Source organism: Staphylococcus pettenkoferi (assembly GCF_002902685.1).
In the GTDB taxonomy this organism is placed as follows: domain Bacteria; phylum Bacillota; class Bacilli; order Staphylococcales; family Staphylococcaceae; genus Staphylococcus; species Staphylococcus pettenkoferi.
This window is the reverse complement of sequence record NZ_PPRN01000002.1, coordinates 1-50,277: the sequence shown is the minus strand read 5'-3', so window position 1 is coordinate 50,277 and position 50,277 is coordinate 1. Positions and strand designations below refer to the sequence as shown.

The window sequence follows — 50,277 nt, the reverse complement described above, 5'->3', positions numbered from 1 at the left end:
GAATTTTTTAAATCGGAAACAGAATAAGTTACATGATTTATTGATTTTATCATTTAAATCCTCCTAATTATTACGGAGTATTTACACATAATATTAATTAGTTTTTATTATAATATCAAGTTTATTTTCACTACTAATTTGAATTCCTATTTTGCATTTCAAATTATTTTTCAGTACTTATACTTTATACTTATATTAAATCTTAGTGATAAATTTCTAAGTAGTAGCGTAAAGAACTTCAATAACGAGTTTATATTTTATCTTCTACACACTGCACACTTCCCACACCTACCTGCACACTCTCTACATCCAGCCCTTACCCCCCCACACAAAACCCCTCAGGCCTATTAGCCAAAGGGGTCGCATCATCATATATACTCTATTATTCCCACTCAATTGTACTTGGTGGCTTAGATGTCACATCGTAAACAACGCGGTTCACGTGATCGACTTCGTTAACGATTCGACTGGAAATCTTCTGTAGTACTTCCCAATCAATACGTGCGAAGTCACTTGTCATACCGTCAATAGATGTCACGGCACGGATACCTACTGTGTGATCGTACGTACGATAGTCGCCCATTACACCTACAGACTGGATACCTGGAAGCACTGTGAAGTATTGCCAAATATCACGTTCTAAACCTTCTTCGCGGATGACTTCACGAAGGATGGCATCTGATTCACGTACGATTTCTAATTTGTCTTCTGTGATTTCACCGAGTACGCGGATACCCAGTCCCGGGCCAGGGAATGGTTGTCTCCAAACGAGATGTTCAGGGATACCCAATTCGATACCGAGTTCACGTACTTCGTCTTTAAATAGTGTGTTGATCGGTTCAATGAGTTCGAATTCCATATCTTCTGGTAAACCGCCCACATTGTGGTGAGACTTGATTGTTTGTGCAGTCTTCGTACCAGATTCGATAACGTCTGTGTAAAGTGTACCTTGTGCGAGGAAGTCGACATCTTTCAATTTCGCCGCTTCATCATCAAACACGTACACGAATTCATTACCGATAATCTTACGTTTCTTCTCTGGGTCTGAAACGCCTTCTAATTTGCTCATGAAACGTTCTTGCGCATTGACGCGAATGATGTTCATGTTGAATCCTTCACCGAATTGTTCCATTACCATGTCGCCTTCTCCTTTTCGTAAAAGGCCATGGTCCACAAAGATACATGTTAATTGGTCGCCAATCGCTTTGTGTAGTAGAACAGCGACAACTGAAGAATCTACACCACCGCTCATCGCACATAAGACTTTGCGGTCACCAACTTGTTCGCGAATCTTCTCGATTTCAAGCTCGATGAAGTTCTCCATCGTCCACTCGCCTGTACATTCACAGACGCGACGGACGAAGTTGCGAAGTAAATCGTTACCGAATTCAGTGTGACGGACTTCAGGGTGGAATTGAACGCCGTAAATACGACGTTCTTTGTCTTCAATCGCTGCGTAATTGGTACTTGGACTATCCGCGATCACTTCAAAGCCTTCTGGAATTTCGATGACTTTGTCAGAGTGACTCATCCAAACGGTTTGTTCTTCAGGTAAACCGAAGAAGAGTTCGTCGGATTTCGCGTTAATCGTCGCTTTACCGTATTCACGTTGGTTGGCACGTTCCACCTTGCCGCCGAGTAATTTCGTCGTCAATTGCATACCGTAGCAAATACCGAGGATAGGTACGCCCAAGTCATAAATTGCTGGGTCAATAGTGAACGAATCTTCTGCGTATACAGAGTTCGGTCCACCAGATAGGATGATACCCTTTGGATTCATCGCTTTAATCTCTTCAATAGAAAGTTCGTGATCGTGAAGCTCACTGTAGACACCCATCTCACGGATACGGCGTGTGATGAGTTGGTTGTATTGACTACCAAAGTCAAGGACAAGTATGAGCTCTTGCTCGTTCGCCATTTCCATAACTCTTAAATCTCCTTTTAGTGTCTAGCTTAGAATGAATAGTTTGGTGATTCTTTCGTAATTTGCACGTCGTGTGGGTGACTTTCTGCAAGACCTGCAGGACCCATACGTGTGAATCGAGATTCTTCTCTCAATTCTTCTAGATTTTTTGAGCCAGTGTAACCCATACCAGATCTTACACCGCCCATGAGTTGATAAACTGTGTCTTGTAAAGGCCCTTTGTATGCGATACGACCTTCGATACCTTCTGGAACGAATTTCTTAGGCGCTTTGTCTTCTTGGAAGTAACGGTCGTTTGAACCTCTTTCCATAGCGCCGAGTGAGCCCATGCCGCGATATACTTTGTATTGTCTACCTTGGAAGACTTCAGTTGCGCCAGGACTTTCTTCAGTACCTGCTAAGAGGCTACCTAACATGACTGCGTGGCCACCTGCTGCCAATGCTTTGATGATATCGCCTGAGAATTTGATACCACCGTCAGCGATGATGGCTTTACCATGTTTGCGTGCTTCTGTTGCACAGTCGTATACTGCTGTAATTTGAGGTACGCCGACACCTGCAACGACACGAGTTGTACAGATTGAACCAGGTCCGATACCTACTTTAACTACGTCCGCACCTGCTTCGTAAAGTGCTTTCGTTGCTTCTGCTGTCGCTACGTTACCTGCGATGAGTGTAACTTGTGGGAATTTCTCTTTAATGTGTGATACTTGGTCGAGCACACCTTTAGAGTGACCATGTGCTGTGTCGATAACGAGTGCGTCTACACCTGCTTCAAAGAGTTTTTCAGCACGGATGTCTGTATCTTTCGCGATACCGATGGCTGCAGCTACGAGCAAGCGACCACTTTCATCTTTAGCTGAATGAGGGAATTCTAATACTTTCTCAATGTCTTTGATTGTGATTAAGCCTTCTAGACGGCCATCTTCAACCAATGGTAATTTCTCAATCTTGTGTTTTTGTAAAAGTTCTTCCGCTTCAGAAAGCGTAGTACCTACTGGTGCAGTCACTAAATCTTCTTTCGTCATCACGTCAGAAATTTTAATAGAGAAATCTTCGATAAAGCGTAAGTCACGGTTCGTGATAATACCTGCGAATTTGCGTGTTTCTGCATCTTCAACGATAGGTACACCAGAAATTCTGTATTTACTCATTAACGCTTCAGCTTCAAATACTTTCTCATCTGGAGTTAAGAAGAATGGATTTGTGATAACCCCATTCTCTGAACGTTTAACTTTTTGTACTTCGTCTGCTTGGTCTTCGATGTTCATGTTCTTGTGGATGACACCCAGTCCACCTTGACGCGCCATAGCTATCGCCATCTTAGATTCAGTTACTGTATCCATTCCTGCAGAGATGAGTGGAATGTTTAATTTAATACGTTCTGAAAGTTGAACGCTTAAATCTACTTGATGCGGTAAGACATCAGATTCTGCTGGCATGAGTAGCACGTCGTCGAACGTCAAAGATTCTTTTTCAAATTTATTTTCCCACATAATTACAGCCTCCTATTGTTAATTGTTAGTTACATTATTTCATATCTTCTTGCTTTTGTTGATACTTTATACCATTAAAAAAGAAATTCAAGAGAATTGCTGAGATTGTGCCGATTACAATTCCGTTTTGAGTAAGCCAAGAGAAGTGGTCTCCAAGCGACTTAAATGCATCTGGCACAGCACTAATACCTGCTCCAAGTCCGACTGAAATGGCGATGACGAGTAAGTTGTTTTGGTTTTTAAAATCACTTGTCCCTAAAATACTCACACCATAAGCCATCACCATACCGAACATGGCAATCATTGCACCGCCGAGGACAGGTAACGGAATCATATTTGCTAAAGCACCCAGTTTCGGAATACAGCCACAAATGATGAGTAAGATGACCATACCATAGATCACCTTATTCTTCTTCGCGCCGGAAAGTGAGACTAAGCCGACGTTCTGAGAATATGCCGTGTAAGGAAAGGCGTTGAAGATCGCCCCGAGGATAATCGCTAGACCTTCCGCAGTGTAACCTTTACGAAAATCCTTACGCTCTAACTGCTTTCCAGTAATCTCACTCAACGCATGGTACACACCTGTTGATTCAATCAAGCTGACCAAGGCCACGATAAAGAAGACGAGCGTTGCGCCAAAGTCAAAACTAAAGTGTGCAAACCTAAATGGATGCGGTAAAGAGAACCAATGCGCGGTTCCTACTTGCTTCACGTCTACGATGCCAAACCAAGCCGCGATGACTGTTCCGAGTACGAGCCCAATGAGAATCGCGATAGATTTCAAGAAACCTGTCGTAAAACGCTGAATGACTAAGATGATGACTAAAGTGATTAAACCGAGAAGAATATTTTTACCATCACCATAATCTTTCGCACCTTCACCACCTGCGAGATAGTTCATCGCTACAGGCATGAGGTTAATTCCGATAATCGTGACAACACTTCCTGTAACGACTGGTGGAAAGAGTTTCACTAAGTATGAGAAGAACGGCGCGATGAGCACGACGAGTATCCCGGATAGGAAGAGTGAACCGTACAGGTCTGAAATGCCTTTCGTCTGTCCGATCAAGATCATCGGTGCTACTGCGGTAAAGGTACAACCGAGCACGATAGGCAAGCCTGTTCCTGTGCCTTTCCAAACTTGTAGGAATGTCGCCACCCCACACATAAAGATGTCGACTGTGACTAAGAAAGCAATCTCTTCAGCAGAGAATTTCAAGCTTGTGCCCACGATGATTGGAACGAGAATCGCTCCAGCATACATCGCTAAGAGGTGTTGAACGCTAAGGATAAATGTTCTCATCAGTTATTCTTCCCCTACTAAAGTGACCTTGTTGCCAGCGAGTGACGCCACTTCACATAATGATGAAACTTTGAGTCCTGCTTCGTTCAATTTCTGGCGTCCAGGTTGGAATGATTTCTCAACCAAGATACCGATGCCGACAGTCTGTGCTTTCGCCTGCTCTACGAGATTGTTCAAGCCTAGAGAAGCATCTCCATTCGCTAAGAAATCATCGATGATTAAGATACGGTCATTCTCATCTAAGAATTCTTTAGAAATCATGACATGAGATGTTTTGTTCTTAGTAAATGAGTGTATATCTGTCGTATAAGCATCTTGATTCAACGTATTCGGTTTCGCTTTCTTTGCGAAGAGACAAGGTACGCCGAATCGTTTCGCCACCATAATTGCCGGAGCAATCCCTGACGCTTCAATCGTCAGAATCTTAGTGATGCCTTCGTCCTTGAATTGATCGTAGAATGTTTCTCCTACTTCCCACATCAATTCGGCATCAATTTGGTGGTTCAAGAACCCATCGACTTTGAGTATGCGCTCATCGATAACGACACCATCTTCTTTAACTTTTTGCTTTAACAAATCCACTTCTAGCCCTCCTATTTTTGATATAAAAAAATTCCTAAACTTTCGCAAGTTAGGAACTATGAGTAAACATGCAATACAATTAAGCATCCGTCTTAGCACGGTACACCTCTCTACTCATGCGACGACGGTAAGTCCTGTGCACACATTGGGGTAGGTATGATGCGGTAAGTGTGCGCGTCGTCTAAGTAGGCTTGTTTAAAGCGAATTGCTTTTGTTTATGTATTGAATTGCTACTCATAGTCATGTTGTTTATGGCAACATGGTAGAAACTTCTAAAGCCCTATTCTTTAGATTATATGAGTTAAATAAAATTATTTACTGATGATAGCAAATTTAGACGGATTTTTCAATATGTTGAGCGTGCGAAATATAGATTCTATCCTACAATTTTGAATGATTATGTAAAATATGTGGATATTCTATAAAGACGATGACTGAGCGCGTTTGTCAGAAATTTGGAAAAGTAATATAATTAAATTGAATCGTTTCTATACTCTTTACATAGGGTATAGGAATAATAATATACGTCGCTCAAAAAGATGGAGGGAAAACACAATGACACAATTTACAATCGTTAATAACACAGATGAATTATTTAATGAAATCGACAAAAAACGTTCTGAAGGCTACGAGAATTATGAATTGACAGTGTTAAGCCGTACAAAGTTAAAAGATGAGCGCATTCACGATTCTGAAATCAGCTTAATCGTCACAAGCGGTACGTTCAGTGACGCTATGGCTAAAATGTTAACTGGTGAAGACTCTGAAGGTGCAATGCTTGCGAATTACGACTTAAGTGAAGAAGAGCAAGAACGCTATAAAAAAGAAATCCTTAATGACAAATTAATCTTAGTTGCTTCTAAAGATGAATCTAATCACAAAGAAGTAGAAGATAACAATGCAGCTTACACTGACGAAGAAGTGAATGATCAAGACAGAGATGAACATTACGCTGAAGAATCAGAAGGCCCCAAGTCTTAATTGAACTCAACACACATCCATATTGATACATGCTTAGCAAGATAATCAATATGAGATACTGAGTCTACTTTAAAGTTTGTCCCAACACCTCTTACATACGATGATAAGTGTGTTGGGTCTTTTTTTACAAAAAATCCGGTTGGCGAGCGAGTTAAAATAGATTATCATTTATTTTAAGTATCACTATTGAATTTACGGATTATTGAATGCCGCACTGTTAATACTAGGGGGAATATTATGGAATTTACGGTTGTGAAATCGAGCCAGGAGCCATTATATCGAGAAGCTTTATCTTTATATGATGAGAAGTTGGATATCTCACTTTATGAAGATGAACAAATCTTTAAACAATCGCTGGAGAATCAATATACGAAAGATGACTATATCTTTCTCGTTGGTCTAGAAGAAGGCGAAGTTGTCAGCTTAGCGACTGCACATTATGAAGCGACGACGAACTCTTCATTTCTCATCTACTTGATCGCTCGTAACACGGACAATCATGATACATTGATGGATCTCACTTTAGAAGAAGTGAAGTCAGAAATTAATAAATTAGCTAATCGCGTACATGAACGTGATGTGAACTTTATTATGTTCGAAGTGCAGAAAGAGCCAGAAGAACTAGATGATGAAACGGATCAGATTATTCGCGATCGTCAAACTTTCTTAAACCGTCATGGCTTTGAGAAACAACATGAAATCCCTTACCTTCGACCTGACTTCGATGGCACGTCACCAGGTATCCCTAAAGATTTATACATCAAACCGAATCTTGAACTCACGAAAGATATTTATGGGACAAGCGTGAAGTCTAACTATATTCTTAAATATGTCTTTGCGAACAAGTTATCACGCTCATATATTTATTCATTGTTAGAAGCAATGAACTTACGCAAAGCATCACACTCCTCTTAAGTTGCCTAACACACTTGAAATACGGCGCTAAACGGTTTAAACTAACATAGAGGTTAGACTGACGTATCACTGACCGCAGACAGACGCCAGTCTTAATAATTCATCATCTTATCTAATGAAAGGAATTGTATCTATGTTAACGAAAGAATTCGCTCAACGCGTCGATCTCAGTGAAAAACAAGTCCGTAAAATTGTACAACATTTAGAAGAACGTGGTTACCATCTTAATAAAACGGAATATCGTGGTAGAGAAGCTACCGATTTTACCGAAGAAGATATTGAATTATTCAATGAAATTGCTGAGAAAGTAAAGCAAACGAATAGTTATGAGCTCGCATTTGATGAATTAGAACAGGAGAAAGACTTCCTCCAAGTCCTCGTTAAAGATGAAGACGAACAGTTACCGGCTGACCCTAACGTTTCTAATTTAATGAGCGAACTCCGTACTGAAATCCAACAAATGCGTGAGGAACGTCACATGCTTGGACAAATGATTAATCAAGTCCATCAACAACAGAACGAATTGAAAGAGCTTCAAGATCAAATGACGTCTAAGTTGGATGAAAATACGAAGTCATTAAAAGAGTTACAAACATCTGCATCGGATATTCAATCTACACAATCTGACATGCAGAAACTTCAAAAAGAACAAGGCGAATTAGCTAAAAATACGTCTAAATTGCTTGAAGAGCAACCTAAACAAGAGAATAAAGGATTCTTCGCTCGCTTATTCGGTTTATAATCCTTATTTCGAAGTAGTAACGAGTCTCAGACATTGATTGACGTCCGTGGCTCGTTTTATTTTTATCTTTGACTCTCGCTTGCTTGGGAGAAGCACAGAAATCTACTACGTGGAACCACACTCAACTAATTCTTCTCGCTCAAAGAGCTTGAAGAATGGATTTTCGTTGTGGTCTTAAATCCATCAAGCGTCTCGAGTCGACATTGAAAAATGAACTTATAAATCATTTAATTATTACTTTCTTCTCATTCGCATGCTTTTTTCTTATTGACCCAAACTCTTCATTTTTCTTTTGTAGTACACTTCTCCCTTTCATTTTCATGCCTTTACCAAGATTTTAAGTGCGCTTTTACCTTTACTCATTTGTATAAAAATAGCATTACCTCTTAACTGTTAAGGTCATTCCCTCACTATAATTATGGTTTTCCCTAATATTGATAATCATTCTCATGTAATATACTTAAGTTATAGAAAGAACCCATAATCTAGTGAGGAGGACATAACATGATACAACAAACACAGCACGTTGCAGATGTCGTTACAGACGTTCCTAAGAGCGCTGACATCTTTCGTCGTTATGGTATCGATTTCTGTTGTGGTGGCGACATTCCTATCGAAGAAGCTGCACGCAATAACAAGAGGGTCGATTTAGACACGTTGTTACAAGAGTTAAATAGTATTGATCAAACTGAAGAGCCGGGTACGATTAATGTGAAATATTTAGACGGCCCATCTCTCATTCAATATATTCAAGCCCGCTTCCACCAACCGCTTAGAGAGGAATTTAAGAATTTAACCCCTTACGTTACGAAATTAGCGAAAGTGCATGGGCCAAATCACCCATATCTCGTGGAGTTAAAATCACTCTATACACAACTCAAAGAAGCGCTGTTAGACCATATTGAGGAGGAAGATCAAGAATCATTCCCTCAACTACGCGCTCTATCCGCCGGGGAAGAGGTAGCTGATCCTTCAAAAATTATCAACGAATTAGTCGATGAGCATCAAGAAGTAGGTCAATTACTACAAAATATTCGTTCAATAACTAACGATTATCAACCCCCAGCTGAAGCGTGTGGTACATGGCGACTCGTCTATCACCGCTTAGAGCATTTAGAACACGAAACGCACGAACATGTTCACTTAGAAAACCACGTCTTGTTTAAGAAATATCAACCATTAGCGAATGACTAACGAGGAATGATGCACAATGAAGAAAGAAGCTGGCCATACATTTTTAGCCAAATTAGGTAAAAAACGTCTTAGACCTGGTGGTCGCAAAGCTACCGACTGGCTCATTAAGAAAGGGCATTTTACAAAAGATAAACGTGTCTTAGAAGTGGGATGTAACATGTGTACGACGGCAATCCAACTAGCTAAGACGTATGGTTGTAACATCGAAGGCGTCGATCTCAATGCGAAAGCGTTACAGCAAGGTCAGAAGAACGTAGAGGCAGCGAACTTATCGCATTTGATACACGTACAGAAAGCGAATGCGATGAATCTGCCTTTCGAAGACGAGCAGTTCGACATTATTCTTAATGAAGCAATGTTGACGATGTTACCGCTAAAGGCGAAAGTTCAAGCACTGAGAGAATACTATCGTGTGTTGAAACCAGGCGGTATTCTCTTAACACACGATATCGCTATTATAAATCTCGCTCAGAAAGAAGAAATTGTCGAGAACTTGAGTTCTGCGATCAATGTGAAAGTTACACCGCTCCCTACCGCAGAGTGGTATCAACTCTTTAAAGATAGCCGCTTCAGTCAAATTGAATCTCACATCGGCGAACTTACACTTATGACACCTGCAGGCATGTTGTATGACGAAGGTCTCTTTGGCACGATGAAGATTGTTAAAAATGCACTGAAGAAAGAGAATCGCAACATGTTCTTTACGATGTTTAGAACGATGAAACGATATAAAAAAATATGAACTATATCGTGCATGCGGTGAAGAAGTAAATTAGCTTCAATATGATGAGAAGATATGTTTGCCAAATAACTAAGCCTTAATTTCTGTTTCTGTTTCACAATGAAATGTAGCTTCTCAAATTTACAATAAGCCATTCTGCATTGTTTTGCGCTCCATCCGATATTCTTACGCGAAACATTCCACAGAATGGCTTTTGTATCGTGTCTCAATATATGTACAAATTTATGTTCATTTAGTAAGCGGCATGAATTGTAGATAGTACAGGGCAAAAATTGACCAAGAGAAATGCGATATTTGGATAGATTCAAAAAGAACGCATCCTTTTTTGTATTCAAATCAATTTCGCGGGAGCAATACTATGAAATTACTACTTCTATCCTGCTCCAAAATTTCTTCTTGATTTACGATATACAAAGTATTATCCTTAGTATGTATATCGGAATTACCCCTTTAACCATAATATAAATAGAAAGCGTGGGTTGATTAATAATGAATACGTTATTAATTATTATTAACATTATTATACTCGTGGCTTTCCTTATCGGTTTAAATGTAATGGCAAGAAAGCACGTTTCATTCCCTAAACGTGTTTTTTCTGCGTTAGCAATTGGTATCATCTTTGGTATCATTCTACATTTAATTTACGGTGCGGATTCTCACGTTACTAAACAAACTTCAGATTGGTTTAGCATCATTGGTGACGGCTATGTAGCGTTACTTCAAATGATCGTTATGCCACTTATCTTTGTTTCTATCGTTTCTGCTTTTACGAAGATCAAGATTGGCGAGAAATTCGCGAAGATCGGTACATTTATCTTTATCTTCTTAATTGGTACCGTAGCCATCGCTGCAATTATCGGAATCTTATCAGCGCTCATCTTCCATCTCGATGCATCTACTATCGATCTCGGTAGTGCTGAAAATTCTCGTGGTAGCGAAATCGCTAAACAAGCGAAAGATATGACGGCAAATACGTTACCTCAACAAATATTAGAGTTACTGCCATCTAATCCATTCTTAGACTTCACAGGTCAACGTACTACGTCTACGATCGCGGTTGTAATCTTTGCGGCATTTATCGGCTTTGCGTTCTTACGTGTGATGCGTAAACAACCTGAGCACGGTAACTTACTCAAACGCGGTATCGACGCAGTTTATTCTATCGTGATGTCTATCGTAACTTTCGTATTGCGCCTTACACCATACGGTATCTTGGCAATTATTGCGAATACGATTATGACGAGTGACTTTGGAGCGATTTGGACGTTAGGTAAATTCGTCATTGCATCTTATGCAGCGTTGATAGTGATGTATCTCATTCACTTACTTATCGTGTCACTGCTTGGTTTAAACCCTGCCACATTTGTTAAAAAGACTGCAGAAGTGCTCTTGTTCGCGTTTACTTCTCGTTCAAGTGCCGGTGCTTTACCACTCAACATCCAAACTCAGAAAGCACGTTTAGGTGTACCCGATGGTATTGCTAACTTCTCTGCATCATTCGGCTTATCTATCGGTCAAAATGGTTGTGCAGGTATTTATCCAGCAATGCTCGCAGTCATGGTAGCACCAGCAGCAAACGTCGATATCACACCTCAATTTATCTTGAGTGTCATCGGTATCGTTATCATTAGTTCATTTGGTGTTGCAGGTGTCGGCGGTGGTGCGACATTCGCATCTATCATCGTCCTATCTGCTTTAAACTTACCAGTCGCGCTCGCTGGGGTACTCATCTCAGTTGAACCGCTCATCGACATGGGTCGTACCGCATTAAACGTTAACGACTCTATGCTTGCAGGTGCAGGTACAGCGAAATTAACAAATCACTTAGACAAAGAGACGTACAATAGTCGTCACTACGACGAATTGTCTTCTCAGAACTCATAATCTTATAGATTAAATTAAAGCACTCTAACTTAGGTAATCGTCACATGACAATGACCCTTTGTTAGAGTGCTTGTTATTTATAATGAGATTGAAATGGTCCCCACGTCATTTCCTTCTGACTATCTAAGGTTAAACGTCTAGATTCTTCCTCCACATCGTCAAACCATTGTAGAAACGCAGGCGTGCGATCAAGCTGGCTTTCGACACACTTTGACGTGACATCACGTGAGTAAATTGTTCCTGACTCAAATTCATATTGGATTTGGGTATAAGTGAGCGGTGTCGCATGAGAACGTCGATAGGCTTTCTGAACTAACCCTACTAACTTTGGCGCTTGCGAAATCACTTGATCATACAAACGTTGTTTATATGTAGGATCATCTAGATCATTCCACATCATCAGTCGTCCATTCATTTGAAAGAAGATATCCATATTCGGTTGGTGCTTTTTAAAGGAAATGAGGATAAAGATACGCTCAGCCGTGTTATCCACGCAAGTACTGACACTAATCGCGACCTTACGTGTATACTTCTTCCACCCTTCTTCTAAATCTTCCGTGCTAATCTTAGGTTCTGTATAATCTGCAAACGGGTTGCGTGTCACAGAGCCATTCAGGGCGTCGTGTAGCTTTCGATAGAGTTGTTGTAATAGCGACATGCGGCTCAACTCCTTACGTTGAATATAGCTTAAGTAGCGATGACGATTGAATAGTATTTACTGTAGAGGCACAGTTTCAATCATTCTGAGGCTTATATGTTTAAAAAGGACTCAGCGTATCCGTTTCTATTTCACTTTATCAAACGTCTACACAGAGCCCTCTATCTCCTTACTTCTTCACAAATCCTGATTTGTTCAACTCATCTAACATATCAAGACGTTGTTTCGTACTCATAAAGTTAATCACTTGGTTAGACCAAGTTTCCGTTCTTTCTCCATTCGTACGTTGACGGTAATAATCACTTACCGTTTGATCGTAACGTCTCAATAACTGACGATGTTGTGTCTTATCATGAATATATTTGTTTTTATGGAAGACCGCTTCGAAAGGAAGTCTCGGTTTAGGTGAACCATTCTCGTTATCCGCTGGCACACCTACTGCCATACCAAATAGTGGGAAGGTATAGTCAGGGAGGTCTAAGATTTCTTTCACACGCGCAACATCATTACGCAATGAGCCAAGATAGACGATGCCATAGCCCATATCTTCAGCAGTGACTGCCATATTTTGAGCCAATAACGCGACATCGATAGACCCTACGAGTAAGTTCTCAGTAGAGCCAAACGCCTCTTTCAAGTCTTCTTGACGTTCATCATCCATGACCGAATGTCTATAATAGTCCATGACGAAGACGAATAAATAACCATTCTCTTCTACATACGGCTGCCCAGAAACTTCTTTCAAGCTCTCTTTGACTTGAAGATCGTCAATACCAATGACAGAGTATGTTTGTAAGTAGCTAGACGTTGAAGCTGCTTGGCCTGCTTCCACGATGTGTTGAACATCAGATTCAGGGAGCGGTTGGTCTTTAAACCGTCTGACTGAGTGATGTTGTGTTAATAAGTTGTAAACATAGTCCCCCATGCTTTCACTCCTTTATGCATCCAATTTCTATCGGTTGATGATTGATATTATTTTACCCTATTTAGCCGCTAAACAAACTGCGAAAGCGAATTCTTCTTCCGGTAAAATGTGAACTCAATTCAATATTGCATGGTCAATTTCGGCTCTTCCATTGCATAATTGTGTATTTATCGTTAAGATATTAGTAACAATTTTCAGAATTCTAAATCGGGAGAGATGTTATATGACACAAGGCAATCAAACGGTTGCACAACAATTATTCAAAGCTTTTCAGGATCACGAACCAATCCCTTTTATCAGTAAAAGTGTAGAACTGTCTGAGCCTGAAGCTTACGCAACACAAGACTTACTCATCGAGCAACTTAAAGATGCACAGAACGTCGAGGTGGCCGGCTACAAAGTCAGCATGACAAGCGCCGCTACACAAAGTATCGCCAACACACATGAACCTGCATATGGCACAATACTATCAAATAAGGTCTTTAAACATGAGAGTGAAATCGCAGTTTCTGAGTTATTTGACCCACTCATTGAACCAGAAATCATGTTTATACTAACGGCAGACTTACCCCAAGACCCAAGTGCCGAAGAAGTGTTAGATAGCGTACGCATCGCACCAGGTATCGAAGTGCCAGACGCACGCTATCAAGACTGGTTCCCTAACTTCACACTCGGTGACTTACTTGCGGACAATACAGCTACAGGGTTAATTGTCGTTGGAGAAGAAGTCGCGCCACTCTCTTACGATAAATTCGCTGACATTCAGTTATCTCTATCATTCAACGGCGAAGAAATCGAAACTGGAGACTCAACTGAAGTCCTTGGCAACCCGGTGAAATCTGTACAGTGGTTAGCGAAGAAACTTGCGGATCACGGCAAACAATTGAAAGCCGGACAAGTGATTTCTTCTGGTACCTTTATCTCTCCAATTCCAGTTAAAAAAGGCACTTACGACGCGTCTTATTCAGATGTCGGTAGTGTTAAAGTAACGTTTAAATAAGTTTGATAAATGAGAGCAAGACATACTTCCCAGTTATCCCAGCTCATATAGAGAATAACTGGGATTTTCTTCTGCATTAACGAACTCCCCTTTTATTCCTCGTAAACAACACTTTTAAACACCCAATGAATAACACGCTATTTCAATTCACTGTCGCTTTGAATAACGTTTTGTTTTTAATAATCGTGGAATAAAAACAGTAAGAAAGTGGGGGAATAGTATGTCTAATAAAAAGCAAGAACAATTGCAACAATTTCGTAAAAATAATGATCAACAAGCCATGACGACGAATAATGGCGTGAAAATTAGTGAAGATGAAAACACATTAACAGTCGGCGATCGTGGTCCAAGTCTACTTGAAGACTTTCATTTCAGAGAAAAAATCATGCATTTCGACCACGAACGTATTCCTGAACGTATCGTGCACGCGCGTGGTTTCGGTGCACACGGGGAGTTCCAAGTATATGAAGACTTATCTGAATATACATCAGCTGATTTCTTAACTCATCCTGAAAAAACAACACCTGTCTTTGTAAGATTCTCAACTGTTCAAGGTTCTAAAGGTTCACCTGATACAGTGCGTGACGTACGCGGTTTCGCGACGAAATTCTACACAGACGAAGGTATCTTTGACCTCGTAGGTAACAACATACCAGTCTTCTTTATCCAAGATGCAATTAAATTCCCTGATTTAATTCATGCGGTAAAACCTGAACCTCATAACGAAGTACCTCAAGGTGGTTCAGCGCACGATACATTCTGGGATTTCTTCGCTCAGAACCCTGAGTCAACTCATACTGCAGTGTGGGCAATGAGTGACCGCGGTATTCCGAAGAACTTTAGACAAATGGAAGGTTTCGGCATTCACACATTCCGCTTAGTGAATAAAGAAGGTCAATCTTACTTCGTGAAATTCCATTGGAAACCGAAACAAGGTCTTGAATCACTTGTGTGGGATGAAGCGCAAATCCTTCACGGTAAAGATGTCGACTTCCACCGTAAAGACTTATACGAATCTATCGAGAAAGGCGACTATCCTGAATGGGAATTAGGCTTACAAATCATCCGTCCAGAACAAGAATTTGATTTCGACTTTGATATCTTAGATCCAACTAAGATTTGGCCAGAAGATCAAGTTCCTGTGAAGATTGTAGGTAAAATGACGTTAAATCAAAACGTTACAAACGTTTTTGATGAAACAGAACAAGCTGCATTCCACCCTGGTCATATCGTTCCTGGTATCGATTTCTCAAATGACCCATTATTACAAGGTCGTTTATTCTCATATACAGATACTCAAATTTCAAGACTTGGCGGACCTAATTTTAACCAAATTCCTATCAACCGCCCAGTGAACGAAGTGCATAACAACCAACGTGACGGTATGCATCAAATGAACAAGCATGAAGGTCAAACGGCTTATCATAAAAACTATCTTAATAACAACGATCCTCATACAACGCCACGTGAAGAAGGCGGTTATGAGCACTATCAAGAAAAAGTGGAAGGTCGCAAGATTCGCAAACGTAGTGAAAGCTTTAAGGATTACTACACTCAAGCGAAACTGTATCTCAACAGTTTAACGCAACCTGAATTCGACCACACTGTCGATGGTTTCTCATTCGAAATCGGTAAATGTAAAGACATTGGCGTTAAGCAAAATGCGGTAAATCAATTGAATAAAGTTGACCGTGAACTCGCAGAACGCGTTGCAGAGAATGTCGGCGTTGAGCTTCCTGAAGAAAATGAAGAAGTTCAAACAGATGCGAAAGATAGCCAACTCACAATGACGAAATATAACATTCCACTCGAAGGTCACTCAGTAGCAGTAGCGACAAACGGTGATATCAGTGAAGAAACATTGAAATCTTATGCACAAGTCTTCGCAGACAAACATCTTAACTATGCCTTTGTCGGTGCACACCCTAAAGCAATTTCTGAAGACTTCGGTATCACTGAAACATACGACACTGCACATCCAACACTCTTCGATAGCTTGATCGTGATTTCAGATGGTTCAGATATGCATCCTGCAGCTGAAGAGTTTGCGGAACTCGCATACAAACACAACAAACCAATTGTTGTGAACGAGAAAGCGAAAGAACAAATGGCAAACAGTAAAGTGAACTTTGACGCGCCAGGTGTCATCACTTCAGATGATCCAACAGCTATCGTTCAAGCATTCGAACGCGTACGTTATTGGGATCGAGAAAGATAAGTGAGATGATAATGAAACACGGCAGCCCATATATGAGGGTTGCCGTGTTTTTTACACTGATGTTGTTTTTGGAAGATTAGAAGTTACTCTACAAAGGAAAGAGAGAGTTACTTTACTGAGTATTTTCAAATACCGTTGGGAGATTTAACACGGCTCCCCTCAGTTGAGAATAACTATCTCTAATTGAAATTCTGTCTCAATCATCACGATTTCTCTTAGAATTTATGATAATTTTGTTAAACGAGGTTAAATTCTGTTAAGATGCATTTAAAATTCCTATCATCTCAGCACTTTTACTCAAAAGCGCTTATATTGACGAATTGATAATGCCATGTGATAATTAGACTTAAGAGATTAGAATTATTATAAACAAGCGTTAATAACAGAGCTTGATAATTCTAATTCAAAAAAACAGATTACGAAACAGGAGGATGTTTATCTATGTCTTTAATCAATAAAGAAATCTTACCATTCACTGCAAACGCTTATGATCCTAAGAAAGACGAATTCTTCGAAGTATCAGATGAAGATTTAAAAGGTTCTTGGAGTATCCTTTGCTTCTACCCAGCTGACTTCTCATTCGTATGTCCTACAGAATTAGAAGACTTACAAAATCAATACGACAAATTACAAGAACTTGGTGTAAATGTTTACTCTGTATCAACAGATACTCATTTCGTACACAAAGCTTGGCACGATCATTCAGAAGCAATCAACAAAGTACAATACCCAATGATCGGTGACCCTTCTCAAACTATCACTCGTAACTTCGACGTGTTAGACGAAGAAGGCGGCGTTGCTAACCGTGGTACATTCATCATCGACCCAGACGGCGTTGTACAAGCTGCTGAAATCAATGCTGAAGGTATCGGCCGTGACGCAAGCACATTAGTACGTAAGATCAAAGCTGCTCAATACGTACGTAAGAACCCAGGCGAAGTTTGCCCAGCTAAATGGGAAGAAGGTTCTGAAACATTACAACCAGGCCTTGATTTAGTTGGTAAAATCTAAGGAGGCATTGATTTAAATGCTTAATGATGAGTTAAAGTCACAATTACAACAATTACTTCAACTCATGGAAGGTGACGTTGTCTTACGCGCAAGTTTAGGTTCTGATGACAAGTCTGAAGAACTTAAAGCGCTCTTAGACGAAGTATCAGCGATGTCATCTCAAATCCAAGTTGAAGAGGCATCCCTTAAACGTACACCAAGTTTCACTGTCAATCGACCTGATGAGGATACTGGCATCACTTTCGCCGGTATCCCAATGGGTCATGAGTTTAACTCTTTCGTGCTCGCACTACTTCAAGTAAGTGGTCGTCCACCTAAAGAAGAGCAAAGTGTGCTCAACCAAATTAAATCTTTAGAAGGTCCACTTCACTTTGAGACATTCGTCAGTTTAACTTGTCAGAAATGTCCAGATGTCGTTCAAGCACTCAACTTGATGAGTGTTGTGAACCCTAACATCACGCACACTATGATTGACGGTGCAGTCTTCAAAGACGAATCCGAAGATATCATGGCTGTACCTGCTGTCTTTTTAAACGGTGAAGAATTCGGCAACGGACGTATGTCTGTTCAAGATATTCTTAACCAACTCGGCAGTAAAGCTGACCCTTCTGAATTCAATGACAAAGACCCTTACGATGTACTTATCGTAGGCGGTGGCCCTGCGAGCGGTACTGCAGCGATTTACACAGCACGTAAAGGTTTACGTACAGGTATCGTCGCTGACCGTATCGGTGGCCAAGTTAACGATACAGCCACAATCGAGAACTTTGTCACTGTGAAAGAAACAGAAGGCCCTCAGTTCTCATCTGCACTTGAAGATCACATCAACCAATACGACGTCGATGTGATGAAAGGTATTCAAGCTAAAGGTATCGAGAAGACAGACAATGGTATTGAAGTAACATTAGACAATGATGCGAAGTTGATGAGTAAGACAGTGATTATCGCAACAGGTGCACGTTGGCGTAAATTACAAATTCCTGGTGAAGATCGTTTGCTTAACAAAGGTGTTGCATTCTGTCCACACTGTGACGGTCCTTTATTCGAAGGTAAAGACGTCGCAGTTGTCGGCGGAGGTAACTCAGGTGTTGAAGCCGCAATCGATTTAGCAGGTATTGTTAAAAATGTAACCTTACTCGAACGTAATCCTGAATTGAAAGCGGATAACGTATTACAAGAACGTTTAAGAGAATTACCAAACGTAACGATTGTTAAAAATGCCCAAACTACTGAAGTATTAGGTGAAGATAGCGTGACAGGCATTCAATATCAAGACAAAGAAACAGGTGAAGAACACGAGATTCAACTCGACGGAATCTTTGTTCAAATCGGTTTACTCCCTAATACAGAATGGCTCGACAACTATGTTGAGTTAAACCAAGGTAACGAAGTAATGATCGATCGTAAGAATGCCACAAGCGTACCAGGTATCTTTGCAGCTGGTGATGTGACAGACGATCGCAACAAACAAATCATTATTTCTATGGGCGCAGGCGCAAACGCTGCACTCAATGCATTCGATTATATTATTCGTAATTAATGCATATTCCACCTATCATTTATTAAAACGAATTTGCGCGATTGATAAAGAGAGTCTCAAAGCGATTGAGACTCTCTTTTTATTTTTACTTTTTTCGAATTTAATTTATAGTAATATTAAATATAGTAATAAGGATTCTGTGAACGAGATGCCTATGGAAAAATGAAACGCCCAATACTAAGTAAATTTCATGTTATATTAGAGATAATGAAATAAAATGATGAGGTGTGCTATGCTTGATTTTACAAAAATGACGGAAAAAGAAGCACTTGATTTATACGATTACTTTGATATTCAAGAGAGAGACAAATTTCCAATGGAATTAGCGAATTATATATATGAAGAAGGCTACAAAACACTCTATAACGAGTTGAATGAAGCTGGACAGAAAAAAATTGAAGACTTAGTTAAAGAAGGAAATCAACTTACGATTATACCTATACAGGAAGGTAATAACATACGCCTTCTTATAGGTTTTAATATCTTACAACATTACAGTATAGATGAATATTATATCTCTCCTTCTGATTTAAATTTATTTAATGAACAGGTATTTGATAACAAGTATCCTGAAATTAGTGATCTTTCGTATGAACAAGATATGCAAGTAAGAAAGCATCAAATGATCTATGAAACACGTGTTGAGCTCGAACAAATGTTATTCTATGAACATTTAGTAGAACACTTTACAGTGGATGAATTGAAAGACATTTGTAGAACTTACGCTATTAAGGGCTTTTCTCAAAAAAATAAAAAACAACTAGCGAAAATGATTCATAAACGTATCATGACAGATAATGAGTTTCTATATAATATCTTGGTGGAGCTCGATCCTAAGAATGACAACTATAAGGATACGATGATTGGCCAAATGAGAAATAGTCTTCAAGATGTTGTAAACCCTTATCCACTTGAGGAAATCATCTTCTATCATCATCCTTTCATGAATATTCTAGTTATTCCGTTTGATTTATACGAACGTATCATTCAGTTTGAAGATGAATGGTTTGAGACTATGGCTGATGAGTTCTTTGATGAAATGGATGAAGATGATGAAGACGAAATGACAGACCAGCAGTATTTTGAAGAAAATCAAGTCCTCATAGAATCACTTAAAGCAGATCCTGAAATGGCTAATTCTAAAGAAGGTCAAGAACTACTTCAGATGTTCGAAGCACTCAATAATGGTGATGAGGAAGCACTCAAACAACTTCTAGAATCAGATGATTCGTTATTTGAAGATGAACCATCTATGGAAGATGATATAGCTCACTACTTCTGCCACTTAGCAGTTTGGTTCTACGGTATAGTGAGTACGCAACATCTAGCGAAACTCTGGAAGAAATACTTCAACGATAAGATGAGTGCGAAAGAAATCGAACTTGAGTGTCGTAGAGTACTTGATAACAGATATGTCATTAAGAATCACTACGTTATTCATCCTCTATATCGTAATAATGTGGGAGAAGAAATGCTGGAGATTTCAAATCTGGTCAAAGACTACTATGTACCTGAATCTCTAGATGCAATGTATGACGAGATAGTGTACGAAAGCGACGCAGAAGAAAATCCCTATGTTAAGAACTTAAAGAACATATTAAAACGTTACTATAAGGGTAGTGCTGTTTTAGATACTGATGATTTATTACAAGAAATGGTCGCAATGCTTAAACTCATGCCAGATGAAAAATCCATTGACTACATGGTTAAAGATATTACAGAGAATCCAGAATTAAAGTTTAAAAACGGTGCATCTCAAGCATTTATTAAAGCACTTCAACAAGTTAGTCCACACGTTCATGTTTGGTTGTTCAAGGGGCATACACGTCGAGGACTTGAAGAAGCCGCTAAACATAAAAGTAACGTGATTCAATTTGATAAGTTTAGAAAATAAGACGTCCGGCAGTCTTATTTTGAAAGAAATGTGCAAAGACGTATAGGAGAATGTGAAATTCTTCTATGCGTCTTAATTTTATGAAGACCGAGGATCCTCGTCATTCGTTCAAGAAGATGTCATGAATCTACGGTTAAAATTAATGTTCTTACCCTCTAAATCATGGTACCCTTAAAGGTGAAAATGTTATGTAATACGGACACTAAAGGAGATTCTTGTACAATGAAGAAAAGTCTGATTCTCGGATTAATAATGATACTTACACTCACTCTCGCAGCATGTAACAACAAAGACGAAGATCATCAACATCATAGTTCTAAAAATGCGCCTAAGAACGTAAAAGAACTATCAGAAAAGGACATCTTCCAAGACCAGACGAAAGGCAAAAAGTTATCAGAGAAAGAAGCTAATCAAGCAATTCAAAAATATGTGGATGTGAACTCTGATATTCTTGATAATAAATACTTGATGCAATATAAATTAGACAGACAGTATGGTTCTGACAAAAAGATTACAGATAAACAAGCAGACCGTCTTACTAAGTTATCTCACCTTTCTATTAAAAACGATGTACGTTTCGAGAAATATATGAAAAACAACACGCTTCCAGCTGGATATAAAGATAACGTAGACCGTATCATTAAATATTTCACTGCTCTTAACAGCACAATTAAAGATGCAGATAAAGATATTGAAGAACTTGATTACCAGCCTCAAAACGAGCTCAATGTTGTCGATGTTTCTACGAAATATGCAGGCGATGTGAATGGTAAACAACAGAAGAAAATCAAGAAATTCTTAAAATCTAAAAATATTAAAACAGATGCAGTAGATAAATAAGTTTAATGCTGTAAAATTTCGTTCTCAAAAATTCAACCTGCTATCATCAAATATTACAAATATGACAGACTATAATCTCGTATGAAACCTTGTGATGAAAGAATTATCATTTTTAGGTCTGTCACCATTGTTAAATATGTGTAAAAAACCTTACATGATTGTAAGGTTTTTTGCGTCAAATTCGCTTTATTCTTATAGATCTGCTTTGATACAATAACTAACAACAAGGGCTTACGTTAGTACTGAGGAGGCAGATTTATGGTCTTAACGATTCTCATTGGAGCAATTACTGCTGTCTTCATCGCTTTTGTACTATTCGACAAACAAGAGAAGAATGAAATGCGACCACTACATGTGTTCCTAAGCGTAACTACAGTGATTCTAGCAGTACTATTAGGAAGTTTCTTAGATAATCTCAATTATCTCTTTCATCTTTCCTAAGATGCTCTAATGCATTCACTTGTTGATTTAAATATTGCACTTATAGGGATTAACGATAGTAATAAGGAGCAGGATAGAAATCAGTTGGATTTCTGTCCTGCTTTTTTGGAGAAGAAATTCAGAAATCTGTTTGACTTCATTGTCTCTTCATCACAGGCATGGACCGATTTCGTAATAGTGACATCACTTATATACTACCCTACCAAATACAAACCTATAATGTGACTCGCGCTCTACTTAACAAATAAATTTCAGTCTCATATATTTATTAATTTCAACTCTATTTTGACAAAATAATCTAATTTCGCAAGAATAAGGTTAGTATTTTATTTTAATATCATAGGAGGTTCTTTAATGATTTCTCGCATATCTTGGGCATTACTAGCTCTCGTACTTATTGTAGTTACACAGGTTGTGACAGCCGCTTCTAACCCGCCTGGTGCGCATACCGTAAACTTAAATCAACCCAAAGAGCTCGTCGCAAATGTGGTTACGTTTATTATCTTTTTCTTACCTGCCGTCGTTTTAGCCTATTTTAAAAATTTACCTTGCCGCATTATTTCGGCAATATGGCATTTTCTATGTGCGATATTGCTCGTCTTGCTACCAATCATAATGATCTTCACTGGAAACTATATTCCTGGACTTGTCACAGCTTTAACCACTATCGTCATGATTATCAGTGGGGTTGTTCAATTAATTAATAATAAATAACTATAAAACGCTCCGTTTCAAGTAATTGTATCTCGAAACGGAGCATTTTTATTAAATAATATGTATCAATAAATTCGTTTTACCGAAGCGACTAAAACGGCGAGCTTTGAGATTCTAAAAAGCATCTAGCGCTTTCTAGAATCCTCGCTTAAAGTTGCCTTATCCTCGATTTCTTGAGTCTACTTCAACGACTTTTACAACAAGCAAAATACTCATTAGCCAATCAATAACTTGATAGATAAGCCGATTAAGATAAAGCCGACTGCGTAGTCAAAGATCGCTTTAAATACGCGGTTGGCGAAGAACCGTTTGATGTACTGAAATACATAAACACAGAAGATAAACCATACCCAAATCGAAATAATTAAACTACCTAATAATATTAGAATATGCAGACTCAAGCCCTCACCTGTATTAATAAATTGAGGTAAGATACTGAGATAATAAAGTAACGCTTTCGGATTCAAGGTCGTACTAAGAAAGCCTTGACGGAAAGAAGTGAAATACTTCGTCTCATGTTGTTCAATGCCGCGTGTTGAGAAGTTCATGCTTTGACGCGCACTAATAATACTGCGCACGCCTAAATAAACTAAATAGGCTACACCAAATAATTTGACTGTCACAAAGAGCCAGTGAAATTTACTTACAATTACGATTAGGCCACACACTGCGAGTAGTGAATAAGCTAAATGTCCTGTCGCAATACCTGTTGCTGCTGTTAAGCCATTACGCTTCCCTGCTGAAATTGAGTTTTTCATGACGATAAAAAAGTCAGGACCAGGAACAATAATAATCAATAAACTGATAATAATAAATGAACCTAATTCTTCCATATTATTTCACCTCCACACGCATTACATTCTATCAATAATAAACTCTATAACCAATATAATAAGTCTAAAATTACACTTATACCTTTAAGTTCTAATTTTGGCAATATTACAATTTGAATCTTATTAAATATAAGAAATTATAGAATCAAACGTGGTGTCGATATCAATTTTATGCTAGAATGAAAGTGTAGTTAGTTTAACTACTAGTCTTTTATATTCATGAACATATTACTCTTAGGGTGGCTCTTGTAGCCACCTTTTTTTATTATCCCCTATTGTCCCTATTATCTCTCTAAAGTTCGACTTCACCCTCCTCTATAATGGCGAAAACGTTTTAACTGATAACCACTCTCACTAGATTAGAATAATTTTAAATTAATCCCTAAAATTCATGCATAACCCTTTAAATTCGTGGTATAGTACAGTACGATAGCTTATAGATTATAATAATTCTAATCTGAATGCACATACTACATCGTTACAGGAGGGTTAAGTATGAAATTGTTAGACTATAACATGGAAGGACAAGAACTCGTTGCTACAGTCATGTCTACACAAGGCCATTTGTTCCAATACACATTCGACATTACTACACCAGAATACGAAATCTTAGACGTACTTGAAGACATCAATATGCATGTGGACCAAGGTCAACATCCGCTAGGCTGTACGTTACTTAAGAAATACGACTTTGAGGATGTGGTCCAATATTCTATGTAGTCATTCCATCCTCAACCCAAATTAAAAGCGCGTGGATACTTGATTTCCCTCATTACCAAGTAAACACGCGCTTTTTACTATACTTATGAAATACTTCCGAGACCTTGAACTTCTCGATTGCTCTCTTGTGTCAGCTCTCGACAGGATACCAATTTTCCATCTTCATTAAACTTAAAGATCGCATACACTTCCACGACACCTTCTGAGCCGTCCTTTTTCAATACTTCTACATCATATCTCAGAAACACACTGCGCTGACTTTCATCAACCAACTCATCTTTAAATGATTCAACCTCTAACTTCTCCACGACTTCTTTCAGCTTATTCAAATGCGCTTTAAATCCAGCTAAATCTACTTTATCGTGATCCGTTACTTGCGTGTAATCCGTCGCAAAGTAATCATCGATACATTCCTCTTTCAAGTCGATGAGTATATCTTGATAAATCGCTCTGATACGTTGTTGAATTTCTTCTTTCGTCATCCCATTTTCCCCTTTCATTTTATAAAAATACGCGCTTTAAGCAGTGAGTTCATCACCCTCAAACTTACTTAAAACGCGCACTATACAACTCTTCGCTTATAAATCCCACTTAATCAACGTTGAAGAATAAGCGAGACCGCCACCAAAGCCTACGAGTAACGTCAAGTCACCTTTCTTCATTTGGCCACGTTGCATCGCTAAATCAATCGCGAGTGGAATCGTAGCTGAAGAAGTGTTACCGAAGTACTCTAAACTCATCAATAGCTTCTCTTTATCGAGACCTGCACGTTCACAAATAGATTCGTCCATACGTGCGTTGGCGCTATGAGGTACGAACCACGCTAAATCGTCTGTCGTATAATCTGTCTTAGCCAATGTTTCTTCAATAATCTTAGGCACTTTACCTACTGCCCATTTGTAAACGCCTCGACCGTTCTGAACAATCTTACCTGGATTCTCTAGATCTTCACCGAACATCGTCTGATTGTGTTCAGTGCAATATAAGTTTGGCGCTTTCGCACCGTCTGAACCGAATGTGCTTGCGATGAAGCTTGGGTCTTCTTCAGTGTATTCTACGAGGAATGCGCCCGCGCCATCACCGAAGAGAATACACGTTGTTCGGTCGGTATAATCTGTGATCTTAGATAACACTTCTGAAGAAATTACGAGAATCTTCTTGTTCTGACCTGAGGAAATCAAGCCATTCGCTAGGTTTAAAGCGTAAGTAAAGCCTGCACATGCCGCATTGACATCGAATGCGCCTGCATGTTCTAAACCGAGTCTCGCTTGAACGTAAGAGGCCACACTCGGCGTCTTGTAGTCCGGTGTGAGCGTCGCGTTGATGACCATATCCACATCGGATAAATCCACGTCATATTTCTTCTGTAAGTCTAATACAGCTTGATAGCTCATATCGCTAGAGTATTCGTCCTCCGCAGCAATACGTCTTTCTTTCATCCCTGTACGTTGCTGAATCCACTCATCGGAGGTCTCTACGATTTCTTCAAAATCTTCGTTCGTCATCACTTTCTCAGGTACGTAAGCCCCTTGTGCAGTGATTTTCGCATAAGATTTCATTCTTTCACCTTCTTTATCTTTCTCACTCTCAATATAACATTAATTTCATGTTACGTGCTTAGGTTTAACATAGCATAACCCGAGGTTCGTCGTGAATAGCAAGCGTGATATACCTTATTCTGTATGTATTAGTGAGGCTTTTTCTAGTAACGGTAAAATGGTTTCACACTTCGCGGAGAGCGCATTCTGCACACGAGTATGAATGCAGCGCTCGTCTACGCCATGCTTCGACTCCACTAACTCACCTAATCCACACGCTAACTTATTTCGGCGCGTTCCCTCATTACACTACTCAGCCCGCACTCGAGTCAAAGCCACCTTATTGCACGATAATAAGCGAAGAACCCCGCAAGCACATGCCTACGAGGTTCATCTATCTCAGTATTAGTTTTCTTCTTTAACGTAAGGTAATAACGCCATTTGACGCGCACGTTTAATTGCTGTAGTCAACATACGTTGATATTTAGCAGAAGTGCCTGTCACACGACGTGGTAAGATCTTACCACGTTCTGAAATGAAGCGTTTTAATAATTCAGTGTCTTTGTAGTCGATGTGAGTAATGCCATTCGCTGTGAAGTAGCATACTTTTTTACGACGACGTCCGCCTCTTCTTGGACCTGCCATGGTTAACTGCCTCCCTTATTCATATTTGTTATTTATATCCGTTCGTTTACTTTAGAATGGTAAATCATCATCACTAATATCAATCGGACCATTCGCATTCGCAAATGGATTGTCAGATTGATTATTGTTTGATGAGTTATTGTTGTACGACGTATTTTGACCGGACTGTTGGCCACCAAATCCTTGCCCTTGACCGAAGTCTTGGAAATTGTTGTTAGATTGTTGATGACGTTGGTTCTGACCTTTAGGTTCAAGGAATTGAACGCTGTCACAAACCACTTCAGTCACAAAGATACGTCGACCTTCTTGGTTTTCATAGCTACGTGATTGAATACGACCGTCAACGCCAGCTAAACTACCTTTAAAGAGATAGTTGCTTACATTCTCTGCTTGTTTACGGAAGACAACGCAGTTAATGAAATCAGCTTCGCGTTCACCTTGCGCATTGGTAAAAGTACGATTGACGGCAAGAGTGAATGTCGCTACACTCACGCCTGAGGGTGTTGTTCTATAATCTGGATCTTTCGTTAAGCGACCTACTAAAACAACTCTATTGATCATTTAAGCGCCCCCATATTATTTTCTTGTCTTGTCATCGTCTTCGTTGATAACAATGTAACGGATGATGTCATCGCTGATTTTAGCTAAACGTTGGAATTCGTCAGTAGCTTCGTTGTTATCAGTCTTGATACGTACGATGTTGTAGTATCCTTCTTTAAAGTCATTGATTTCGTAAGCTAAACGACGTTTGCCCCAATCTTTAGTTTCTAAAACCTCTGATCCGTGTGAAGCTAAGATGCCGTTGAAACGTTCTACAACTGATTTCTTCGCATCTTCTTCAATGTTAGGACGAACGATGTACATTACTTCGTATGTTGCTGCCATGTGTATTGCACCTCCTTATGGTCTATGCGGGGAATCTCGTGACTCAATTCAGACACCGTAGTGCCTTACTTCAGCCATTTCATCCCAAGGAATAATTTTCATTAGTTCCAATCTAGAATTATATCAGACACTTTCACTTTTTACAATCCTCTTCATGTTGATTTGAGACGATTTTTCTACTCCAACTATTTACAATGTGATTACAGGTATTACGAGTTGTTATAAAATTGGGGCGGACGGTTGTCAAACGTTATTTAATCTTTTACGATTACTATTATATTTGGAATTTAAATATGTTCTCACTTATATATAAGACTAGCTTTACTTTAATTTTATCCAAAAATAAGTATAAAGGAGTATCATATATGGTTTCATCACTCAAAAAAGGACTTGTTACAGCAGGAATCCTCGGCGTATCGACACTCGCAATCACTTCAACTTCACACGCAGCAGAACAACACAAAGGGACAATGGGGTCTGGTTATCAAGAATACTTACAAAAACACCCTGAAAAAGCTCAAAAACCTGACTCAAACGATCAAAACGGTTCACCATTCCGCTCAGCTGAAAGTGGTCAAACCGCTTCAGGTGAACGCGTATTAGACATTTCTGAATGGCAAGGACAGCTCACTCAAGCGCAAGTCAATCAATTGAAGAAGAACTATGACTTCATCATCATCCGTGGCCAATATGGCTCTGAATATGTCGATAAGACGTTAGAACACAACTCTGCACTCCTCGACCAAGCAGGAATGAAATTCGGCGTGTACTCATACAGCATGTACGAGAATGCGCAAGATGCACGCTACGAAGCGCAAACACTTTACAACCGCGCACCTAAAGCAAGCTTCTACGTGAATGACTTCGAACAGAATTCAGTGACTTCAGGTACGACAGACGAAGCGACTTCTGCTTGGTATGACGAAATGAAGAGCCTTGCTGGTAACAAGAAAGTCCTCTTCTACTCTTATGAGAACTTCATGTTACAGAACGCAGCGAACTCAGTAGGTGACTATGATGGCTACTGGATGGCGTCTTACACGAACCAAGAACCGTCACGCGAGAAAGTGTTATGGCAATACACAGATAGCTACTATTCACCTGAATTACAACAGAATGTGGATGCCAACTATCTCGATTCTAACGTGAATGCACAATGGTTCACTTCATAAGTTGAGATTGAAATAGGGCCTGGAACGACATTAAATTTCATTCAATTTTCAATGTTTTGCCTCTCGCTTGCTTATGGGACCACACTCAACTAATTCCTTTCGCTCTACGAGCTCTAGGAATGGATTTTCGTTGTGGTCTAGATCCATCAAGCGTCTCGAGGTCACATTGAAAATTCATTGTATGTTCAATTTAAGTATCATTCCCCTCATATTAGATACAAATTTCTTTTAATGTTCCAGGCTCTTTCTCATATTATTTACTATCAGCTCCATGTGAATGATACCATTGGTACAATTTCTTCGCTCCAATAATCATTTCTGGCAACATCATTCCAATAATCAATATGTACATAAACCAATCGCTCATCATGTTGCTCACTCCTCATTTTCTGATTATTATGTCATTTAATAAAGTTATTATATACGAAAGTGCGTCTACACACCGCTCATAAACCTTTCAAATACTCGCGAAATTCTCAAATTTTTAGACGCCCGACCGTCTTCTTTTCCATAAAATCTACTACCACACACAAAAAAGCCCACCTTCCACATACGGAAAGTGAGCTTCTGTAGCAATCGGATTACGCTACACTCAGCAAGACTTACACGTTAAATCTGAAGTGCACGACGTCGCCATCTTGCATGATGTAGTCTTTACCTTCTAAACGTTGCTTACCTGCTTCTTTCGCACCGTTCTCGCCATTGTATTCTACGTAATCTTCATAGCTTGTCACTTCGGCACGGATAAAGCCACGTTCGAAGTCTGTATGGATAACACCGGCACATTGTGGTGCTGTCATGCCTTTTCTAAATGTCCAAGCGCGTACCTCTTGCACACCTGCAGTAAAGTACGTCGCTAAACCAAGCAAGTCATATGTTGTGCGAATTAAACGGTTGAGTCCTGGCTCTTCTAGACCTAAGTCCTCTAAGAACATGTCGCGGTCTTCATCGTCTAATGTTGCGATTTCTTCTTCGACTTTCGCACTGATCACGATGACTGTAGAGCCTTCGTTTTCTGCATACTCGCGAATCGCTTTGACTTTCTCGTTATCGTCGTCGCCAATTTCGTCTTCGCCAACGTTCGCAATGTATAGCATTTGTTTAGATGTAAGCAATTGCGCTTGATTCACGAATTTTTGATCTTCTGCATCAAATTCTAAGCTACGTACGGGTTGGCCCGCTTCAAGCGTCTCTTTAATGCGTGTTAAAATGCGCACTTCATTTTCGGCATTTTTATCTTTTTGACGTGCCATCTTCTCAAGTTTAGGTAAACGTTTTTCAACAGATTCTAAATCTGCGAGCACGAGCTCCATATTGATTACTTCAATGTCATCAATTGGATCGACTTTACCTGAAACGTGCGTCACATTATCATCATCAAACGCACGCACGACTTGGCAAATTGCATCTACTTCACGGATATGAGATAGGAATTTGTTTCCGAGACCTTCACCTTTAGAAGCCCCTTTCACGATACCTGCAATATCAGTGAATTCGAAAGTTGTGGGAACAGTCTTCTTAGGTTCTACCATGTCCGTTAAGACGCCTAAGCGACTGTCAGGCACTTCAACGATACCCACGTTTGGGTCTATTGTTGCGAAAGGATAGTTCGCTGCTAGCGCCCCTGCTTTAGTTATTGCATTGAAAAGGGTAGACTTCCCGACGTTAGGTAAGCCTACGATACCTGCTGTTAAAGCCATGTTTCATTCTCCTTATTCTTCAGTATCTTGATGAGATTCAAGTACTTTTTTGATTTTTTTATTAAAAGTCTGACGTGGAAGCATAATACTTCTATGACAATGTTCACATTTGATTCGGATATCTGCGCCCATTCTAATAATCTTAAAACGGTTTGTTCCACATGCATGTTGCTTCTTCATTTCTATAATATCATTTAAACCGTAGTTATTCATTAAGCTGTCACTCCTCCGAATTCGCGAGCGGAATTATTCTTTATCCGGGTCATATTGTACCATAAGCGGTTTAGGCATTTTAATCCCTTTTACTTTAAAGAAATTATAAATCTCTTTGCGTAGAATACGGCCACCTGCTGCGCCTTCTCCTGGAATCGTTTCAGCTGTAATACCGAGCACGATTTCATCACGATTGAGCGAATTGATACCGATGACAGTGGGATCAGAAACGAATAAATAGTATTTTGAACGAATCGTAATTAAATATTCGCTGAGTTGTTTTTCCACTTTATCGATATTCTCTTCTGGAGAAACCGGAATATCTATAATAGACGTGCCGTTCGTCACTGAATAGTTAGTGATTTCGCCCATACTACCATTTGGTAAGACCGTGAGCTCACCACTAATTGTGTTAATACGTGTAGAGCGTAAACCAATAGACTTCACAGTACCTTCTGCGACAGTCGTACCGCCACTATTAATCTTCACGTAATCACCGACATCGAATTGATTCTCAAAGATAATGAAGAAACCTGTGATGATGTCTTTCACAACTGTCTGAGCACCGAAACCAACAGCCAGACCTACAACACCTGCGCTGGCGATGATACCTTCGACACTAATACCAAATTTCTTCAAGATGGTCGTAATGACGATAAACCATACGACGTAACTGACGATGTTCTGCACGAGCGAAATAAGCGTCTTCGAACGTTTCTTATTTCCTTTATTACCTCTGTTCTGCAATTTAAAGAACTGCTGAATAATCTTATTTAAGATTCTGATGACAATCCATGCGACGATAAGATAGACGATAACCATAATCGCTTTAGAGGCGAAGTGTTGGTAAGTCTCAGGTTTCGTTAACGGTTCAGCGATGGACTTTAAGATGCTTAATACCTGATTCAAAGAAAGACCTCCTCTAATATCTACTCATCAGTATAAACCTTCACTCAAACTTTGCCCTCCACCTTGAGGTCGAAATGAGCGGAGATCCTGCTAACTCAATGAGTCTGACGTACGTTAGAATGTTCAAATTGGGCTTAACCCTTACTCTTAGCGTAACTTATCAAGAATTCAATATAAAATAACTCACCTGTATAGTCAATAAGTGAGTCCTATCATACTTTGACCCCCACCATATGTTAAGGGCTGTTTAAAACGACCACTTATCTCGTCTGTTCTACCAGTTGTCTAAGATGCCGCTATCAGCACTTAAGATGTGTTTTACTATACTTAACGAATGAACAAAAGAGAGGAGAGGTGAATGTGAAACTCAAACTCAATATCGGAAGTGCCCATCCCGAAGAACAGATCTCAATTGAGGGACCTGAGATGACAGAAGAGATTCAACAGCTCGTCTCGTATGTCGATGACTTAGGAAGGTTAACAGAAATCAAAGGAAGCATTGAGGGTGATATTTACTTTCTCGACATCAAGGACATTCGCTCATTTATGTCACTGAATAAAAACGTTTATGCATGCACGCGTGACACAGAATATAGGGTTACTTATCGTTTATACGAACTTGAATCTGCGCTTCCTACACAGTTCGTACGCATTTCAAAGTCTGAAATTGTGAACATCGATGCGATTTATAAGTTACAGCTTCAAGCCAACGGGTTAATTCGCATTTATTTCAATAATGTAGATTATACGCATTCATCGCGTCGTTATCTTAAATTAATTAAGGAGAGGTTGTCACTATGAGAGGAATCTTTAGAAGTAGTATGTTAGGTATCATAATCGGTCTTGCCTTGTCGCTCGTCTTTAGCTTTATCTTTGGGCACGGACACTATTATCCTCAATCACCTGTTTCCACAATGGGGCAGCTTTACTATGCACACCTTAATGAGCCTATGATTATGTTGATTTCCATCATTATTTGGGCGCTTATCGGTATCCTATTCTTTGTAGGTGGACTATTATACGAACGTGCAGAGTGGTCACTATGGAAGATTACTATCGCTCATTTCATATTGATGTTCGGTGGATTCTTCCCTTTAGCCATTTTAGCAGGATGGTTTCCACTCAAAGTCGCTCCTATTATAAGCTTTGTCATTATCTACATCGTCATTTATAGCATTATTTGGATCATTCAGTATCAGCGAAATAAAAAATCTGTCGCAGAAATCAATCGTGCTTTAAATCAAAGAAGATAACATCAATATCGCTTGTCTATGAAGGTTAGAGCAGTTTCAGAAGGCTCACTCCACTCTTACTTAGACAAGCGATTTTTCTTGTGCGCACAGCTGCAACAAGAATGCCTCATCATTCTCGGTTGAGTTGACGAATAAGACGCTTAAATTCCTCTTCTGAGGTGAATTCGAAGGTAATCTGTCCTTTCTGTTTTCGTGTCGAAATCGTCACATCCGTGCCGTAATGTTCTTTGAGCTGGCGTTCTTGTTTTTGAATAAAGCGAGGTTTCGTTTGCTTAGTCGCTTTCTGAGAGGTTTGCTTTTTAGATTCATTGTCCGCTAAATAACTTTCTAAATACCGGACGCTCCACTGTTCTTTAGACACCCGGTTGGCTAACCGCTTCATCGCTTGCGCGTCCTTAACAGCAAGCAATGTGCGTCCATGACCACCAGAAACCTCACCTTTTCTTACCATATCTGCCACTGATTTAGGCAAGTTCAACAAACGCAACATATTCGCGACATATGGCCGAGACTTACTCAAACGTTTCGCGACATCTTGTTGCGTAATATGTAGATCATCCATCAGCTTCTGATAACTTTCCGCTTCTTCCATCGCATTCAAATCTTCACGCTGTAAATTCTCAATAATCGCCAGCTCCATCATATCTGTCTCAGTCAGAGCTTTCACAATCGCTGGCATTTCAGTCAAACCAGCAAGTTGCGAAGCACGATAACGTCGCTCACCCACGACGATATAATAGCCCTGAACGCTTTCGCTTAGCACGATAGGTTGCAAGATACCATGTTGACGAATCGAATCAGCGAGATCATTTAACTTCGCTTCATCGAACGTTTTGCGTGGTTGATAAGGATTCGGTTTAATTTGCTGAATAGGTATAGATTGAACTTTCTCGTCTGCTTGTTGCGCGATACGTTGGTCGTTGGATAACGCCATGCTTTGCACTCCCTCATGTGTGATTCATTACTCTTTATTGTAAAAAATTTCTCTCTTACTAAACAAGTATTTATCCTAGATACAGCAAGACTTCTCCATCATTTTCGAATTACACCAAATCGCTATTTTCAGAAAAAGTGGTTGACAAATAAACCCCCACTCTATAAACTTAATGATAACAAGTTCACAACGCATTGAAACACAGCAATAAGGAAAGTAGAACTTACACTGCTGGCACAGAGAGTCTTCGTTTGCTGAAAGAAGATCCAGAAAGAAAGTTTGAAAATGGCCTTTGAGTGTTGATGCCAATATGAGGTGTCAACGGGTTCGCCCGTTATAGCGAGACAGTATTAACATTTGTTAAATGGCGTACTGGATTTCCACGTCCTCAACCGTGTTGATACTCATTTTGTATAGACGAAATGGGTTTTTATTTTGCACTCGGTGAGAGGTTACTTCGTTCAACCATTCGCGACTTTAACATTTAGCGTACTGGTTGAGGTTGCTTTAGCGATGAAGCAACAAATATAGGTGGTACCACGAAAAATGAAGCTTTCGTCCTTTACATCCGATTCAAATCGGGTTTAAAGGACGAAAGCTTTTTTTATTTTACTCACAAGGAGGTTGTTCACGCATGAAAGATACTGAATTCGCTCAAATCGCGCTCACTCAAGACGCGACCGGTGCAATTGCGAACCCTATTCACCTATCTACCGCCTATCAACATCCACATCTAGGTGAATCGACAGGCTACGATTATACGCGAACCAAGAATCCGACACGTTCAGCATTTGAAGAAGCGTTTGCCCGCCTTGAACAGGGTACAGCTTCTTTCGCGACATCGAGCGGTATGGCTGCGATTCAACTCATTTGTCACCTCTTTCAACCTGGTGACGAAGTGCTCGTATCCTTTGATTTATATGGCGGGACCTTTCGACTTTTCACACATTACGAAACGCATTACGACATTCATTTTACCTATGTAGATTTCACGAACTATGACGAAGTGCAACGAGCGATTACATCACAGACACGTGCATTGTTTATCGAACCGATTTCCAATCCACAGATGATTGCGATCGACCCGCAACCGTATTACGAACTCGCACAACAACATAACTTGCTCACGATTATCGACAACACATTCTTAACGCCGTATCTCTCCACACCTTTAGCAGACGGAGCAGATATCGTGCTTCACTCGGCGACGAAGTATATTGGCGGTCATAACGATGTGCTCGCAGGAGTAGTTACGGTGAAAGATGACAGTTTAGCAGAAACACTGGGGAGTTATCACAACATGATAGGCGCGACGCTCTCGCCCTTTGATAGCTATCTCCTACAACATGGCTTGAAGACCCTTCACCTACGCATGGAACGTGCAGAGTCGAACGCGCGTCGTTTAGCAGAGCGTTGCGAGGAGTTGGAAGCGATTAGCGAGGTGCTCTATAGCGGACAGACAGGTATGTTGAGTTTGCGACTGAATCCTCAATACGACGTTGGGCTATTGTTAAAAAATCTCAAAACCTGTATCTTCGCTGAAAGTTTGGGTGGCACAGAAACCTTTATCACTTTCCCTTATACCCAAACGCACGTCGATATGCCTGATGCGGAAAAGGTTAAACGCGGTATTGACGCATATTTAATTCGACTCTCGGTCGGCATTGAACATTACAACGACATTGAACGTGACATTATTCAAGCATTAAATCAAGCACAGAAAGGAGTGGTCACATGACATTATCGCCAGAAACAGAAGTCCTCTTCGATCAACAGAGAGGTCACACCTACGACTCAGCTAACCCACCGCTCTATGATTCTTCGACGTTTCACCAATCGCAATTAGGTGGGCACACGGCATTTGATTATGCACGCAGTGGCAACCCTAACCGCCAACTGTTGGAAGAGAAACTCGCGCGACTTGAAGGTGGCACACACGCCTTTGCTTTCGCTTCCGGTATCGCCGCAATTACAGCCGTCTTCTTATCTCTGAAGTCTGGAGACCATGTAATCTTGCCTGATGATGTCTATGGCGGCACCTTTCGACTGACACGTCAAATTCTGAATCGTTTTAACCTTCACTTTACTACCGTTGATACGACAGATATTAAAAATATTCAGCGTGCGATTCGACCGGAAACACGGCTACTCTATTTGGAAACACCGTCCAATCCAAAATTTAAAATTACGGACATTCGTCGTGCGGCAGAACTCGCACATCAGCATCACATCGATGTCGCTGTAGATAATACGTTTATGACACCTTTAGGTCAATCCCCGCTTCAGTTAGACGCGGATATCGTCATTCACAGCGCGACGAAATTTCTCAGCGGCCACAGTGATTTAATCGCAGGCGCCATAATCGTTAAGCGCAACGATTTAGCGGAGCAGCTTTACCTTTTACAAAACGGAACAGGAACGGCATTATCTGCTCAAGATAGCTGGACTTTGGCTAAACATTTAAAAACGTTACCCGTCCGCTACAACCAATCTGTGGCTAACGCGCACAAGGTCGTTCAATTTCTCGAACAACATCCTGCAGTGAGTGAAGTGTACTATCCCGGGCATAGCGACCTTCATCTTTCACAAGCACGCCATGGTGGCGCAGTACTCGGATTTCGACTTCAAGACGAAACACGTGCACAAGCCTTCGTCGATGCGCTCACACTTCCACTCGTTTCAGTCAGTTTAGGTGGCGTAGAAACAATCTTGTCTCACCCAGCTACGATGTCACATGCCGCGATTCCACACGACATTCGAGAGGCTAGACAAATTACATGGGGCTCTTTCGACTAAGCGTTGGTCTTGAAGATCCAACCGAGTTGATTGCCGACCTCAATCACGCATTAAAGGAGGGATGTGATGGATAACCTTTTACACAAACTACAGACCCAAGTCCTCGTCGGTGATGGCGCAATGGGCACGATTCTCTTCACAGAAGGATTGGATACCTGCCCAGAAGCTTACAACCTCACTCATCCAGAGAAGATCGAAGCGATTCACCGTTCGTACATTGAAGCTGGGGCGGACGTCATCCAAACCAACACGTACGGCGCCAACTTTGAGAAGTTGAAAGCATTTGGCTTGGAGCACAAAGTGAAACACATCCATCAAGCTGCAGTAGCGATTGCTCAACGTGCAGCTCAACCTGAGACAATCATTCTCGGTACGGTCGGAGGCTTCCGCAGCGTAACGCAAGAAGATTTGAGTTTGTCGACGATTCTCTATCATACCGAGCTACAAATCGAGACCTTAATCCAATCTGATGTCGACGCGCTACTCTTTGAAACGTACTACGACTTAGAGGAACTCACCGCTGTCATCAAGCTCGCCCGAGAGATGACCGACCGTCCGATTATCGCGCAACTCACCGCTTCGAACACGCACTATCTGAAGGACAGCACAGAGATTAACCGAGCAATTCAGCACGTCGTCAAATGTGGTGCGAATATCGTGGGGCTCAACTGTCACCACGGCCCACATCACATGCAGCAGTCTTTCTCACATATCGACCTGCCACAAGACGCTTATCTCTCGTGTTATCCGAACGCGAGTCTGCTCGATATTGAGAACCAAGAAATACGTTATAGCGATAATGCTGCTTATTTCGGTAAAATGGCTCAAAAACTCATCAACGAAGGCGTCCGGCTTATTGGAGGATGTTGTGGCACGACACCTGAACATGTGCGCTATATCAAGCAAGCAGTTAAAGATTTGTCGCCGGTGACACGTAAAAATGTCATCCCGATTAAGAAGCGTGAACGCAATCAACCGACAGCGACACGTAAGAAGAATCTGACGTCCATCGTCAAACAACGCCCGTCGATTATCGTCGAATTAGACACACCGAAGCACTTGGATACGTCCACTTTCTTCGACAACGTCCAACAACTCGACCAACTAGGTATCGACGCCCTTACTTTAGCCGACAATTCGCTCGCCACTGTGCGTATAAGTAACATTGCAGCGGCAAGCATTATCAAACAGCAATACAACTTAGAACCTTTAGTGCACATCACCTGTCGAGACCGCAATTTAATTGGCTTACAGTCTCATCTTCTCGGTCTATCTTTACTCGATATCACCGAAATATTAGCGATTACCGGCGATCCTGCACGCATCGGAAATTTACCCGGTGCTACCAACGTGTATGATGTGAATTCGAGAGGGCTCACTGAGATGGCCCTGCGTTTTAACCAAGGCATCAATACAGACGGTGCAGAGTTGAAACAACGTACGCATTTTAACATCGCTGGCGCCTTTGATCCTAACGTCCGTCGCTTAGACCACGCAGTTAAAAGGGCGGAACAGAAGATCAAGCACGGAACACATTACTTTATTACGCAACCCGTCTACAGCAGTGACAAGATTCAAGAAATCTATGAAGCTACAAAACATTTAGAAACGCCGTTTTATATCGGTATCATGCCGATAACGAGCTACAACAATGCGTTATTTTTACACAATGAAGTCCCAGGTATCACACTCTCCGACGACATCTTGGAGCAGTTTGAAGCGGTAAAAGATGACGCAGCAAAGACGAAAGCACTGAGTCTCAAACTCTCGAAAGCATTGATTGAGACTGTCCATCGCTACTTCAATGGCCTATATCTCATCACACCATTTCAACGCGTGGACTTGACCATTGAACTCGCACAGTATTCACAAACGATCACTTCAACGAAACAGGAGGCATTATTATGACAATTACAACATCAAATTTAGGATTTCCAAGACTAGGTAGAAAGAGAGAATGGAAGAAAGGCATTGAAAGTTACTGGGCACACCGCATTACACTCGAGGAACTGCACGAACAGCTCAACGCGTTACACAAGGAGAACCTCTTACTGCAGAAGCACTATCATCTCGACAGCATTCCCGTAGGAGACTTCTCACTCTATGATCACGTGTTAGATACATCTCTACTCTTCAACATTATTCCTGAACGTTTCCAAGGTCGCCCTGTCGATACAGATTTACTCTTCGACATCGCACGTGGTAATAAAGAACACGTCGCAAGTGCTTTGATTAAGTGGTTTAACACGAACTACCACTACATCGTTCCAGAGTGGGACAACGTCGAGCCACAAGTGACGCACAATACATTACTCGAGCGGTATGAATTTGCGCAATCTCTTAACGTCGAGGCGCATCCTGTGATTCTCGGTCCTATTACCTTTGTCGCATTATCGAAAGGTGGTGCGCAGTCATTTGAAGAGAAAGTGGAAACGTTACTTCCGTTATACCGACAAGTATTAACAGAACTCGTTGAAGCAGGTGCGCCTTACATTCAAATCGATGAACCTATTCTCGTGACAGACGATAGTGCCAAATATGAAACGATAACGCAACGTGCATATGATGAATTTGCTGAAGCAGGGTTAGGCGACAAGCTCGTCATTCAAACGTACTTTGAACGCGCAAACATCGAATTTCTGAACACCTTACCTGTGAAAGGTTATGGTTTAGACTTTGTGCACGACCATGGTTACAACTTAGCGCAAATTCAGTCTGGTTATCTCGGTAAAGAGAAAGCGATTTATGCTGGAATTATTGACGGTCGCAACGTGTGGGCTGCAGATTTAGAGGATAAAAAGCACTTGATTGAGACGTTGTTAGACTATACAGACGAACTCGTGATTCAGCCGTCATCTTCCCTTTTACACGTGCCTGTATCACTCGATGATGAACAGCTCGAAGAAGATATCGCAGAAGGTTTAAGCTTTGCGACGGAGAAACTCGATGAACTAGACGCATTAAAACGCCTCTTCAACGATAACGACGCGGACAAGTTCAACACATTACAAGCACGTTATGAACCCTTTAACCAACAAGACTTCAAAAACGCAGAGTACGATTTCGATGCTGTACGCACGGCGCGCCAATCGCCATTTGAGACACGCCGCGTCGCACAACAAGAACACTTACAGTTGCCGGATTTACCTACAACTACGATTGGCTCATTCCCTCAATCCACTGAGGTGCGTAAACAACGGGCGGATTGGAAGAATCAGCGCATTTCCGACGCAGAATATCGTACGTTCTTAGAACAAGAAATCGCGCGCTGGATTCGCATTCAAGAAGATATCGGACTCGACGTCTTCGTCCACGGTGAGTTCGAACGTAACGACATGGTGGAATACTTCGGTGAGCGTCTTCAAGGCTTCCTCGTAACGAAATACGGTTGGGTGCAATCTTACGGATCTCGTGCTGTGAAACCACCTATCATCTATGGTGATGTGAAATGGACAGAACCGATTACGGTAGCTGAAACGAAGTATGCGCAAAGTCTCACTACTCACCCGGTCAAAGGTATGTTAACAGGACCTGTGACTATCTTGAACTGGTCATTTGAACGCGTAGACATTCCTCGTTCACGCGTACAAGATCAAATTGCGCTCGCGATTAATGAGGAAGTGCTCGCATTGGAAGAAGCGGGTATACGTATTATACAAGTCGATGAACCTGCTTTGCGTGAAGGTTTACCGCTCCGTTCTGAATATCATGAAGATTACTTACAGAAAGCCGTTCATTCCTTCCGTTTAGCGACATCATCAGTGGCAGATGCGACACAAATTCATACGCATATGTGCTATTCTCAATTTGGACAAATTATTCATGCTATTCGTGAGCTAGATGCAGACGTGATTTCTATTGAAACGTCACGTAGTCATGGTGATTTGATCAAAGACTTTGAAGATATTACGTATGATTTAGGAATTGGACTTGGCGTATATGACATTCATAGTCCACGTATTCCTAAAGAAAGTGAAATTACGACAGCGATTACGCGTGCTTTACAGAATATTGACCGTTCATTGTTCTGGGTGAACCCGGACTGTGGCTTGAAGACACGTAAAGAAGAAGAAGTGAAAGAAGCCTTGAGTGTGCTAGTAGAGGCAGTACGTCATTTACGTGAAGATAATTTAGAGAAGACGTCTTGATTGAGATGGAATGAATCCGCTCTTCAAGGTTGATGAGGATTTATGATAGTTAAAATGTTTCATGAATCCTCACGATCTTCATATTCAACGATTAGATAAGAAATACCCTATCAGTCATTATTTACGCATTTTAATAAAGGAAAGGTGATACACATGAGCTATCCACTATGGAAACAACTTGAACAACTGAAGTCGGCCACGTGGGTCGATTTAACCCACACCTTTGACGAGGAGATTCCACGCTTCAGTGACTTTGAAAAGGCAGAAGTGTCGACGCTATTTACTGTGCCAGAACATGGTTTCTTCGTACAACGTTGGAATATCGTCACTCAGTACGGTACACATATTGATGCGCCTATTCATTTCGTCGAGAATAAGCGCTATTTAAACGACCTTGATTTAAAGGAACTCGTCTTGCCGCTCATCGTGTTAGATTACGCTAAAGAGGCACAAGAGGATGCTGATTTCGTGCTCACGCGTGACCATTTACTCGAATGGGAGTCTAAACATGGTGCAATCGAAAGTGGCACGTTCGTAGCTTTACGCACAGATTGGTCTAAACGTTGGCCGGATACTGAAGCGTTTGAGAATAAAGATGAGGATGGCAACCAGCACTTGCCTGGTTGGGGACTCGATGCGTTGAAGTTCCTACTTGAAGAACGTGGTGTTAAAGCAATCGGCCATGAAACGTTTGATACTGACGCTTCTGTCGACACTGCTCGCAATGGCGATATCGTTGGTGAGCGCTATGTACTCGGTCAAGATACATTCCAAGTCGAACTGTTAACGAACTTAGATCAACTCCCTACGCGTGGAGCTATTATTTACACGATTAGTCCGAAGCCGAAAGATGCGCCAGGCTTCCCAGTCCGCGCCTTTGCGATTAAAGAATAGTATACGAGATGAGGCTTAAACGTGCGTATAGCAATCGCGTCTAAGCCTTTCTCTATGATGTGGGTTAGAATGAGTGGGTTTGCATTTTATAAAAATGAGCTAGTTTGGCTAAGCGTAAAGACTTCTCAACGACACTTCAACTCCTTTTAACCTAACCAACTCAATCACTAAATCATGTATACTGATAGTACATATAACGAATTACAATCGAACGCGAACGAATTAGTTTAACCCACTCAATCATAGGATTACAATAGCAATGAGAGGTGATATGGATTGCAACTCAATTCAACGAATAGTCCCTTTAGTGAAGAACAACTTACACTTTTAAATAAAATATTACCTACACTCACGCCAGAACAGGAGAATTGGTTAAGTGGCTATCTCTTGAGCCAGTCCGAGAAAGCGCAAGTGGAAGAGGACCATGCAGCGCAACAACAAGCACAAACTGAGACGGCCAACGACACGCGTGCGGATTCAAACGAGAATGCGAAGGAAGAGGTAGCAGAAGCGAGCGAAGGCGCAAGTGAGCGTCATAGCTCACTTTCAGAGCGACCTGAGAAGATTACCATCCTCTTCGGTACAGAAACAGGGAACGCAGAGTGTGTAGCCGAGGACTTTGAAGAGAAATTACAAGCCCATGACTTTAATACTGAACTCTATGAGATGGACGAGTTCACTACGGAAGACCTCCCGCAGACTTCCCCCTTATTCGTCATCTGTTCTACGCAAGGTGTGGGCGAACCACCAATCAATGCGTTGGACACTTACGAATACTTGCACGGCGATGATGCACCAAGCATGGAAGCTGTGGACTTTGCGGTGCTCGCACTAGGTGACCAGGACTTCGATAATTTCTGTCAGGCAGGTAAAGATTTCGACCACATTCTTGGAGAGTTAGGCGGTAACCGCATCGCTCCTCGTGTGGATTGCGATTTCGACTTTGAAGAAACGGCAGAACAGTGGATGGATAAAATGCTTGAAGTACTCAATGCGATTAATCCTGTAGATAGCGATAAGACAGCTACTGATGCGGATTCTGCTGATAAAACTGATGAGAATGTTGCGGACGAGTCTTCTGACAATGAAATTGCTGGGAAATCAAAGGCGTCGGCCACAACTGATGCGACGGCTAATGACAAAAATGAAGCGGCTTCAACCAACACAGCAAATGAGGCTGTACATGACCCCAATGGTTCAGCTTGTGTCATCACTCAAGCGCCAGAAGATTCGGTGACACGTGGCGATGTCGCCACACCGTCTGAACAATATACGAAAGCTAATCCATTCCAGTCCACAGTGCTCAAGAATGAAGTATTAACACAACCTGAATCTAACAAGGAAGTACACCATTTAGAGTTGCAAATCGACGGGAATCAAACTCAATACGAACCTGGCGATATCTTAACTATCATTCCAGCCAACAATCCTGAACTCGTAGATGCCTTGATTACACAACTCGGTTGGGAACAAGATGTAGAAGTACCAGTAAATCACGAAGGTGAAACGGCTACGCTTAGAGAAGCCTTGATTTATCATTTCGAAATTACGAAATTAACACCGACCTTGTTGACGACTGCCGGAGATATATTTGATAACGCAGATTTATCTGAGCACTTACTAGATGACGGTTGGGCGAAATCCTACGCATATGGCAGAGATTTAATCGACTTACTCACGGATTATCCGCCTCAACAATTGCAACCTGAGATGTTGCAACAATTGTTACGTAAACTTCCACCACGTGAGTATTCTATTTCAAGTAGTAATCAGAAGACGCCAAATGAAGTTCATATTACAGTGAGTGCAGTGCGTTATGAAGCCCATGGTCGCTCTAGAGAAGGTGTTTGTTCAGTACAAATTGCCGATCGCTTACAACCTGGCAATCACATTCCAATTTATTTCCGTAAAAACCCGAACTTCAAATTCCCATTTGAAGATGACACGCCGATTATTATGATTGGTGCGGGTACAGGAATTGCACCTTATCGTGCTTATTTACAAGAAGCACAAGAACGACAGTTGAAAAAAGATAGTTGGTTGATCTTTGGCAATCAATACAAAGCAACAGATTATCTTTATGAGGAAGAATTAGAAAGTTGGCGCGAACAGGGTTATTTAAGTAAGTTAGATTTAGCCTTTTCACGTGATACAGACGAGAAAGTTTATGTTCAACATCGTTTATTAGAGAATAGCGAAACGATTTATAATTGGATTATTAACGGCGCAGCACTCTTCGTTTGTGGCGATAAAGATCAAATGGCTACAGGCGTGCATGATGCATTGATTGAGGTATTACAGAAAGAAGGTCATTTCTCTGAGAAAGATGCCGAGAAATATGTCACGCAAATGCGTAAAGAACAACGTTATCAACGTGATGTGTATTGATTTAATGGTGAAAAATGAGACAGGTAAATAAGATAGATCAGAATAGGAATCACTCTACAAGTTCGGTCGCTTGTGGGGTGATTTTTTTGACGTAAAGTTGGAAATTAGGAAGTCGAAGTCAGTAAAATTGTATGATTATAGTTGGTGTTTGAGATCGTTAAAATTTTAATGACAATTACAAGTATTCTTGTCCAACACCATTTATCTTATTTTAACCATTCAAATTTTAACTCATTTAGTAAAACCTATTACATTATTTAAGTAGTATGCAATTGAAATATAAAAATAGTATAAAATTGACTATAGCTGAAATCACAAAAATGTTATATGATAAGAGTGTCCAAAGGAGGAGGCCTTAAATAAAAGTCAGAATTTTTGAGTGAGTACAAACTTTACCTTTTCTAAATTAAATGAAATAGGGTTAAGTTTATGAGATTCGAATGATTATCGTTATTAGCTATTATAAAAATTTGAAACTTACGCTTTAGTGATTAGAAATTCTTTGTACATTTATTTTATAAATCTGTTTTGACATTACATTATTAATGATATTATTAAGTGAAAGTTTAAATTTAAGACTAATGGTTAAACACACTTCTAAGATGCAGGAATCAATCTCTAACAATCAAAAATCTCTGAACAATGAGCTCAACTTGCTCCTTTGTACTCACAAAATAACATAAATCTTTTGTCTAGCGACTATACTTCTCTCTCTTTCTTATAAGTGTAGTCGCTTCTTTCTTGTTATCCTCTTTCTTTGCCGTGCTGTGGAAATTGAATAGTAAATCGTGCACCCTCACCTAGTTCAGATTCTACCTCTACAGAGTGATTCAAGTGCTTGGAAATCCGCTTCACAATAAACAATCCAATTCCACTTGATTTTTCATGTAAACGGCCATTGTATCCTGAATAACCTTGGTCAAAGATTTTCGGCAAATCTGCACGACTAATCCCAATGCCATTGTCTCTTATTTCAAGTTTCTGTTCATTCTCATTATAATTAATCCAAATATCTTGTCCTCGCGCGTATTTTAAAGCGTTATTCAAGAGTTGTTCAATCATAATAGAACACCAACGTGCATCAGTAATTACTTTAGCAGTCGATTTCTCATAGTGGATCTTCGTTTGATTCTCTATAAATTGAATTGAATATTTCTTAATAAGCGGTCGAATCAACTCATCAATCGTGACAGGTGCGAGCACCATATCCGTATTATGATTCAATAATTTCAAATAGCTTAGCGCCAAGTTGGAATAGTTGTCAATTTGAAGTATTTCTTGTCTCAGTTGATTCACCATGCCCTCTTCGTTTCTAGCGAGCAGAAGTTTAGATGCAGTAATCGGCGTCTTCATCTGATGCACCCACGTCAGAAAGTAAGCTTCTACTTCCTTCTTATATTCAATTTGTTCATTTCGTACATTATGCAGACTTTGCTCTAACTTTTCTACTTGTTCCTCAAGACGCTGATGCTTTTGATAGCTGATATAACGATAAAATGCATAAATAGCGAAGACAAAGACGATAATCGCTAAGGCTAACAATAACGGCGTCATAGGTAATGAAAAGACAAAGAATATGAATAAGAATAACACTAATATGAGTAAAATAATCAGTGCTTCATTACTGATGGTTTTTAAGAAATTCATTCTCTTTCACCTCTTAATTTACCCGATAGCCTACATTTTTCTTCGTTTCAATAAAATGAGGTAAGCCGATATTTTGTAGTTTCTTGCGAATGCGAGTCATATTGACTGCCAGTGTATTATCGTCGATAAAATGTTCAGATTCCCAACATTTTTCAATTAAATCTGTCTTACTTACATACTTTCCTTCATTTTGAAATAATGACTGCATAATTTGTAGCTCAGTAAAGGATAATTTCTCAGATTGTCCTTGATAGCTTAACTTCGCTTCATCTATCAGTAGCTGACAGTTCTGCACTTCAAGACGATTGTGGTCTACTGTGAAGTTGTACGTGCGTCGCATCAGAGCTTGAATCTTAGCTATCGTTAATGACATATCAAACGGTTTCTCAATAAAATCATCGCCGCCCATTTGAATTGCCATAATTTGATCCATATTGTCCGTACGCGAGCTAATAAAGATAATGGGCACGTTAGAGTGACGTCGTATTTCTTGGCACCAATGGAAACCGTTGAATGACGGTAATTTAATATCTAATAAGATGAGATGCGGATTACTCTGTTCAAATTCTTCCATAATCGCACTGAAATCTCGTGCAATATCAACCTCGTAGTGCCATTTATTGAGTTCAGCTTGTAAACTTTCTGCGATAACCAAATCATCTTCAATGATTAATATCTTCATGAGATAGACTCCTTTGATCTCGACTTTTCATCATAATTCTTAATTCATATGATACACGTTCAATTCTCTTTTCGCTATGATGAGCCATAGTAGTAATGCTTGGTAGAAATACTATTCATCACTGAATGTATTATCTTTTCACCAACACATAATCTTAGGATTACTAGAAAGTTCAATTTAATACTTAAGTATTATTATTAATGGCTTTAAATCTAAGTAGCATCTTCAAAGCATACCCATTATCTTTCAATATTAAAAAGCCGCTCCAACGTGATGTTGCTGGAGCGACTTTTCTTCACTTCAATTATTGAATTTAATGAGCTTCAAGATGCTCAATTTTCCACTTTTATACTGCGGGCAGACTTCCCTCACTTGCCATTAATTGGCATATTTGCGACGTGTGCGTTTTCCATCGTCATTCTCATCTTTTAACTTAAATGACATTAAGAAAGCAATACCTGCTAAGACGACTGAGGCAAGGAAGGACATGTTAACACCGTGGATAACGCCGTCCATACCACGTGATGGATCAGCACCGACTGACATAATCGTAATAAAGACAGCTGTACCGATCGCACCAGCCATTTGTCTGAAGGTGTTGTTCATCGCTGTACCGTGTGGGATGAGTTCATTTGGTAATTGGTTGATAGATAGTGTAGTCATCGGCATCATAACCATTGCGATAGAAACCATTCGAACTGCATTCATTGTTGCAAGATAAGTGAAGCTTGTATGACTATCTAAGTTAATAAACGCCATACTTGAAGCGAATAAGATAAATAGTCCAACTCTTGCTAGCCATTTTCCACCAAACTTATCAAACATATAACCTGTGAGCGGGTTCATCGCACCCATAATCACGGCACCTGGTAAAAGAGCGAGACCGGATTCAAGCGCACTGAACTGTAACATATTCTGCATATAAAGTGGCAGGATGACGTTCGTTGAAATCATGACACCAAACACAATCATACTCATGATGGTACCTAGTGTGAAGATACTATGTTGAAAGACGCGGAATTCCAACATTGGTTGTTTGAGCTTGAGCTGACGTGTGATGAAGATGTAAAGCGCAACCACGCCGACAATAAGCGGTAGGATAAATTGGACGCTGAGCCAACCTGCGCCACTAACACTACTGAAGCTATATAACAAGCCTCCGAAACCGAGTGTAGATAACACAACTGAGAGTTTGTCGAGTTTCGGATGTTTCAACTCAGTCACGTTACGTAATAAGAAATATGCTGTGATAATGTTGATCACTGCGATTGGTAAGATAATGTAGAAGATACTTCTCCATGTGAGATGTTCGACAAGAATACCTGATAATGTCGGACCGATCGCTGGCGCAAAGGCGATGATTAAACCAAATAAGCCCATCGCTGTTCCGCGTTTATCTTTAGGGAACAACATAAAGAGTAACGTTTGCATGAGTGGCATCATGATACCTGCACCAGCCGCTTGTAAGATACGACCGATCAGTATCGTTGTAAATTCAGGTGCCACTGCACAGAAGACCGTACCTACCGCAAAGATGGCCATTGCTGATAGGAAGAGTTGTCTTGATGTGAAACGCTCAATTAAGAACGCTGTGACCGGGATCATAATACCGTTGACGAGCATGAAGATAGATTGTAGCCATTGGGCCGTGTTCTCATCTACCTTTAAATCTTTCATGATTGGCGGGAGTGCTGTACCGAGAAGCGTTTGGTTTAAGATTGTGATAAACGCCCCTAAAAGTAAGACGATAAACAATGGGATGTTCTGTTTCATACTTGAAGTTGAATTGTCCGCCACATATAACCCTTCTTTCTTCTTGACTTTTTCTCGAAGCGAAGCTAAGACGCTCAATCATTTTTGTTAGACCTGTTCATTTAGGTAAGGTTGTATACGTAGACGTCTTAGCGCTTAATATATCTGTTTTTCTTTCTTATCTAGTAAAAACCAACTTTTTCATTCTACGCGTTTACCATAAACTTATGCAATTTTTATGTTTATGGTTTGTTTTACACTTTTAGTTCACGCCTACTTCTTGATATACAGATGCTATATTATACCCTAAGAAGTTGATATATAAATATATGATGACGAACACGAATCGATTCCACAAGATATATGCTTTATAAAACATTTTCACTCTCAATAAGGTATTTTTCCTATATCAACCGCTTCATTATTCATAAAAAAGAGAAGAATGAGTAACCCTAACGATTGCTCATTCTTCTCGTATATCTCATAATCGAGATTCTTATTTAATTTCAGCACTTTCACTGATAATGCCAAGTGTGCTCAATGAACTTGAGCGTTTAAAATATGCGATTAAACTTCAACACTTAAACGTGGAACGAATACTTCGTAGTGTACTTTAGACATGTCGTATTCAAGTTCTTTAAGAGCTTCCATAATTGAGTTTAAGAATGAAGTACCACCACAAATGTAGATTTCTGGGCTTTCAGATAGATATTGAGTTAATTCATCTTTTTCTAAATAGCCTTCAGAATCTTTAAGATGTAGGTGTAAGTTTGCGTTATCACGTTGTGTGATTTCTTCAATCATTTCTTTGAATGGAACTTGATCTTCAGAAGGTGCAACTTGAATCATTTGAGATTGACTACCTTCTTTAGATGCAGCATCAAACATAGAAACAAGTGGTGTGATACCGACACCAGAACCGATGAAGAGTTGTGGTTGTTCTAAGTTATTGAGTAAGAATCCACCTACAGGCGCTGATAAGTTGATTGTGTCGCCTTCAGATAACTCATCGTGTAAGATTGTAGAAACTTCACCTTCGTGACCATCAACAACGTCGCGACGTACACCGAATGTAAGGTGATGTTCGTCACCGCTCACGATTGAGTAGTGACGTTTAGCGCGGTAAGGAAGTTTGTCGCTTGTTACGTCAACAGTGATATATTGACCAGGTTTATATTGGCTTAAATCATAGTCATTTGTTTCAACAGTAAATGCTTTGATGTCTGGTGTTTCTTGAGTAATTTTAGTAATCTTGAATGGTTTGAAGCCCATCCACATCATTTCGTCATAAACTTCTTTTTCAAGTTTGATAAATACATCTGCAATTTCGCCGTAAGCTTTCGCCCAAGTTTGAATTACTGGGTCGTCTTCAGAAAGTCCTGTTACATCTTGGATTGCAGCGAGTAAGTTCTCACCAACAATTGGATAATGTTCAGGATAAACTTGAAGTGCACAGTGTTTGTATGCAACAGGCATGATCGCTGGAGCAATTGCACCTAAGTTCTCGATGTTCATCGCTGCAGCTAATACTGCTTGAGCAAGTGCAGTTGATTGCATACCTTTTTTCTGGTTAGTTTGGTTAAACATATTGAGAAGTTCTGGATGGTTGTTGAACATTTTAGGGTAAAATATTGAAGTGATTTCAGTCCCTTTATCTTGTAATAATGGTACTGTATCTTTAATTGTTTGAATTTCTGATTCAGTTAACATATTAAGTTCCCTCCACTTATTAACTTTGTACTTTCATTATCTGCCTAACTTCGTTCAATTACAATTATAAGATATTATTTATTGCGATAAATTTATATCTTCTTGAATATTATGTGAACGCTTTAAATATAGGGCAATCCCTATTGTTTAATATAGTAATTTTTCTTACTTTTATAGGGATTTCCCTAATTTTCAATTGAAGAAAAAATATCTTATATGTTCTATTTACCCTTGAATGTTTAATTGGAGGTTAACAATGATGTTGAAAGTTCCGGTTTCTCTTCTCTTTTCTTTTATTATACAAAAGAGACTAGAACAACATTAAAAATATCTAATTTTCAATGTTATAACTCTCGCTTGCTTATGGGACCACACTCAACTAATTCTTTTCGCTCAAAGAGCTCGAAGAATGGATTTTCGTTGTGGTCTAGATCCATCAAGCGTCTCGAGTACA

At 40.2% G+C, this 50,277-nt stretch carries 42 protein-coding genes, 2 pseudogenes, 1 riboswitch and 1 other annotated feature; of the genes and pseudogenes, 24 read left to right on the top strand and 20 right to left on the bottom strand.

Annotated features, from left to right (window positions below):
- Positions 1-382: 382 nt before the first annotated feature.
- From guaA to xpt, 4 genes are read right to left on the bottom strand one after another with little or no spacing between them, the layout of a single operon-like run.
- Positions 383-1,924, bottom strand: coding sequence for a glutamine-hydrolyzing GMP synthase (gene guaA / locus CD126_RS00605; protein WP_002472357.1), 1,542 nt, complete (start codon positions 1,922-1,924; stop codon positions 383-385).
- Positions 1,925-1,953: 29 nt separating this feature from the next.
- Positions 1,954-3,420: an IMP dehydrogenase gene (gene guaB, locus CD126_RS00600; RefSeq protein WP_103369878.1), complete on the bottom strand. Its 1,467-nt coding sequence runs from the start codon at positions 3,418-3,420 to the stop codon at positions 1,954-1,956.
- A 34-nt stretch (positions 3,421-3,454) separates the two neighbouring features.
- Positions 3,455-4,723, bottom strand: coding sequence for a xanthine permease PbuX (gene pbuX / locus CD126_RS00595; protein WP_002472374.1), 1,269 nt, complete (start codon positions 4,721-4,723; stop codon positions 3,455-3,457).
- 3 nt (positions 4,724-4,726) lie between these two features.
- Positions 4,727-5,305, bottom strand: coding sequence for a xanthine phosphoribosyltransferase (xpt, locus tag CD126_RS00590; protein ID WP_002472337.1), 579 nt, complete (start codon positions 5,303-5,305; stop codon positions 4,727-4,729).
- A gap of 217 nt (positions 5,306-5,522) precedes the next feature.
- A riboswitch (purine riboswitch) is annotated at positions 5,523-5,625 on the bottom strand.
- Positions 5,626-5,860: 235 nt separating this feature from the next.
- Between xpt and CD126_RS00585 the strand changes: the two genes are divergently transcribed.
- The 6 genes and pseudogenes from CD126_RS00585 (at position 5,861) to CD126_RS00560 (ending at position 11,763) form a co-directional block, all read left to right on the top strand.
- Positions 5,861-6,286 carry a general stress protein gene (locus tag CD126_RS00585; protein ID WP_103369877.1) on the top strand — a complete coding sequence of 142 codons (426 nt, stop codon included), beginning with the start codon at positions 5,861-5,863 and terminating at the stop codon, positions 6,284-6,286.
- 237 nt (positions 6,287-6,523) lie between these two features.
- Positions 6,524-7,201: a hypothetical protein gene (locus tag CD126_RS00580; RefSeq protein ID WP_103369876.1), complete on the top strand. Its 678-nt coding sequence runs from the start codon at positions 6,524-6,526 to the stop codon at positions 7,199-7,201.
- Positions 7,202-7,334: 133 nt separating this feature from the next.
- Positions 7,335-7,943 carry a coiled-coil domain-containing protein gene (locus CD126_RS00575; RefSeq protein WP_049405354.1) on the top strand — a complete coding sequence of 203 codons (609 nt, stop codon included), beginning with the start codon at positions 7,335-7,337 and terminating at the stop codon, positions 7,941-7,943.
- A 504-nt stretch (positions 7,944-8,447) separates the two neighbouring features.
- On the top strand, positions 8,448-9,137 hold the full coding sequence (gene scdA / locus CD126_RS00570; protein ID WP_103369875.1) for an iron-sulfur cluster repair di-iron protein ScdA: 690 nt from the start codon (positions 8,448-8,450) through the stop codon (positions 9,135-9,137).
- Positions 9,138-9,153: 16 nt separating this feature from the next.
- Positions 9,154-9,908: pseudogene (locus tag CD126_RS00565) on the top strand (class I SAM-dependent methyltransferase).
- A gap of 460 nt (positions 9,909-10,368) precedes the next feature.
- The gene (locus CD126_RS00560) at positions 10,369-11,763 is read left to right on the top strand and encodes an L-cystine transporter (protein ID WP_049405358.1); all 1,395 of its coding nucleotides are present in this window, start codon (positions 10,369-10,371) and stop codon (positions 11,761-11,763) included.
- 73 nt (positions 11,764-11,836) lie between these two features.
- Here CD126_RS00560 and CD126_RS00555 read toward each other — a convergent pair whose 3' ends face one another.
- Entirely contained in the window at positions 11,837-12,421 is a 585-nt protein-coding gene (locus tag CD126_RS00555) for a hypothetical protein (RefSeq protein ID WP_002472370.1), read from the bottom strand.
- Positions 12,422-12,590: 169 nt separating this feature from the next.
- Positions 12,591-13,346: an oxygen-insensitive NADPH nitroreductase gene (gene nfsA / locus CD126_RS00550; RefSeq protein ID WP_049405361.1), complete on the bottom strand. Its 756-nt coding sequence runs from the start codon at positions 13,344-13,346 to the stop codon at positions 12,591-12,593.
- A gap of 223 nt (positions 13,347-13,569) precedes the next feature.
- Here nfsA and CD126_RS00545 point away from each other — a divergent pair, with 223 nt between their 5' ends.
- From CD126_RS00545 to CD126_RS00505, 8 genes are all read left to right on the top strand, one after another.
- Complete coding sequence (locus tag CD126_RS00545) at positions 13,570-14,346, top strand: 2-keto-4-pentenoate hydratase (RefSeq protein WP_103369874.1); 777 nt, start codon at positions 13,570-13,572, stop codon at positions 14,344-14,346.
- A 220-nt stretch (positions 14,347-14,566) separates the two neighbouring features.
- Complete coding sequence (locus CD126_RS00540) at positions 14,567-16,564, top strand: catalase (RefSeq protein ID WP_070504009.1); 1,998 nt, start codon at positions 14,567-14,569, stop codon at positions 16,562-16,564.
- Between the two features lie 441 nt (positions 16,565-17,005).
- Positions 17,006-17,575, top strand: coding sequence for an alkyl hydroperoxide reductase subunit C (ahpC, locus tag CD126_RS00535; RefSeq protein WP_002472723.1), 570 nt, complete (start codon positions 17,006-17,008; stop codon positions 17,573-17,575).
- 16 nt (positions 17,576-17,591) lie between these two features.
- Positions 17,592-19,115 carry an alkyl hydroperoxide reductase subunit F gene (gene ahpF, locus CD126_RS00530; protein WP_049405367.1) on the top strand — a complete coding sequence of 508 codons (1,524 nt, stop codon included), beginning with the start codon at positions 17,592-17,594 and terminating at the stop codon, positions 19,113-19,115.
- A 232-nt stretch (positions 19,116-19,347) separates the two neighbouring features.
- Positions 19,348-21,009: a hypothetical protein gene (locus tag CD126_RS00525; RefSeq protein WP_049405369.1), complete on the top strand. Its 1,662-nt coding sequence runs from the start codon at positions 19,348-19,350 to the stop codon at positions 21,007-21,009.
- Positions 21,010-21,231: 222 nt separating this feature from the next.
- Positions 21,232-21,849: an NDxxF motif lipoprotein gene (locus CD126_RS00520; protein ID WP_103369873.1), complete on the top strand. Its 618-nt coding sequence runs from the start codon at positions 21,232-21,234 to the stop codon at positions 21,847-21,849.
- Positions 21,850-22,107: 258 nt separating this feature from the next.
- The gene (locus CD126_RS00515) at positions 22,108-22,290 is read left to right on the top strand and encodes a hypothetical protein (protein WP_002472733.1); all 183 of its coding nucleotides are present in this window, start codon (positions 22,108-22,110) and stop codon (positions 22,288-22,290) included.
- A 354-nt stretch (positions 22,291-22,644) separates the two neighbouring features.
- Positions 22,645-23,004 carry a hypothetical protein gene (locus CD126_RS00505; protein WP_049405373.1) on the top strand — a complete coding sequence of 120 codons (360 nt, stop codon included), beginning with the start codon at positions 22,645-22,647 and terminating at the stop codon, positions 23,002-23,004.
- A gap of 215 nt (positions 23,005-23,219) precedes the next feature.
- Here the strand turns inward: CD126_RS00505 and CD126_RS00500 are convergent, their stop codons facing one another.
- A complete protein-coding gene (locus CD126_RS00500) occupies positions 23,220-23,837 on the bottom strand; it encodes a LysE family translocator (protein WP_002472774.1) in 618 nt (205 codons plus the stop codon).
- Between the two features lie 495 nt (positions 23,838-24,332).
- On the opposite strand from CD126_RS00500, the gene CD126_RS00495 reads away from it, so the two are divergent.
- Positions 24,333-24,557, top strand: a complete 225-nt coding sequence (locus CD126_RS00495) for a hypothetical protein (protein ID WP_002472778.1) — start codon at positions 24,333-24,335, stop codon at positions 24,555-24,557.
- A gap of 83 nt (positions 24,558-24,640) precedes the next feature.
- Here the strand turns inward: CD126_RS00495 and CD126_RS00490 are convergent, their stop codons facing one another.
- The 5 genes from CD126_RS00490 to rpsF form a co-directional block, all read right to left on the bottom strand.
- Complete coding sequence (locus CD126_RS00490; protein WP_049405374.1) at positions 24,641-25,039, bottom strand: hypothetical protein; 399 nt, start codon at positions 25,037-25,039, stop codon at positions 24,641-24,643.
- A 96-nt stretch (positions 25,040-25,135) separates the two neighbouring features.
- The gene (locus tag CD126_RS00485) at positions 25,136-26,116 is read right to left on the bottom strand and encodes a ketoacyl-ACP synthase III (protein ID WP_049405375.1); all 981 of its coding nucleotides are present in this window, start codon (positions 26,114-26,116) and stop codon (positions 25,136-25,138) included.
- Between the two features lie 384 nt (positions 26,117-26,500).
- Positions 26,501-26,740, bottom strand: coding sequence for a 30S ribosomal protein S18 (gene rpsR, locus CD126_RS00480; protein ID WP_049405376.1), 240 nt, complete (start codon positions 26,738-26,740; stop codon positions 26,501-26,503).
- Between the two features lie 51 nt (positions 26,741-26,791).
- Entirely contained in the window at positions 26,792-27,301 is a 510-nt protein-coding gene (gene ssb / locus CD126_RS00475) for a single-stranded DNA-binding protein (protein ID WP_002472790.1), read from the bottom strand.
- A gap of 15 nt (positions 27,302-27,316) precedes the next feature.
- Entirely contained in the window at positions 27,317-27,625 is a 309-nt protein-coding gene (gene rpsF / locus CD126_RS00470; protein ID WP_002472759.1) for a 30S ribosomal protein S6, read from the bottom strand.
- A gap of 365 nt (positions 27,626-27,990) precedes the next feature.
- Between rpsF and CD126_RS00465 the strand changes: the two genes are divergently transcribed.
- The gene (locus tag CD126_RS00465) at positions 27,991-28,797 is read left to right on the top strand and encodes a GH25 family lysozyme (protein WP_002472751.1); all 807 of its coding nucleotides are present in this window, start codon (positions 27,991-27,993) and stop codon (positions 28,795-28,797) included.
- A gap of 602 nt (positions 28,798-29,399) precedes the next feature.
- Here the strand turns inward: CD126_RS00465 and ychF are convergent.
- The 3 genes from ychF to CD126_RS00450 are packed head-to-tail and all read right to left on the bottom strand — an operon-like array spanning position 29,400 to position 31,619.
- Positions 29,400-30,497: a redox-regulated ATPase YchF gene (gene ychF / locus CD126_RS00460; protein ID WP_049405377.1), complete on the bottom strand. Its 1,098-nt coding sequence runs from the start codon at positions 30,495-30,497 to the stop codon at positions 29,400-29,402.
- Positions 30,498-30,509: 12 nt separating this feature from the next.
- The gene (locus CD126_RS00455) at positions 30,510-30,710 is read right to left on the bottom strand and encodes a DUF951 domain-containing protein (RefSeq protein WP_002472788.1); all 201 of its coding nucleotides are present in this window, start codon (positions 30,708-30,710) and stop codon (positions 30,510-30,512) included.
- Positions 30,711-30,743: 33 nt separating this feature from the next.
- Positions 30,744-31,619 (bottom strand): mechanosensitive ion channel family protein, encoded by an 876-nt coding sequence (locus CD126_RS00450; RefSeq protein ID WP_049405379.1) that lies wholly within the window; start codon positions 31,617-31,619, stop codon positions 30,744-30,746.
- 360 nt (positions 31,620-31,979) lie between these two features.
- Here CD126_RS00450 and CD126_RS00445 point away from each other — a divergent pair, with 360 nt between their 5' ends.
- Together CD126_RS00445 and CD126_RS00440 are read left to right on the top strand one after the other, a co-directional pair.
- Positions 31,980-32,420 carry a LytTR family DNA-binding domain-containing protein gene (locus CD126_RS00445; RefSeq protein ID WP_049405381.1) on the top strand — a complete coding sequence of 147 codons (441 nt, stop codon included), beginning with the start codon at positions 31,980-31,982 and terminating at the stop codon, positions 32,418-32,420.
- Positions 32,417-32,872, top strand: coding sequence for a DUF3021 domain-containing protein (locus tag CD126_RS00440; RefSeq protein WP_049405383.1), 456 nt, complete (start codon positions 32,417-32,419; stop codon positions 32,870-32,872). The genes CD126_RS00445 and CD126_RS00440 overlap by 4 nt, the downstream gene beginning before the upstream one ends.
- A 109-nt stretch (positions 32,873-32,981) precedes the next feature.
- Here CD126_RS00440 and CD126_RS00435 read toward each other — a convergent pair whose 3' ends face one another.
- A complete protein-coding gene (locus tag CD126_RS00435; RefSeq protein WP_411912618.1) occupies positions 32,982-33,815 on the bottom strand; it encodes a ParB/RepB/Spo0J family partition protein in 834 nt (277 codons plus the stop codon).
- A 186-nt stretch (positions 33,816-34,001) separates the two neighbouring features.
- Positions 34,002-34,372, top strand: a binding site (T-box leader).
- A 68-nt stretch (positions 34,373-34,440) separates the two neighbouring features.
- On the opposite strand from CD126_RS00435, the gene CD126_RS00430 reads away from it, so the two are divergent.
- The 6 genes and pseudogenes from CD126_RS00430 (at position 34,441) to CD126_RS00405 (ending at position 44,032) form a co-directional block, all read left to right on the top strand.
- Positions 34,441-35,544, top strand: a complete 1,104-nt coding sequence (locus tag CD126_RS00430) for a PLP-dependent transferase (RefSeq protein WP_103369871.1) — start codon at positions 34,441-34,443, stop codon at positions 35,542-35,544.
- Positions 35,541-36,676 (top strand): annotated as a pseudogene (gene metC / locus CD126_RS00425) (cystathionine beta-lyase MetC). Before CD126_RS00430 ends, metC begins: the two are co-directional and overlap by 4 nt.
- Positions 36,669-38,510, top strand: a complete 1,842-nt coding sequence (locus CD126_RS00420) for a bifunctional homocysteine S-methyltransferase/methylenetetrahydrofolate reductase (protein ID WP_049405390.1) — start codon at positions 36,669-36,671, stop codon at positions 38,508-38,510. Before metC ends, CD126_RS00420 begins: the two are co-directional and overlap by 8 nt.
- Positions 38,504-40,750, top strand: coding sequence for a 5-methyltetrahydropteroyltriglutamate--homocysteine S-methyltransferase (gene metE / locus CD126_RS00415; RefSeq protein ID WP_103369870.1), 2,247 nt, complete (start codon positions 38,504-38,506; stop codon positions 40,748-40,750). Before CD126_RS00420 ends, metE begins: the two co-directional genes overlap by 7 nt.
- Positions 40,751-40,903: 153 nt before the next feature.
- A complete protein-coding gene (locus CD126_RS00410; protein WP_049405392.1) occupies positions 40,904-41,644 on the top strand; it encodes a cyclase family protein in 741 nt (246 codons plus the stop codon).
- Positions 41,645-41,920: 276 nt separating this feature from the next.
- Positions 41,921-44,032: a diflavin oxidoreductase gene (locus CD126_RS00405; RefSeq protein WP_049405393.1), complete on the top strand. Its 2,112-nt coding sequence runs from the start codon at positions 41,921-41,923 to the stop codon at positions 44,030-44,032.
- A gap of 744 nt (positions 44,033-44,776) precedes the next feature.
- On the opposite strand, the gene CD126_RS00400 is transcribed toward CD126_RS00405, so the two are convergent.
- The 4 genes from CD126_RS00400 to CD126_RS00385 all read right to left on the bottom strand — a co-directional run bounded on the left by CD126_RS00400 (position 44,777) and on the right by CD126_RS00385 (position 49,823).
- Positions 44,777-45,679: a sensor histidine kinase gene (locus CD126_RS00400; protein ID WP_103369869.1), complete on the bottom strand. Its 903-nt coding sequence runs from the start codon at positions 45,677-45,679 to the stop codon at positions 44,777-44,779.
- Between the two features lie 13 nt (positions 45,680-45,692).
- Entirely contained in the window at positions 45,693-46,361 is a 669-nt protein-coding gene (locus CD126_RS00395) for a response regulator transcription factor (RefSeq protein WP_002472782.1), read from the bottom strand.
- Positions 46,362-46,739: 378 nt separating this feature from the next.
- Positions 46,740-48,158, bottom strand: a complete 1,419-nt coding sequence (locus CD126_RS00390; protein ID WP_103369868.1) for an MDR family MFS transporter — start codon at positions 48,156-48,158, stop codon at positions 46,740-46,742.
- A gap of 522 nt (positions 48,159-48,680) precedes the next feature.
- Positions 48,681-49,823 (bottom strand): globin domain-containing protein, encoded by a 1,143-nt coding sequence (locus CD126_RS00385; protein ID WP_049405399.1) that lies wholly within the window; start codon positions 49,821-49,823, stop codon positions 48,681-48,683.
- Positions 49,824-50,277: the final 454 nt, after the last annotated feature.

Excerpts from the sequence above, each read along its gene's own strand:
- CD126_RS00485 (WP_049405375.1), bottom strand. The coding sequence starts at position 26,116 with ATGAAATCTTATGCGAAAATCACTGCACAAGGGGCTTACGTACCTGAG.
- CD126_RS00400 (WP_103369869.1), bottom strand. The coding sequence starts at position 45,679 with ATGAATTTCTTAAAAACCATCAGTAATGAAGCACTGATTATTTTACTC.
- CD126_RS00385 (WP_049405399.1), bottom strand. The coding sequence starts at position 49,823 with ATGTTAACTGAATCAGAAATTCAAACAATTAAAGATACAGTACCATTA.
- CD126_RS00495 (WP_002472778.1), top strand. The coding sequence starts at position 24,333 with ATGAAATTGTTAGACTATAACATGGAAGGACAAGAACTCGTTGCTACA.
- CD126_RS00410 (WP_049405392.1), top strand. The coding sequence starts at position 40,904 with ATGAGCTATCCACTATGGAAACAACTTGAACAACTGAAGTCGGCCACG.
- CD126_RS00440 (WP_049405383.1), top strand. The coding sequence starts at position 32,417 with ATGAGAGGAATCTTTAGAAGTAGTATGTTAGGTATCATAATCGGTCTT.
- CD126_RS00395 (WP_002472782.1), bottom strand. The coding sequence starts at position 46,361 with ATGAAGATATTAATCATTGAAGATGATTTGGTTATCGCAGAAAGTTTA.
- ssb (WP_002472790.1), bottom strand. The coding sequence starts at position 27,301 with ATGATCAATAGAGTTGTTTTAGTAGGTCGCTTAACGAAAGATCCAGAT.
- CD126_RS00520 (WP_103369873.1), top strand. The coding sequence starts at position 21,232 with ATGAAGAAAAGTCTGATTCTCGGATTAATAATGATACTTACACTCACT.
- ychF (WP_049405377.1), bottom strand. The coding sequence starts at position 30,497 with ATGGCTTTAACAGCAGGTATCGTAGGCTTACCTAACGTCGGGAAGTCT.
- CD126_RS00430 (WP_103369871.1), top strand. The coding sequence starts at position 34,441 with ATGAAAGATACTGAATTCGCTCAAATCGCGCTCACTCAAGACGCGACC.
- ahpC (WP_002472723.1), top strand. The coding sequence starts at position 17,006 with ATGTCTTTAATCAATAAAGAAATCTTACCATTCACTGCAAACGCTTAT.
- CD126_RS00500 (WP_002472774.1), bottom strand. The coding sequence starts at position 23,837 with ATGGAAGAATTAGGTTCATTTATTATTATCAGTTTATTGATTATTATT.
- guaB (WP_103369878.1), bottom strand. The coding sequence starts at position 3,420 with ATGTGGGAAAATAAATTTGAAAAAGAATCTTTGACGTTCGACGACGTG.
- CD126_RS00490 (WP_049405374.1), bottom strand. The coding sequence starts at position 25,039 with ATGACGAAAGAAGAAATTCAACAACGTATCAGAGCGATTTATCAAGAT.
- CD126_RS00515 (WP_002472733.1), top strand. The coding sequence starts at position 22,108 with ATGGTCTTAACGATTCTCATTGGAGCAATTACTGCTGTCTTCATCGCT.
- CD126_RS00575 (WP_049405354.1), top strand. The coding sequence starts at position 7,335 with ATGTTAACGAAAGAATTCGCTCAACGCGTCGATCTCAGTGAAAAACAA.
- pbuX (WP_002472374.1), bottom strand. The coding sequence starts at position 4,723 with ATGAGAACATTTATCCTTAGCGTTCAACACCTCTTAGCGATGTATGCT.
- CD126_RS00555 (WP_002472370.1), bottom strand. The coding sequence starts at position 12,421 with ATGTCGCTATTACAACAACTCTATCGAAAGCTACACGACGCCCTGAAT.
- CD126_RS00560 (WP_049405358.1), top strand. The coding sequence starts at position 10,369 with ATGAATACGTTATTAATTATTATTAACATTATTATACTCGTGGCTTTC.
- CD126_RS00585 (WP_103369877.1), top strand. The coding sequence starts at position 5,861 with ATGACACAATTTACAATCGTTAATAACACAGATGAATTATTTAATGAA.
- CD126_RS00455 (WP_002472788.1), bottom strand. The coding sequence starts at position 30,710 with ATGAATAACTACGGTTTAAATGATATTATAGAAATGAAGAAGCAACAT.
- CD126_RS00545 (WP_103369874.1), top strand. The coding sequence starts at position 13,570 with ATGACACAAGGCAATCAAACGGTTGCACAACAATTATTCAAAGCTTTT.
- CD126_RS00580 (WP_103369876.1), top strand. The coding sequence starts at position 6,524 with ATGGAATTTACGGTTGTGAAATCGAGCCAGGAGCCATTATATCGAGAA.
- CD126_RS00420 (WP_049405390.1), top strand. The coding sequence starts at position 36,669 with ATGGATAACCTTTTACACAAACTACAGACCCAAGTCCTCGTCGGTGAT.
- CD126_RS00540 (WP_070504009.1), top strand. The coding sequence starts at position 14,567 with ATGTCTAATAAAAAGCAAGAACAATTGCAACAATTTCGTAAAAATAAT.
- CD126_RS00465 (WP_002472751.1), top strand. The coding sequence starts at position 27,991 with ATGGTTTCATCACTCAAAAAAGGACTTGTTACAGCAGGAATCCTCGGC.
- ahpF (WP_049405367.1), top strand. The coding sequence starts at position 17,592 with ATGCTTAATGATGAGTTAAAGTCACAATTACAACAATTACTTCAACTC.
- scdA (WP_103369875.1), top strand. The coding sequence starts at position 8,448 with ATGATACAACAAACACAGCACGTTGCAGATGTCGTTACAGACGTTCCT.
- CD126_RS00505 (WP_049405373.1), top strand. The coding sequence starts at position 22,645 with ATGATTTCTCGCATATCTTGGGCATTACTAGCTCTCGTACTTATTGTA.
- guaA (WP_002472357.1), bottom strand. The coding sequence starts at position 1,924 with ATGGAAATGGCGAACGAGCAAGAGCTCATACTTGTCCTTGACTTTGGT.
- nfsA (WP_049405361.1), bottom strand. The coding sequence starts at position 13,346 with ATGGGGGACTATGTTTACAACTTATTAACACAACATCACTCAGTCAGA.
- rpsR (WP_049405376.1), bottom strand. The coding sequence starts at position 26,740 with ATGGCAGGTCCAAGAAGAGGCGGACGTCGTCGTAAAAAAGTATGCTAC.
- CD126_RS00525 (WP_049405369.1), top strand. The coding sequence starts at position 19,348 with ATGCTTGATTTTACAAAAATGACGGAAAAAGAAGCACTTGATTTATAC.
- rpsF (WP_002472759.1), bottom strand. The coding sequence starts at position 27,625 with ATGGCAGCAACATACGAAGTAATGTACATCGTTCGTCCTAACATTGAA.